Annotated in this window: 46 protein-coding genes and 1 pseudogene; 33 read left to right on the forward strand and 14 right to left on the reverse strand. The window is 63.8% G+C overall.

Annotation, left to right across the window (positions count from 1 at the left end; all coding sequences use genetic code 11):
* Window positions 1-114 precede the first annotated feature (114 nt).
* From GPA25_RS18955 to GPA25_RS18965, 3 genes are read right to left on the reverse strand one after another with little or no spacing between them, the layout of a single operon-like run.
* The gene (locus tag GPA25_RS18955) at window positions 115-1,212 is read right to left on the reverse strand and encodes a metallophosphoesterase (protein ID WP_169261970.1); all 1,098 of its coding nucleotides are present in this window, start codon (window positions 1,210-1,212) and stop codon (window positions 115-117) included.
* Window positions 1,213-1,234: 22 nt separating this feature from the next.
* On the reverse strand, window positions 1,235-1,624 hold the full coding sequence (locus GPA25_RS18960; RefSeq protein ID WP_211163217.1) for a hypothetical protein: 390 nt from the start codon (window positions 1,622-1,624) through the stop codon (window positions 1,235-1,237).
* A 13-nt stretch (window positions 1,625-1,637) separates the two neighbouring features.
* Complete coding sequence (locus tag GPA25_RS18965) at window positions 1,638-2,201, reverse strand: RNA polymerase sigma factor (RefSeq protein WP_246265864.1); 564 nt, start codon at window positions 2,199-2,201, stop codon at window positions 1,638-1,640.
* Between the two features lie 213 nt (window positions 2,202-2,414).
* Between GPA25_RS18965 and GPA25_RS18970 the strand changes: the two genes are divergently transcribed.
* Both GPA25_RS18970 and GPA25_RS18975 read left to right on the forward strand, forming a co-directional pair.
* Window positions 2,415-3,170: a hypothetical protein gene (locus GPA25_RS18970; protein WP_169261971.1), complete on the forward strand. Its 756-nt coding sequence runs from the start codon at window positions 2,415-2,417 to the stop codon at window positions 3,168-3,170.
* A 34-nt stretch (window positions 3,171-3,204) separates the two neighbouring features.
* Window positions 3,205-3,834: an RES family NAD+ phosphorylase gene (locus GPA25_RS18975; RefSeq protein ID WP_343035009.1), complete on the forward strand. Its 630-nt coding sequence runs from the start codon at window positions 3,205-3,207 to the stop codon at window positions 3,832-3,834.
* A 70-nt stretch (window positions 3,835-3,904) separates the two neighbouring features.
* Here GPA25_RS18975 and GPA25_RS18980 read toward each other — a convergent pair whose 3' ends face one another.
* The 9 genes from GPA25_RS18980 to GPA25_RS19020 form a co-directional block, all read right to left on the reverse strand.
* Window positions 3,905-4,321: a single-stranded DNA-binding protein gene (locus tag GPA25_RS18980; RefSeq protein WP_169261973.1), complete on the reverse strand. Its 417-nt coding sequence runs from the start codon at window positions 4,319-4,321 to the stop codon at window positions 3,905-3,907.
* Between the two features lie 68 nt (window positions 4,322-4,389).
* On the reverse strand, window positions 4,390-4,830 hold the full coding sequence (locus GPA25_RS18985) for a hypothetical protein (RefSeq protein WP_169261974.1): 441 nt from the start codon (window positions 4,828-4,830) through the stop codon (window positions 4,390-4,392).
* A 17-nt stretch (window positions 4,831-4,847) separates the two neighbouring features.
* Complete coding sequence (locus GPA25_RS18990) at window positions 4,848-5,921, reverse strand: PFL_4669 family integrating conjugative element protein (RefSeq protein ID WP_169120247.1); 1,074 nt, start codon at window positions 5,919-5,921, stop codon at window positions 4,848-4,850.
* Window positions 5,922-6,004: 83 nt separating this feature from the next.
* On the reverse strand, window positions 6,005-6,466 hold the full coding sequence (locus GPA25_RS18995) for a hypothetical protein (RefSeq protein WP_169120246.1): 462 nt from the start codon (window positions 6,464-6,466) through the stop codon (window positions 6,005-6,007).
* A gap of 97 nt (window positions 6,467-6,563) precedes the next feature.
* Window positions 6,564-7,118, reverse strand: a complete 555-nt coding sequence (locus GPA25_RS19000; protein WP_169261975.1) for an STY4526/YPO1902 family pathogenicity island replication protein — start codon at window positions 7,116-7,118, stop codon at window positions 6,564-6,566.
* Window positions 7,119-7,156: 38 nt separating this feature from the next.
* On the reverse strand, window positions 7,157-8,686 hold the full coding sequence (locus tag GPA25_RS19005) for a ParB family protein (RefSeq protein ID WP_246265866.1): 1,530 nt from the start codon (window positions 8,684-8,686) through the stop codon (window positions 7,157-7,159).
* Window positions 8,661-9,560 (reverse strand): ParA family protein, encoded by a 900-nt coding sequence (locus GPA25_RS19010; protein WP_169120244.1) that lies wholly within the window; start codon window positions 9,558-9,560, stop codon window positions 8,661-8,663. Before GPA25_RS19010 ends, GPA25_RS19005 begins: the two co-directional genes overlap by 26 nt.
* Before the next feature lie 175 nt (window positions 9,561-9,735).
* Window positions 9,736-11,826 (reverse strand): MobH family relaxase, encoded by a 2,091-nt coding sequence (gene mobH / locus GPA25_RS19015; RefSeq protein WP_211163218.1) that lies wholly within the window; start codon window positions 11,824-11,826, stop codon window positions 9,736-9,738.
* A 2-nt stretch (window positions 11,827-11,828) separates the two neighbouring features.
* Window positions 11,829-12,296, reverse strand: coding sequence for a hypothetical protein (locus GPA25_RS19020; protein WP_169261976.1), 468 nt, complete (start codon window positions 12,294-12,296; stop codon window positions 11,829-11,831).
* A gap of 597 nt (window positions 12,297-12,893) precedes the next feature.
* On the opposite strand from GPA25_RS19020, the gene pilL2 reads away from it, so the two are divergent.
* From pilL2 to GPA25_RS19175, 31 genes are all read left to right on the forward strand, one after another.
* Entirely contained in the window at window positions 12,894-13,409 is a 516-nt protein-coding gene (gene pilL2, locus GPA25_RS19025) for a PFGI-1 class ICE element type IV pilus protein PilL2 (protein ID WP_169261977.1), read from the forward strand.
* A complete protein-coding gene (locus GPA25_RS19030; RefSeq protein WP_169261978.1) occupies window positions 13,406-14,086 on the forward strand; it encodes a hypothetical protein in 681 nt (226 codons plus the stop codon). Before pilL2 ends, GPA25_RS19030 begins: the two co-directional genes overlap by 4 nt.
* A 36-nt stretch (window positions 14,087-14,122) precedes the next feature.
* Window positions 14,123-14,599 (forward strand): integrating conjugative element protein, encoded by a 477-nt coding sequence (locus tag GPA25_RS19035; RefSeq protein ID WP_169261979.1) that lies wholly within the window; start codon window positions 14,123-14,125, stop codon window positions 14,597-14,599.
* A 212-nt stretch (window positions 14,600-14,811) separates the two neighbouring features.
* Window positions 14,812-15,183: a lysozyme family protein gene (locus tag GPA25_RS24320; RefSeq protein ID WP_246265874.1), complete on the forward strand. Its 372-nt coding sequence runs from the start codon at window positions 14,812-14,814 to the stop codon at window positions 15,181-15,183.
* 192 nt (window positions 15,184-15,375) lie between these two features.
* Window positions 15,376-17,517, forward strand: a complete 2,142-nt coding sequence (gene traD, locus GPA25_RS19045) for a type IV conjugative transfer system coupling protein TraD (protein WP_169261981.1) — start codon at window positions 15,376-15,378, stop codon at window positions 17,515-17,517.
* A complete protein-coding gene (locus tag GPA25_RS19050; protein ID WP_169261982.1) occupies window positions 17,514-18,287 on the forward strand; it encodes a TIGR03747 family integrating conjugative element membrane protein in 774 nt (257 codons plus the stop codon). Before traD ends, GPA25_RS19050 begins: the two co-directional genes overlap by 4 nt.
* Before the next feature lie 12 nt (window positions 18,288-18,299).
* Window positions 18,300-18,608 carry an integrative conjugative element protein, RAQPRD family gene (locus GPA25_RS19055; protein WP_211163220.1) on the forward strand — a complete coding sequence of 103 codons (309 nt, stop codon included), beginning with the start codon at window positions 18,300-18,302 and terminating at the stop codon, window positions 18,606-18,608.
* An 11-nt stretch (window positions 18,609-18,619) separates the two neighbouring features.
* Entirely contained in the window at window positions 18,620-18,850 is a 231-nt protein-coding gene (locus GPA25_RS19060; protein ID WP_169261983.1) for a DUF3262 family protein, read from the forward strand.
* A gap of 82 nt (window positions 18,851-18,932) precedes the next feature.
* Window positions 18,933-19,367 carry a TIGR03745 family integrating conjugative element membrane protein gene (locus GPA25_RS19065; protein WP_169261984.1) on the forward strand — a complete coding sequence of 145 codons (435 nt, stop codon included), beginning with the start codon at window positions 18,933-18,935 and terminating at the stop codon, window positions 19,365-19,367.
* A gap of 8 nt (window positions 19,368-19,375) precedes the next feature.
* A complete protein-coding gene (locus GPA25_RS19070; RefSeq protein ID WP_169261985.1) occupies window positions 19,376-19,810 on the forward strand; it encodes a TIGR03750 family conjugal transfer protein in 435 nt (144 codons plus the stop codon).
* Between the two features lie 13 nt (window positions 19,811-19,823).
* Window positions 19,824-20,588, forward strand: a complete 765-nt coding sequence (locus GPA25_RS19075) for a PFL_4703 family integrating conjugative element protein (protein ID WP_169261986.1) — start codon at window positions 19,824-19,826, stop codon at window positions 20,586-20,588.
* A 149-nt stretch (window positions 20,589-20,737) separates the two neighbouring features.
* Window positions 20,738-21,640, forward strand: a complete 903-nt coding sequence (locus GPA25_RS19080) for a TIGR03749 family integrating conjugative element protein (RefSeq protein ID WP_246265880.1) — start codon at window positions 20,738-20,740, stop codon at window positions 21,638-21,640.
* Between the two features lie 9 nt (window positions 21,641-21,649).
* Window positions 21,650-23,122, forward strand: a complete 1,473-nt coding sequence (locus GPA25_RS19085; RefSeq protein ID WP_169261988.1) for a TIGR03752 family integrating conjugative element protein — start codon at window positions 21,650-21,652, stop codon at window positions 23,120-23,122.
* A complete protein-coding gene (locus tag GPA25_RS19090; RefSeq protein WP_169261989.1) occupies window positions 23,109-23,597 on the forward strand; it encodes a TIGR03751 family conjugal transfer lipoprotein in 489 nt (162 codons plus the stop codon). Before GPA25_RS19085 ends, GPA25_RS19090 begins: the two co-directional genes overlap by 14 nt.
* A 16-nt stretch (window positions 23,598-23,613) precedes the next feature.
* Window positions 23,614-26,475 (forward strand): conjugative transfer ATPase, encoded by a 2,862-nt coding sequence (locus GPA25_RS19095; RefSeq protein WP_169261990.1) that lies wholly within the window; start codon window positions 23,614-23,616, stop codon window positions 26,473-26,475.
* On the forward strand, window positions 26,475-27,005 hold the full coding sequence (locus GPA25_RS19100; RefSeq protein WP_169261991.1) for a hypothetical protein: 531 nt from the start codon (window positions 26,475-26,477) through the stop codon (window positions 27,003-27,005). The genes GPA25_RS19095 and GPA25_RS19100 overlap by 1 nt, the downstream gene beginning before the upstream one ends.
* Window positions 27,006-27,007: 2 nt before the next feature.
* Complete coding sequence (locus GPA25_RS19105) at window positions 27,008-28,324, forward strand: integrating conjugative element protein (protein WP_169261992.1); 1,317 nt, start codon at window positions 27,008-27,010, stop codon at window positions 28,322-28,324.
* Window positions 28,321-28,671 carry a hypothetical protein gene (locus GPA25_RS19110; RefSeq protein WP_169261993.1) on the forward strand — a complete coding sequence of 117 codons (351 nt, stop codon included), beginning with the start codon at window positions 28,321-28,323 and terminating at the stop codon, window positions 28,669-28,671. Before GPA25_RS19105 ends, GPA25_RS19110 begins: the two co-directional genes overlap by 4 nt.
* Before the next feature lie 13 nt (window positions 28,672-28,684).
* A complete protein-coding gene (locus GPA25_RS19115; RefSeq protein WP_169261994.1) occupies window positions 28,685-30,286 on the forward strand; it encodes a conjugal transfer protein TraG N-terminal domain-containing protein in 1,602 nt (533 codons plus the stop codon).
* 351 nt (window positions 30,287-30,637) lie between these two features.
* The gene (locus tag GPA25_RS19120) at window positions 30,638-31,462 is read left to right on the forward strand and encodes a DsbC family protein (protein ID WP_169261995.1); all 825 of its coding nucleotides are present in this window, start codon (window positions 30,638-30,640) and stop codon (window positions 31,460-31,462) included.
* Entirely contained in the window at window positions 31,459-31,881 is a 423-nt protein-coding gene (locus GPA25_RS19125) for a TIGR03757 family integrating conjugative element protein (protein WP_169261996.1), read from the forward strand. The genes GPA25_RS19120 and GPA25_RS19125 overlap by 4 nt, the downstream gene beginning before the upstream one ends.
* 18 nt (window positions 31,882-31,899) lie before the next feature.
* Complete coding sequence (locus tag GPA25_RS19130; RefSeq protein WP_169261997.1) at window positions 31,900-32,907, forward strand: TIGR03756 family integrating conjugative element protein; 1,008 nt, start codon at window positions 31,900-31,902, stop codon at window positions 32,905-32,907.
* A gap of 4 nt (window positions 32,908-32,911) precedes the next feature.
* The gene (locus GPA25_RS19135) at window positions 32,912-33,445 is read left to right on the forward strand and encodes a PFL_4695 family integrating conjugative element protein (RefSeq protein ID WP_169261998.1); all 534 of its coding nucleotides are present in this window, start codon (window positions 32,912-32,914) and stop codon (window positions 33,443-33,445) included.
* Window positions 33,446-33,456: 11 nt separating this feature from the next.
* The gene (locus tag GPA25_RS19140; protein WP_169261999.1) at window positions 33,457-34,011 is read left to right on the forward strand and encodes a hypothetical protein; all 555 of its coding nucleotides are present in this window, start codon (window positions 33,457-33,459) and stop codon (window positions 34,009-34,011) included.
* A 9-nt stretch (window positions 34,012-34,020) separates the two neighbouring features.
* Window positions 34,021-34,962 carry a DUF3262 family protein gene (locus tag GPA25_RS19145; protein WP_169262000.1) on the forward strand — a complete coding sequence of 314 codons (942 nt, stop codon included), beginning with the start codon at window positions 34,021-34,023 and terminating at the stop codon, window positions 34,960-34,962.
* A gap of 19 nt (window positions 34,963-34,981) precedes the next feature.
* Entirely contained in the window at window positions 34,982-35,617 is a 636-nt protein-coding gene (locus tag GPA25_RS19150) for a hypothetical protein (RefSeq protein WP_169262001.1), read from the forward strand.
* Window positions 35,618-36,078: 461 nt separating this feature from the next.
* A complete protein-coding gene (locus GPA25_RS19155) occupies window positions 36,079-36,348 on the forward strand; it encodes a hypothetical protein (protein WP_169262002.1) in 270 nt (89 codons plus the stop codon).
* Between the two features lie 321 nt (window positions 36,349-36,669).
* Window positions 36,670-37,257 (forward strand): JAB domain-containing protein, encoded by a 588-nt coding sequence (locus tag GPA25_RS19160; RefSeq protein ID WP_246265882.1) that lies wholly within the window; start codon window positions 36,670-36,672, stop codon window positions 37,255-37,257.
* Between the two features lie 423 nt (window positions 37,258-37,680).
* The gene (locus GPA25_RS19165; protein ID WP_169262004.1) at window positions 37,681-38,265 is read left to right on the forward strand and encodes a metal-dependent phosphohydrolase; all 585 of its coding nucleotides are present in this window, start codon (window positions 37,681-37,683) and stop codon (window positions 38,263-38,265) included.
* A complete protein-coding gene (locus GPA25_RS19170) occupies window positions 38,262-38,702 on the forward strand; it encodes a hypothetical protein (RefSeq protein WP_169262005.1) in 441 nt (146 codons plus the stop codon). Before GPA25_RS19165 ends, GPA25_RS19170 begins: the two co-directional genes overlap by 4 nt.
* Window positions 38,699-38,968, forward strand: coding sequence for a helix-turn-helix transcriptional regulator (locus tag GPA25_RS19175; RefSeq protein ID WP_169262006.1), 270 nt, complete (start codon window positions 38,699-38,701; stop codon window positions 38,966-38,968). Before GPA25_RS19170 ends, GPA25_RS19175 begins: the two co-directional genes overlap by 4 nt.
* Window positions 38,969-39,508: 540 nt before the next feature.
* Here GPA25_RS19175 and GPA25_RS19180 read toward each other — a convergent pair.
* Window positions 39,509-41,266: a hypothetical protein gene (locus GPA25_RS19180; protein WP_169262007.1), complete on the reverse strand. Its 1,758-nt coding sequence runs from the start codon at window positions 41,264-41,266 to the stop codon at window positions 39,509-39,511.
* Window positions 41,267-41,415: 149 nt separating this feature from the next.
* Window positions 41,416-42,015, reverse strand: a pseudogene (locus GPA25_RS19185) (IS21 family transposase); the annotation flags it as partial.
* Window positions 42,016-42,647: the final 632 nt, after the last annotated feature.

The raw sequence follows: 42,647 nt of genomic DNA on the forward strand, positions 1-42,647 counted from the left end.
TCCAGCCTCTCGGGCAGCAGCGCCTCCTGTGTGCGGCTCTGACCTTCGACGAAGCGCTTCATGGTCACTGATCACGCTGATAACAATGCAGATATCATACAACATCGACCGTTTTTACACAGCCTCGACCATCAGCCGACCGAACCGGTGCAGGCCGGCGGTAAAGGGCTGCTGCAAGGGCACGAAGAAATTCCACGGCCAGAACTGGCCGCCATGGGTGTGGCCGGAAAGCTGGAGATCGAAGCCGGCTGTTTCGGCAGTCGTTGCCGAGCGTGGCTGGTGAGCGAGGAGGATGCGCAGCAGATCGGGCGGGCTGCCGGCCAGCGCCGCAACCGGATCGCTGGCCTGCGCGGCATCAAACGCGCCTGCCGAAAAATCGGTCACCCCGGCCAGAACGAAGCGGGCACCACGGTGGGCGACGACGACGTGGCGGTTGTGCAGCCCGCGCAGTCCGATACGCTCGAATTCGCGCATCCAGGTCGCGGCACCGGAATAGTATTCGTGGTTGCCGGTCACGATATAGCTGCCATGTCGGCTCTGCAGGCCACCCAGCGGCGCGGTATGGGTGCGCAATTGCTCGACGCTGCCATCGACCACGTCGCCGGTAATGGCGACGAGATCGGCATCGAGCTGATTGACGCGCTCGACAATGGCCTGGACGTATTCGCGCTTGATCGTCGGCCCGACGTGAATGTCGCTGAGCTGGACGATAGTGAATCCGGCCAGTTCCTTCGGCAGATTGCCCAGTGGGATATCCACGCGGACGACGCGGGCCAACTGTCGCGCATTGACGTAGCCGACCAGGGTGAACAGGCTGGCCAGCCCCAGGACGGCGATTGCCGTGGGCTCTGTCAGTGACGGTGTGTCGGCGATCAGCAGGATGACATCGCGGAGCACGGTCAGCACCAGCACTGAGGAAAACAAGCCCATGGCCAGACTGCCCCACCAGGTGAGCCGGTCAGCCAGCGCCTGACGCGCCACGACGAAGCGACCGAGCAGGCCGAGCGGCACGAGGCAGGAGGAAACCACCAATCCGCCAACGGCCAGTGCCAGGCCGGCAGCGCTGAGGTCGAGGGCCGGCAGCAGACGCCAGCCGATGTACGCATGCAGGCCACCGATGAGCGGCAGAATACGCCAGAGGGCGCGACGCAAGCGGCTCGGCAGGACATTCTGGCCAGACGACGGACGGTGTTCGGTTCGGGTCTGGGACATGGGGCGCATTTCGTCTTTGGCCTCAGGCGTTGGAAGAGGATTTGTCGCCGGTGTCGCCACCGTTCCCCGATGCTTCGGCCTTGTCCGAAGAACCGCAGTTGGCCCAGCGGCCAAAGCGCCCCTTGAGCTGTTGGCGCTCTTCCGGCGTCAGGCTTTCCCCGTGCGCCTGGCGCTCCCGCCAATGGCCATGGCAGCCGCCCCGCAGGCCGCCGAAGAGAATCCGGCTGAGGAGCAGCACCCCAACTGCCTGCCAGTAGCCGATGCGTGCGACGCCAGCAAACAGGTCGGGCAGCAGCGCATTCCACAACTGCATGACGATCCAGCTGACGGCGCCAATGCCGGCCACCGCCAGCAGGCCGATCTTGATGCAGCGCGAAGCGCCGTCGGATCCTTCAGTAGCGCATTTCATCATGCTCATTTCCGATTCAAGTTTGTTCGTCGTAAAGGGGCTGGAGGCGGTCGCGCAGGTGCAGGACCGCTTGCCGCTTCCAGCCGAGCAAGGTATTCAGGGGGACGCCGCTTTCGGCCGCCATTTCCTTGAAGCTGCGACCATCGATCTCGTGGGCGATGAAGGTGTCGCGCGGCCCGGGCGGCAGCTCGTCGAGCGCCGCCGCGATGGCATCAAGCCACAGACGACGCAGATGCGCCGCCTCGGGGCCGCCATCGCTCGCCGGCATGGCGTCTTCCAGCCAATGCGTCGCCCTGTCGTCCGCCTCGCCCTCCTCCGGCCCTGCGGGCGGCAAGGGTTCTTCGCGTCGTTTGCGAAAACGGTCCACGATGCGATTGCGCGCCACCCGAAACAGCCAGGCACCGACCTGCTCGATCGGTTCCGGCAAGCGCCAGGCCTCGACCAGTTCGAAAAAGACATCCTGCAGGATGTCCTCCGCCTCGCCCTGATCGGGCACGCGCTGACGAATGAAGCTTCCCAGTCGCCCCCTTTCGCGGGCAATGGTTTCAGTCAGGCTTCGGTTCTGCTCGGCCATCAGCATGGTCTCTTCGCAGGGCAGAGGAAGGGAGAACGATGTGTCCATGCCTGGGTAGACGAACGCCAAGCATGGATATTGTGGGGTGGTGAAAAGATAGTTGGCGCAGTGCTCATGTGCCCGCGGTCAGGAAGTCCCTGTCGCCGGCCGCATTCCCGGCAGCAATGATTGCCGTGACACTTTCTTCTATAATGGAGATCACTTTATAGGAAGCGGGCAATGGAGAAACTTCTTTCTGCTACGAAGCTGCGCAAGCGACAGGCGGCCACGGCATTGCGAGCCATGGGGGTTCGCGCAGCCGGAGGCTACAAGCCCCTGCGCCCGCGGACGAAGATCACCCGCCCAGCTCCGCTCGCTAACGAGGTCGATGAATTTCTCGGTCAGCTCGAAAGCCGGGTCGAGGAGGTCGTGGCGCACGCCGCTGCCGAGCTCGAGTCACGCATGGCCGAGATCCTGACGGCATGGACCGATCGTCTGCCCGGGGGCGATCTCCGCGGTGGAGCCCGTGATCCGGACGTGGGGCAGGCAATCGACGCCCGCATGCGCGACCTCGCTGATGCGGGGCCGACCCTCGAGCAGCATCGCGATGCGAACGCCCGGCTCCGCGCCGAATTCATGGTCCGCTCCCCTGGCTGGACGGCGGCGGAGGTCGCCGAGTTCGCCCAGTCGCGGGCACGCAACCGCAATGCCTTGGCATCCCGCTGGGCTGGCGAGAAACGGATTTTCGGCGTGCTGAGCGATCGGGTCACGCTGTTTCCGTCCTTCCAGTTCAACTCCGATACGCGCCAGCCCTACCCCGAGGTGCGGGACGTCATCAGCGCCCTCGAATCGGACTATGAGGGCTGGTCACTGGCGATCTGGTTCATCACGTCCAACGACTGGCTCGAGGGTCGGGCGCCGCTGGACTGCTGGTCCGCCGACCGCGCCGCGGTCGTGGTGGCGGCGCAGAGCGAGCAGGCGATGTTCTGTGCCTGAGCGGCGGACGGCATGCGTGCCGGAGCCGCCGGCCGTGGCTGAGGTCCCGCGGCTCACACTGCAACGGGAAACCTGGACAACAGACGCCCTCATTCACCGCATCCATCGCACGGACGTTCCGCCCCAGCGCTTCAATCCGGGGGACGGACGCGGGCGCTTCCACCCCCTCGTCACCTTGTCGCCCCCGACGCGTGCGATCCCGACGCTCTACGGCGGCAGCTCGCTCATCGGGGCGCTGTGCGAAACGCTGTTTCGGCTCGAACCGGCCAATCATCGCGGGCCGTTTCCGGTACCGAAGAAGCGCGCCCTCCAGTTCGCCTATGCGACGCTTCGGCCGACCCGCAGCTTGAATCTGCTCGCGCTCAAGGGTGACAACCTGCGGGCCTTGGGACTGATGCGCTCGCAGCTTCTCGAGCCGGGACCGGCACACTATGCCCGCACCGCCCCCTGGGCCTCAACGCTCCATGCGGCCTGCCCTGACGCGGACGGCCTGATCTGGCGATCGCGCCAGCACGACGAAAGCCAATGTCTGGTGCTCTTCGGCGACCGCGTCCGCGAGGCAGAGCTGGTCGTCGCCGACAGGACGAGCTTCGAGCCGCCGCCCGGGTGGCAGACACTGCTCGCCGCGGCCGCGCAGGCGGGCTTCATCATCACCGAGAGCTGAAATGCGTTTTCGCGGGGTCGGTTGTGACTGGCCGACCTAAGCGCGAACAGGATGAGACAGTGGTAATGGTTTACGTGGCGTCGGCAGCCGCCTCGCTCGTGGAGCCCGCGAGCTCGCGCTTGGGCTTGAAGTCGGCGCGCTCGACCCGGCCCAGGCACAGCGTGACGTCGTCAGCGGTCACCTGGAAGCCGGGCACCTTGTCGGGGGCGCCCTCCGGCGAGTACATGAACTGCTTGAGGACGCCTTCGACCTGGACGCGCGCGCCTCGCCGCAGCACGCGCGCGGCGTCTTCGCCGCGCTGGCCCCACAACGACACGCTCATCCAGAATCCGCCGACCTGCTGATACTCGTCGTTGGCCTGGTCGTAAGCGTAGTCGTCGAAGAACATGCGCATCTCGGCGACGACCTCGTCCACGCCATTGACGGGGACGTGCTTGAGAATGGGCGTGTCGCCGAGATTGCCTTTCCCGCGAAATACGTTCGGCATGTTGTACTCCTTGGCGTCGAGGTGGAACACGACGATGGCCGACGCCGGTGCCACGGTCGTGCGGAATACTACAGATCTCGCTGCCAGGCATGCTTTAGGGCGAGGCGTGCCTCGATTTCGCGTTGATTGAGCTCGATGGCGCGCTGGTGGGTGCGCTCATACCACTCGCGCAGCGCCCCGGGGAGTTGGGCGAAACGGGTGTGGATTGCGTTCCACGGGATGTGGCCGGCGCGGGGGCCTGCCGCACGCCAGCGCAGTTGCACCTGCCCGGTCGCAGTGCGCCGGTGGAGCGCGAGGTAGAAGGTGCGCCCCCGCACGCGCCGAGTCAGCCTCGACAGGTCATCTTGCGCGCGGTGAATCCGGTCAACCCTCGCGGCCGCTAGCCGCACCTCGGTCGGGGCTTCGCCCCTACCCGTAAAGGCCTTTGCGTCACGCTCCTGTTGACGCGCCGGTGTGTCGTCGCACGTGCTGGTGGTTGCCGCACGATCCGGAGTATTGGATTGCGCCATATCCTCACTACTCGCAATCAGTCGACCAGGCCCTCATCAGTTGGCTCATCGACAGTTGCGCCACTTTCCTGATTGATTGCCGCAAGCTCCTTAGCCACGCGCTCGAGCATCACCTTCTCCGTGTCCGAGATTGAGACACGGCGCTGGGAGTGTCGTGAGACTTGCAGGCCGGCATAGATGCCGGGCGGCACAGTGCCAAAAATGCCGCTGACGGCTGCGACACGTCTTTGGGCATTGGTGTCGGCTCCCGGCAAGAAGTCAGTGCGGCTGAGCGGCAGCAATTCGGGTTTGGTGAGCCACGTCTCGAACCGGATGAACTCCTCGAAAGCGGCACGCATCGGACGGGTGAACTGCCGGATCGCATCGTGCTCCTGCTTGTCGGAGAAGATGGCTTTGCGTCCGAGTGTCTTGACGACCCGGACGTAGTAGTCGAATTCGACGATCAACTCGGCAATCGCATATCCGTAGGGGCTGCGGAACCCAAGTTCCAGAACTTTCGGTTCGCGCGACTTGAGAATCGCAAAGCCGAGACCTTTGTCTGCTTTCTTCTTGATTGCAGCGTCGAAGATCTGGGTTTGGTGATCCAGTCCCCGTCGCAATTCAGGGATGCGGTTATCGGCGCGCAGGAGCGCCCAATCGGCATAAGGGTTATTGTTGCGGGTCAGCGTCCAGAGCGCCTTGAGGCTGGATGCAACCCGCTTGCCTCCGGGAATTGCGTTGTACTTTCCCGCCGGGTCCCGTCGGCGCCCCATGAACATTCGAAATCCTTCCTTCGTGTGCAGCGTCATCGTGTCGATGCCGTCGTCGACCAAGCCGCCGAGGTCGCGGAGCTGGCTCGCAACGCTTGCCGCGACGACATGGTCCGCGCCATTGGTGACCCGATAATCCGCCTCCATCTGCTTCAGCTTGTCGCAGCGCTGAAGGTAGAGCTCATAACGTGGCCAACGCGGATCGGTCGGATCCGGATCCTCCGAATCGATAAGGTCGAGGAGTTTCCCCCGCTCCTTCGCGATGCTGTACCGATCGTCAAACGGCGAAGTGTCATCGGTCTCGAAGGGAATCGATGTACCACCGGGAAAGATCGGATCCATGAGGCCTGGTTGGCTTGATGGGAGCTCTGCGGAGCGGACGAGCGGGGGAATAATCGAATTGGGCGAGGCCATGAGACGTTCCCTCACGTAACGTGGGTTGAAGTGGCCGCTCCTGCGTCCGGGACGTCGTGGAGGCGGGAGAGCGCTGGAATCGGCGTGAAGCCGGGGATGAACTCGGCATCCGGGAGCGGGCCGCGCAACAGCTGGCGCAGTGCCGACACATTCACCTGGTATGCGGCCGTTGCACGTGGAATCTTCTTGCTGGTGATCAGGCAACTCTGTTCGAGACGTTGCAGGGCGCGCTGGACCACTTGATGACCGAGCTGGGTGCATGAGGACAACGTGCGGCTTGAGATGCGCACCGATGTTCGATCGGCCGATCGCCAGAGCAGCGCCAGCAGAACCGCGGTGGCGGGATAGTCGCCGTTCAAACGCACGAGGACGTCGAGCGTGATCTGTTGCTCGGTTGTCGCAGGCGCAGGCCCTTGATCTGGACCTGATGAATCCACCGGAAAAGGTTTTTTCGCTGGCTCGATTGAATCCACCGGAAATGCATTTACTACTGAGTCGTTTGAATCCAGGTGATGCGTTTGCGTGGAGAACCGATCAGCATCCGCAGGGGGCGTCTCCGATGCGGGCGACTCAAGCTGTCTCACAGTCGTCGAATTCGTGGACGACATACCAGAGCGTCGCAATTGAAAGATCGGGAAAGACGTAATGCAACTCCACGTACTGCCGCTGCGGCGGGTAGTTGCTGGAAATTCGGGACCACGCCTGCTGCACGGCCTCTCGGACCTCCGGTTTCGGGAGGGGAGGACGACCTCGCGCCTGGGGCTCTGGACACAGCAAGGCGCGCTGCTCGCGGATCTGCTCCATCGTCATCTTGAACAGATGCACCAGCAGTTGAGGATGAGCGCCATGCTGAACGTGATACTCCATCAGTTGCCGAGATTCCGTGATCGCTTCGTGCCGGCGATAGGCGGCCTCGAGGGTTGCCGGCGCGAAGTGAACGGACACATCGAGCTGGGGCATGCCGGCGATCGCGTTGAGATCTCTCACCGAGGCCGTGCGTAGCGTATCCAGGAGGTCCGGACTCAGGCCCGCATCGAGCAGTGTCTCGACCTCACCCATGTCAAGTAGATGAATGAGGTGGGACAGCAAGGCAACCCGTAGTTGTTCACTCTTTATCGGGATCATCCCGCTACCCCAATTCCTGTGGAACCGCCGGGAGCGGCTTACAGTCGCTCGGGCGAGTCGTTTTTCCGGAACTCATGGTGGTAGGTATCCATCAACGTTCGCATCAGGGGCCAATATGCAGGCTGCAGTAGCAACGAAACAATGTGTCGTGCATCGGTGTCGGCGGCATCACTGCCGCCCGACAGGCTAACCAGCAGCCGGTGCGCTGCTTGCCGTGCCCGCCTTTCCGGCTCGCTAATCGACTGCTCGATATCTGCAAGCGGCTCCATGCAGAAGCCGTGCGCCTGAGCGCTATCCCAGCGTACGCATGAGGAAATCTGGAGCGGCGCGGCGAAATCGTTCAGCGCCGCGGCAAAGGAAGGTTTCTCGGCCTGGCCGCTGTCGGTGCGGCCCCTTCCCGTTCGCTTCCGCATCGGTGCCGCTTGTTGCTGCGGCGGCGGCGCGAGATGGTCGCTGGTCCGTAGCGCTCTCTCCGACTCGACGTGATCGGGCATCGCGAGATCACCCGAGATCAGCCCCTCGGGCGGCGGGTCGCTGGCAAGCCGGGCACGAATTTCGGCGGACGAGAGTTGCCTCTCCGATCCCATCACGGCGAGCAGGGCGTGCTCCACCGCCGAAACGGGACAGTTCGCCTGTCGGGCGAACTGGGCATTCATCTGCGACAGAATCCTTTCCACTTCCGCGGTGGTAAGCCGCGGCGGGTCATCTTGCTCCCGGACGGAATTGATCGCAGTCGCCGCATCGGCCGCCAACTGCTGGAACCCGGTCATGCGAACGTAGGGATCGAGATTGAGGGCCTCGGCAAGCTTCTCCAGGTGGCCAAAACGGCTGCGAATTGCGCCTGCGCTCTCATGGGTCAGGTGCGGGCCGAAAGGCGCCAACTGGTCGACGGCAAACAGGTAGTTGGTGGCGGTCACTGCGTGCAGCTTCAAACCGCACTTGTTGGCGTGCTCTGAAAGGGCACGGAGACTCAGGGGGCCTCCGAGATCCGACTCCAGCTCGGACTTGAGGAGCGCCACGCCACGGGCCTTTTCCCAAAACGTGGTGTCGCCCCGAAGCTCGTTTTCGATCAGATGGGCGGCAATGATGTCACTCTCACTGACCCACGCATGCACGACAACGCGGATCCATTCGTACTTGTGATCCTTCGTCTCGTGCCATAGCTCCTGGACGATCTGCAGACGGGTGTTGCCGCCCATGTAGCACATGTACCGATCAGCCCCTGGCCTGCGAGTGACGGACAGCGCTTCGCCGAGTCCGCCGCGCGCTTCGATCGAAGCCCGGATCTCGGCGAAGCGCGGGTTGGTCTTCACTCGAGGATTGCGGTCGTAGCAATCGATCTCGATACACCGCAGCATCATCCAGCCATCAACGTCCTGACTGGCCTTGATACTGACGGCTGAATCGTCGGGACTTCTCACTGCGAGGCTGTGAGCCGCGAGAAGCGCGCGCCGTTCGACAGCATTTGATCCGCCTGACGGGGCTGACCGAAGCTTTCCCTGCTTTTCCATTTGCTGCGCCAGATCTTTGATGGAGATCGTTTCAGGCAGTCGTGTCTTGGAATGCATCGGCCACCTCCGCGCTTGAACCGGTCGATGTCCCGCCGGCATGGTTGCCCTCCAGACTGGGAATCAGTTCCCACAGGAGCGTGTGCATCGTGTCGCACGCCTTGCCAGGATCAATCCAGTGAACCGGGAGTTGAGCGGTTGCCGCGTTCTTGTAGGCCACCGCATGCGGAACGACGGTGTTCAAGACACTGACCCGGCATTGCAGCTTTCGATACTCTTCGCGAATGGCTCGGGCGATCTCGCGCGAGTCGCGGGTGTTTTCCTGCCGGTAGATCATCGCCTGCATCGGCGGAATGGAAAACCCGAAGGAGCGCGCGGTTTCGACGCGATTCAGCAACTTCTGCGTGCCGTCGAGGAATTCCCGCGCGGAAAGGATATCGGGCGATACAGGTGACAAAAGGATATCGGCAGCCAGTACCGCGGCATCCTGGAGGTGACCGACCGCGCCCTGCGTGTCGATGAGCACGACGTCGTAGTTCTCCGACAGCAGTGGACTGCGTAGCGCCAGCTTGATGCGAAGTGCGCTATCCATGCGAGGCGCCAGCCAGTCCTGCAGCGTCCCCTCGGGCGCATCGGAGACGACGAGGTCTAGGCAGCCGTTCGGATTGAGCCGCTGCCCGCGTGGAAGCATGGGGGCGAGCGCAAGATCGATCGTCGAGATGCAATCGTCAGTGAGCGCCCCCTGCTTGATCATTTGCGTCAGCCCATGAGGCGCCAGGCGCCCGATCGGGAAATAGCGGCTGAGACTGGGCTGCACGTCTGCATCGATCAGCAGTACTCGCATGCCCAAGTCCGCCAGCAGCGCCCCGAGATTGGCATTCACGGTTGTCTTGCCGACACCGCCCTTCGTCGATACAACGCTGTAGACGATCATCGAACCCTCCGTTCTAAACAGCCGAAACGGTGGCGATTCTCAAAGGGACGGAGAGCGATGGGAAAAGCAGAAGTGCCGTGGGGCGAGGCCCCGGCACCAGCTCACTGAGCGATGAGCTGTGTCCCACATGGAATGTGCCTGTCAAGAAACAGAATTGGCCAACACTTGATGTTTGTCAACCATCCGACATGTAACGGTCCACCGCCTGGGCCTCTTGTGCCGGACGGGCGCCCTTCTCGGAAAACGTAACAATATTTGGATTCGGAAGCGGGACAGGATTGACCCAACGCTCGGGATGCTTGATCACCACCGCAGCGAGCTTGCCGACGGGTTTCCCGCCGCGCCCCAGCACCGTGTAGTGATGAACATTGGAATTGCCGGCCCCCACGACGTGCCATCGTGCCTTGATCACTTGCCGCTGGATGCCGGCACCCAGTTTGTCGTTAGCACATGACGCTTGAACGGCCCCGTTGCCATCGTCGCCGTAAAGCGTCGCGAAGTCGCGAAATATCCTCGGGGAGACCAACGCCATTCCCTCTGGAACAAAATGGACAGGGGCTCCAGCTTCGTTGTAAGGAATGGATCCGTCCGCGATACCCTGTTGCAGCCACGCCATGAACTGGAGGGCTGCATCACTGGGTTCGGGCGCATCACTGGTCTTGCTCCTTGCGCCTGGAAACGCGGGCACATGCGCATACGGTGTCACCGGCCGGAGTGCTGGACGCGAAGCGCTTGCGCGTGCGGCAGCGTCGGAAACCGCAGCGGCAGAGTCGTCTTCGGATAGGTAGTCGTCCTCGGGCGGAGGAGATGCAGCATGTGCCGGCTTGGGCGGGGGCACGTCGAGTTCCTTGCGCGGTCTCGATGATCGCTGCCCGGATTGCTTGTCACGATTGCGGCTCGGATCCGTTAAGTCCGCGGCTTTCGGCGCGTCACTGTTGCACTTCTCGCGCGCATCGCGCGGTCCCTTCACGACGATCACACCATCGAATACGGGCGGATAGTCTTCTGGCCGGTCGAACAAGTTCGCGAGCGGGAACTTGAGCATCGCAAACTCATGCGCATAACCGTTGCCGCGGATCTCTACGTACCAGACCGCTTGGCCGGTGTCCGGATTACGCTCCAACAGGCCATAGTCCTGCCAAGTGTCGAACAGTCGATCGTTCTTGCTCGGGCCCGGAACGCCGTCTGCGTGGTCGGGGTCGGTTCGCGCAATCTCCTCGCGTACGGCATCAGCCAGGCGTTTCGCCACGAACCAGGCTGCGCCCTCCGCAACCCAACCTGCTGCACCGTCTCGATTTAGTGGCAATCCCCCTTGGCGCAGCATGCGGCGCATCGCTTCCATCAGCCGCTCGACCAGCGGGACGGCTGTTGCAGATCCGAATTGGTTGCGCGGGCCCTGCTGCAGATTGCTCGCAGCTGAACGCTGATCCGCGCCGCGCACGATCTCGATCAGCACACTGGTTGCGTCATCCCCGGACCACGCGGCGTCCAACTCGCGCAAGACCGCAGGTTCGCGTGCCAGAAATGCGAGCGCTGTTGCAGGGACGATCCTTGGCGCCAGCACCTGCGGCAAACGCCGGTGAGCGCCGTAGTTGCGCTCCGCTGCCGGGGCAAATCGGACTTCATATTCCACGGCGCCAGCCGTGAGCATGTCGCCCGACAGTGGAAGCCACGGGCGCGCAGGGCCGTCCGGACGGTCCGCCAGCCTCACTCGAAGGTCAGTTATCGGTTTACCGATGTCGTGAAGGAGCGCCGCGAAGATGACGGCGTACGTCCAGTGATCACGCTGCGTATCGATCTGTTCCGCGGGTCCCCCACGCGGTAGCAGATAGCCGTTGCGGAGGCAGACCGCCGCATACACGACCTCGATGGTATGTGCGGCGAGACCGCCGAGGTGGGCGTGATGATGGGCTTCGCTTGCCGGGAGAAGTTGGACGAACTGCAGATACTGCTGGATCGCAGGTGCGATGTCCCGCTCCCACGCCGCATTGCTCAGTTTGGAGTCGCGCTGGATCTGTTGCAGGGCGCCGGCCAGGTTGCACACCTGAATCAGCGCGGCGACATCAAGAACCTTGAGCCATCCCTGGCGGTTCGCGGCAAGCTGGCGTGCGTCACCAACCGTGATCGCGGATCGTGACGCTGGAGTCAGACACGGAGAGCCGGCCGCAGCGCGATATGCCGTCATCTTGCCCATGGTCGGCCACAACAACCAGACGCCCAGTCCTGCCGCCGCGAGAAAACAGCCAACGGCCAATGCCGCCAACATGATCAACCCCTACGACTTCCGACCTGTGCTGTGCAGAACTGCGTCAATAGCCAGTTCTGCAGCAGCTCTCGTCGCGGATAGGGGTCTTCGGACTCCCACACCTCAACCGTTACGCCCTCGCAGAACGCGCTGAAGGTCTCGGAGAGCGGCTCCCACTTCTTACCATCGCGGCGCTTGGCCCGGTAGCGACAAAACGGCAGATCCGACAAATCGGCCGTCAATTCCCCTGGCTCAGCGGGTTTCAGGGTTTCAACGTAGCGGGCGAGAAGGTTTCGCACGGAAATGATCGGATCGTCCTCTGCGTAGAGGTACGTTTCCAGCCCGTCGTACTGGGCAAGCCAACTGAACAGGACGGTGCGCCAACCGGGTTCACCCAGGCCCTCCAGAAAATGCCCGATGGTGACCACCGCCTGGATCCGCGCCTCTTCCTGATGCGGCGGGATGGGCGGCGGCATAGTGTTCATCAGCATTTCACCTCCAGCAAAATGCTCAGTTCTCTTTTTCTTCGCGCATCAATCGGCTGGGGTGAGCCGCCATCGCTGCATCCATACTTTAGTCGTACGTAGGCTTCGGCACCACTTCGCCGCTGCTTCCTCGACCGTCCGCTCCCCAAGCGTGCAGCACACCCGCCCTTTCCGTCCTTCGAAAATCCGCGCCAAATTCCCGGACTTTTCGCTGGGCATAAGGTTGACGGTGTGCTACGGCCCTTTCGCGAGCCTGCCCGGGCAGGCTCCCGCCCCCTATCCGGTAACCCTTGGCCGCAAGGCCTCCCCTACCGGTAAATCCTTCGCCCAGCCCGAGTTGCAGGGGCTGGGCGCCCTTTCGGGTTGGGCCCGTACCCCCTACGCGAAGGCCCGCCGCCGGGCCGCCCCCTTTTGCTCGCCGCCTTTTTCTCTATCACTGTATTAACCACTTTGCAAGCATAAAGCCGCGCAATCTTTCCCGATTTCACACCTGCACCACACAAACGCCCTCGCCACACTCTGCTCCGTGACTGGCCGCTGACAACAGGCCGCACCCCCACCGCCTACACGGTGGGAGTGCCTTTCCACCCGACGGAGCACTCAATGCATCGCATTGTCGCAATCGCTCTCCTTCTGACGGTTGGCTCGTCGTGGGCGGCGGCGTCTTCCGACGAAGTCCGCCTCGCCCGATACACGACGACTTCGATCACGCTCGAGGCCTCCGAGCTGAATCCGCTGGCGGCCATCGCCATCGTGCGCTTTCCGCGCGACCACGTGCGCACCGTGGGCGATGCCGTCGACTACTTGCTCCTCCGCACCGGCTATCGTCTCGAATCCGTCGATTCGGCTGCACGCAAGATCTTTTCGCTGCCCTTGCCTGAAGCCCATCGCGAACTGGGCCCTTATCGCGCACTGACCATCCTCGAGCTTCTCGTCGGCGAGGCCTACAAGGTCGACGCTTCCCCGGTGCATCGCACCCTGGCTATTCGGCTTCACCCCTTCGATCGGCCTGCGCCCCTTTCTGATCCTCGAAGCGAACCGGCCTCAGCCGAATCCGGCGCAGCGACTTTCGACGGAGGGGCGAACCTTCCCGTCGTCACATCGGAGCCGCCGCAATGAGCATGTCCCAAGCCACACTTGCGCAAGACGGCGCCGCCCAAGCCGCCCAGCTCCCGCCTCGTCTTCACCCGGATCATCGCCGAGTCGTATTCGGCCTGATTATCCTTTTTGTCATTGCCGGTATCGCGCTTTCAGCGCTCCACCTTCTCCGTGTGCCGGCCACGACCGAGGCGCTCCCGCAAGCCCAGTTGCTGGACGAAAGTGCCAGTCCGCCAACGCCCCTTTCCTTGTCCGATCCCCCCCTGGCGCAGGGGGCCGACGCCGCCGCTCGCCTGGACAGCGTTGAAGAACGCATCATCGAATTGGCTCAACGGGTTGATGGTCTGATCACGACCACAACGGAACTCACCACCTCCCTAACTGCACTTTCCGACGCCAACGCTCAAATGCGTTCGCGGCTCGACGCACTGAATCAACCGCAGCGTCCCGCGATTCAACGTCCTCCGCGCGTCAAGCAGACGGCGCCACCGAAGCCCAGTCTGCCGGTAATCGTGTCGGTTGATAGCTGGGCCAATCATTCTTCCGTTGCGATTGGCGACGCCGACGGCCACTTCACGTTCTACCGCGAGGGCGACACAGTCGGGGTCGCCCGTATCCAGCGAATTGACGCGCGCGCCCGACAAGTCCAATTCCGCCTCCCTGACGGAAGTACCGCCACGGCTGGGGTTCACGACTGAAGCGGGGTTCATATGAGCAGGCGACTTCTTCCACTCATGCTGCTTCTCGTTCTCGCAGACGTCGGCGCCGTGGATACTGTGACGACCGAAGTGGCCGCCACCCGCCGCAGCACCACCGACAAGACGTCCGCGGCCACATCCGAAACGAGCGTATCCAGCACCGATGTACTGGAGGCGGGTTACTGGGGCATCACCGTGGAAGAGCTGCGCCGCGCCCGAATCCTCATGCGCGGCCCTCGTGGTGCCTTCAGCGATCCCCGCATCAGTCCTGTTGAAGTGCTGGGTGTCCACGCCCGCTCTGAGGCAGAGCGCACGCGGTACGGCGAACTCTTCGCAAGGCTGCTACACGACGACGCCGAGCGCGTCCTCGCATGGCAACGGGCTGGCACCGAAGCCATGCGGCGCCTCTATCCGCACGACAAGGTGGTGGACTTCTCCGGTCTCCGACCGGCTAGCGCAAAGGGCAAGGTCCTGCCGAACTGGTTCTTCACGCCGGGAGGCAACCGCGAATGACTACGCACACGCCTATTCCGCGGCGGGCATTCCTTGCCAAGGCGCCATGCGCCCTTGTCCTGCTCGCAGCCCCCGCTTTGTCATACGCGCGAAGTGATGCCAGGAGCCAACGACGCACCTACCCCCCCATCCCGCCGGCGTACCGACAGGTTGCTCAATCGCTTGGTCTGCCGGCAACGATCCTCTACGGCGTGGCCATACAGGAATCGGTCATGGTGTGGAAAACCTTGGCCCTTCCCTGGCCGTGGACGCTCAATGTACGCGCGGTCCCTCGCCGCTACACGAGCTATGCGGAAGCGGTCGCCGACCTTCGGTACGTGCTCGCGCAGGGGGTGCGCAACGTCGATTGCGGCGCGATGCAGGTCAACTGGCGCTACCACTCTGAAAAGTTGCGCACCCCTCCCCTGGCCCTCGATCCCTGGCACAACCTGACCGTTGCGGCTTCGATTCTTCTGGAGCAGCGGGCCGCCACATCGAACTGGTTTGACGCCGTGGGGAGCTATCACAACCCAACCGATCAAGGCCGCGCCGATAACTATGCGCGTTCCGTATTTGCGCACATCGCGAGGATCGAACATGTGTAACACCGTCCTTCTCGCGTTCAGCAGATTCACCGTTCCCGCTCCGATCACCGTTCCCCCGGTGATCCTCCGCCGCACCTCTCGCGGCTCCTCCCCCGCTGCAATGGCGGGTTCTGCACGACCATCGTTCAAATCCCACCGGGCCTCCTCCCTGCCCACGACGGTGGTTGTGCGTCCTTTTTCAAAGACCGGAAAATGAGCCGCGGCGTCATCGAGGCCTGGTTGCGGCCACCGATCGAGATCTGGAGCGCGGCGACTTCCGCTTCGTGCGGACTCGTTGCCTTGGTCGCGCCGTGGGTGCTGATGATGCCGCCCAACCTTGGGATTGTCGCCGCCCTCCTTGCCTTCGGTTTCGCTGGACTACGCGGAGAGCAGGCCTGGCGCGTATGGCGCTACCAGTATGGGCTCACGCGCTACAAGACCACCGCGGTCGCGCCGCACAAGCTGCCCCGCATACCGGGCAAGTTGTACCTGGGCGAAGGCTTTGCATGGGGGCAGCAGCATACCCAACGCCGAATGGACGCGGCCCGACCGGAAGCACAGCCGTATCTCGTTCCAGGCGTCTTGATTACCGCAACGCGCATGACCCTGCGGGGCCTGCGGCGCACGCCTCTCAAGCCCCTCGCCGCAGCACTCACCGCACCGCGCTGGTGGAATCCGCTGGCCGAACCTCCTGATCTTGGCGGCACCCCCATTCTTCACGGCGTCGAGCCGAAGGAAGTCCACGTTACGTTAGGTCAGAAGCATCGCCCGGGACATCTCCTGTGGCTGGGCACGACGCGCGTCGGCAAGACGCGCGGCATGGAGCTCCTGGTCACGCAGGACATTCGCGACCGGAAAGTGGTAATCGTCATTGATCCCAAGGGCGATGCGGAACTCATGTTGCGCGTCTATGCAGAAGCGGCCCGTGCCGGCCGGATGGATCATCTCTACCTCTTCCACCTGGGCTACCCGGACATTTCCGCGCGCTACAACGGCATCGGCAACTTCGCCCGTATCACGGAAGTCGCCAACCGCACCACCAATCCTCTGCCTTCGAGCGGGAACTCCGCGGCCTTCAAGGAGTTCGCGTGGCGATTCACCAACCTCGTCGCTCAGGCCCAGGTCGCACTGGGGCAGGTGCCGACCTACGACCTGCTGCTGCGCGACATCACGGACATCGAACCGCTCTTCCTCCGATACGCCACCCACATTCTCAGAATGCAGGGTCCGGAGGACTGGGAACTGCAACTCGAAAAGGTCCAGACCCAAATCGAGAAGCGTCAGATCACTGTTCCACGTGCTCTGCAGGATCGCAGCCAACATCTGGTGGCGCTCGTACATGTGCTGAAGGACCTGCAGTTGCCCGATGCCGTGTTGCAGGGTCTGGCGACTGCGGTGCGCTACGAACGCAGCTTCTTCGAGAAGATCGTCGCCTCGCTCGGGCCGTTCCTTGAGAAGCTCACCACCGGTCCCGTCGGCAAGCTGATTTCGCCTGACTATTTTGATCCGGCCGACACCCGCCCCATCTTCGACTGGATGCAGATCATCCGCCAGGGCGGCATCGTGTACGTGGGACTCGACGCCCTCTCCGATGCCACAGTCGCCGCAGCGGTGGGCAATTCCATGCTGGCCGATCTCGTCAGCGTAGGCGGCAAGCTCTACAAGACGGGCCTCGACCCCCATCATCCCGAGGGCAAGATCGTGCTGCCCGAAGTGGCCTGCCACTTTGACGAGGTCAACGAAATCGCGGGGCCGGAGTTCGTCCCGATGGTCAACAAGCTGGGCGGATCCGGTTTCAGCATCACGGCCTACACCCAGACCATTCCGGACATCGAAGCCAAACTCGGCGACGCGGCAAAAGCCCGCCAGGTCCTGGGCAACTTCAACAACATCATCATGCTGCGGGTCAAGGACCCGGGCACGGCAGAGTTCTTCTGCAGCCAGCTACCCGAGGTCGACGTCCAACATCTGATGGTTGTGACGGGTGTGAGCGACACCGACGGGTCCACGGCGACGGACTTCACCTCGCGTAACGAGGATCGCCTATCCACCCAGCGGGTTCCGATGGTGTCGCCGTCCGACATCATGGCACTCCCGCAGGGGCAGGCCTTCGCGCTGCTCGAGGGCAACCGCCTATTCAAGCTCCGTTTCCCGCTTCCCGACCCCACAAACGATCGCTTTGTCCCGCCGTCCCTGCAGGACGTCGCGAACCAGATGCGAGCGAAATACCGTACGTCAGAACACTGGTCCGCCCAGACCGACTGGCTGAAGGACATGCCCGTCGGGCTCGTCGCGCCGCTCGGTTTCACCGTGGGCGACTCGGCAGGAAATGACGATGGGGAGGCTGCAGCATGAGTGCCACTGCGTCATCGACCTCGTCACCTCGCTCGTCCACAGCACCGGCCTCCTCCGCGCCGCGTGACGTGCGTTCGCGAGGACCGCTCAGCAGTTGCGCGGACTTGATCGTGGGGCTGCTCTTCGCAACCTTTACCTCCTGGGTGTTCGGCACCGCGCTGACAATCGCCGGCGACTATACGTTCTGGAAAGGCGAAGGGATCAGCCGTGCGCGGGGAGCCGTCGCGGAAGACTTCGACTACATCCACGGTTTTCCGCGATCCCTCATGGTCGAGGACACCGTGGTTTTCGCCCGCGATCTTGCCGAGCTCGTTACGCGGCCCTACGTGTGGCTTCATGCCCCGCTTTTCATTGCCCACGCGAATGCGATCGATCCCGGTGCGGAGAGCAAACCTCAAGCACGGACTGCCCGGCGCATCGTCAGAGAAGCCGGCCGCTGGGTCGAGATTTCGCTCTATGTCGCGCAGGACACCGTGATCAGAATGGCCGTCGCCTTCTACGCGCTGCCGGCATTCGCGATGGCCATCCTCCTTGGCCTCATCGATGGCCTGGTGCGTCGCGATCTGCGCAAGTGGTCCGGCGGGCGCGAATCTTCCTTCGTCTATCACCACAGCAAGCGCTTCGCCTGGTGGTTCCTGACCGCCGGATTCACGGCCTACCTGGCGTGGCCGTTCGGGGGGTTCAACCCGGCTTATCTCGTGCTGATCTTTGCGATTCTCGTCGCCGCCTCCGTCTCCACCACCGCGTCCACCTTCAAGAAGTACCTGTGAAGGAGTCTCGTCATGCCCCGATTTTTACGCCCACTGTTCCTCTCTTCGCTGTCCGTTGCTGCCGCGTTCGCCGTCATGCCGGTGCATGCAGACGAGGATTCCGAGCGCGAAAACCTCGCGCGCCTGGAACATGAAATCGCGCTCCTTGGCGAGGAGGTGCGCGCCGCGAAGGCGCACGCCCCGACGCTCGCCAGGGTGCGCTTCCAGTACGACGATCTCGCCCGCGATCTGGATCTGATCCGTCTCGGGATCAGAGAGCATCTCAACGCGCCTCGACAGCCGCGACCAATCGAACCGCTCAAGGGCGACTACCGCCGCTGACGGGACCGGTCATGACTTCGGAACAAATGCAGGCGTTCTCGAACTCGGCGGGGGTTTCTCCGGGCGACATCGCCATCGTCGTTGCGATGCTCGTCGTCGCCGTCGGCGTGCTCTGGGCCGCGGACATGGTTCGCCGGCTGGGCATCGAGGGGCTTCACGACTCTCGCCGTCTACCCATGCTGTTCTTCTACAAGCTGCGGGTACTGATCATCGTCTTGCTGCTGATCTATTTGCTGACCTAGATCGCGGCCAGTCCGGCAGGCAAGGCCGCAGGTCTGCTGGTTTTTCCAAGGCGCGGCGCCTCTTCAACCTCCGGAGGGAATCATGAAACGTCTCACCTACCATTCGGGCGCGCTGAGCCGAACGATCCATCGCGCGGCCAGCGCTTTGGCACTTCAGTGGCGCTCGCCCACGACGATCCCTCGCGCCACGCCGCTCATGGTTGCGATCCTCGCTGCCGTATTCGTCGTCGAACCGGCTCTGGCCGAACTGCCGACGGCGGTGCAGGCGGGCAGCGCCGCCTCGGGCGATTACATCGAAATCGGCAAGCAGTATTTCAAGAACGGGCTGATCGTCCTCGGCCTGATCATCGCGACACTTGGCTTCATCGCGGTCGCTGCGGGAGGCATTGCGAAGTTCAATGAGTACCGTATTGGACGGGCGGAACTCGGTGACCTTGGCGTCCTCGCCGTCGTGGGGGCGGTGGTGCTGGTTCTCATGGTGTATCTCCTCAACGAAGCAGCGACCATCATCGACTAGGGGCTGTCATGGAATCCGCGAGCCCCATGGCCCCTCAAGACGTGCCCTCAGGGCCGAACACCGCGCCTCTGCCGGATCGAGTGAACGCGGAACCCCCGATCATCAAGGGGCTTTCGTCCACCGAATCGAAGTGGGCCATCGGGCTGGCCGTCCTTGTCTGGTTTCCGGTCGGCAGCCTGGTTGGGCTTGCCGTCCATCAGCTGCCGGTGGCCGTGCTCATCATCGCCACCGGTCCCATCGCAACCGTCTGGCTTGCGGCGGGCCAGATGGCAAAGCTCAAACGCAATCGGCCGGATCACTACTACCTGCATCTGCTCCTGCATTGGGCAGCCTCCGTGCATCTCATCCGATCCGGGTTTGTCACCCATTCGGGCGCCTGGGACATCGGCCGCACGCTCCTTCCGGCGCGCGCGCCGCGGTCGTCCCGCCCACGCACTCGTTGAGTCCGGAGAGCCCATGTCGCCCTTCACGAACAACCTCGCCAACGCGCAGGCAACCATACGTCGGCAATCCTGGTTCATCGCAGGACTGCTCGTCCTGTTGCTGATTGCCATGGTGAGCTGGCGCACGACGCAGACGCATCTCACCGCGCATATCCCACCCGACCTTTCCCGGGGCGGCGCGATTCAGCTGGGGCGCACCTCGGAGGTGCCGGCACCGAACGTCTACGCTTTTGGCTTCTACATTTGGCATCAGGTCAATCGATGGGCGAAGGACGGCTCAAAGGACTATGCGGCCCAGATCTACGCCCTGCAGAATTACCTGACGCCGTCGTGCCGTGAGCAGCTGCTGCAGGACATGCGGGTCAAGGCAGGCGACGCCGAGCTGATCCAGCGCACCCGCGCGCTAATGGAGATTCCGGGCTACGGATACACCGCGAACCGCGTCTCCGAGCATGGAAACGGCGGCTGGACCGTTCTCGTTGACGCGCAACTGGTGGAAACCTCGCGCGGAATGCCGGTCAAGGACGCGTTCATCCGCTACCCCCTGCATGTCGTGCGCTACGACATCGACCGGGAGAAAAATCCGTGGGGGCTCGCCTTGAACTGTTTCGCGGGGCGCCATCCGGAGAGGATCGATCCGAAAGCGCTGGAAGCGGCCGCCAGTCCAACCTCGCCCCCTGCTCCGCCCCTGCCCAGGACCATCGCCCCGGAGCAACCCGCCCAGCCCGGAGCCGGGAGCCTCCCACCGCTGGTGGCACCTGCCCAAGCAAAGGAATGAGCGCCATGCCGTCAGTACAACGCGCTTCTCTGGTTTTCGGCGTATGCGCGACTGCGATGCTGCCAGTATTCGCACAACAGGCGCCAACGGCGCCCGCCCTCTCTATGCCACAGGTAATCCCGCCGGTAGCCCCCATCGTGGGACCGCAGATGACCCTTGGCGGCGTGCCGCTTGACCTCGGCGCCTTGCCCCAAGCTGCGTCGCGCCCAGCAACGCCCCCGGCAGACCCCGGTAGACGCACGACGGCTCCCGCCGAAACGGACGGTGACCAACCGCCTACCTTAGCCAAACCCGCAAACCGCGTTGCCGCCCCGACGTCAGCTGGCCGCCATACCGAGCATGTCCTGTTCGACCGTCTTCCCGTCCAGATCCTTCTTGTGCCGGGACGGGAGCGTCTGGTGCGGTTCCCATTTGTGCCGCTGATCGGCGTGCCACCGTCCCTCCAGGGCCTCCTCGAGGTGCAGATCATCGAGGACACCGCTTACCTGACCGCCCACAGTCCAGTCCCTCGAACTCGACTGGTCGCCCATGCGATCGAAGGAGGCACGAAGCTACCCCTCGACGTCGAAGCGATCGACGGCAAGGACGTGAGGCCGATTCTTCAGGTTCATCTGCCGAACGAGGCCTCCGCCGACGATGACGATGCAGCGGCAAGCGCGGCGCGCGGCAACCCCGAACCCGCAGTGGGCATGATTCAGCTTACCCGCTATGCGGCCCACGTCCTCTACGCCCCGAGCCGTCTGATTCCCGCGCTCCCAGGCGTGCGTCAGGAGCCGGTTGACCGCAAGCCCGTGGAGGGCCTGTACCGTGGCGGCGAGGTTGAGACCGCGCCCTTGGGCGCGTGGTCCAGTGGCGCCCTCCATGTGACGGCAGTCCGCTTCACGAACCGCTCCACGCATCCAATCGAACTGGACATGGAACGTCTGCGCGGCCGCTGGATTGCCGCCACCCCACAGCATTGGCGGCTGTTGCCAAAAGGGTCCGAGGCGGACACCACGGCGGTGTACCTCATCTCCGACCGGCCGTACGCCACCGTGGCCCTGTGGCGATAGGACGCCGCCATGCAGATCGCCCAGAACAAGCTCGTTCCCGTATTGACCGCGGTTGCCCTGAGCGTGACGGGTTTCATCCTCTACAAGCAAGGTCGGGATCCGGGCGTACCGGCCGGGCCGCCAATGGCCACTGTGCCCGAGGCGCCACTGCCGCCCACGCAAAAAGGGGCGGATGCCGACACGCCGCAGGAAACGTTGAACACGGTCGTGGCGGCGTACAGCAAGCTGAACGAGCAAACACAGGCGCTCGTCGACGAGAACCGGCGACTCAGGGACGACAACGCGCGCAAACAACGCAGCGAGGACCGTATTCGTGAGCAGCTCCACCGGGAACTGCGCTCCGAACTCCTCACCGAGATGGAAGGCATGAAAGCGCGCGAGCCGTCCGGAAGCAAACCGCCCTCGTCAGGGCTGCTCAATTCGCCGCTGCTTGGCAATCTTCCTGCCGGTTTCGGCTTCGAGCATGCCGGTTCTGGATCCGGCGCTAACTCCGCGAATGCTTCAACCACCGCCATCGCGTCGGCATCTGCGACCCGCGTCCTGCCGCTGGGCTATCAGATCGGCAAGGGGACTGACGGCAAGGAAGGCGTCGTGCGCGAGCTGCCTCTTGCTGGGCCTACTGCCGCGCGTGCGCAAGCCGCCCCTGCGAAGCCGAAGAAGGCCGGTCCGGTCGTCACGCCCTTCTACACCGTCCCGGAAAACGCCACGCTGACCGGCGTCATCAACATGACGGCCATCGTCGGTCGGGTTCCCGTCGACGGCAAGGTCACCGACCCGATGCAGTTCAAGCTGCTGTTGGGTTCCGAGAACCTGGCTGCGAATGGGCACTACCTCCCACGCAACCTGAGTGGCGTGATGGTCTCCGGTATCGCGATCGGCGACATGACACTCTCGTGCGCCGAGGGGCTCATCCAGTCGCTGACGTTCGTCTTCAACGACGGCAACATTCACACGGTGAGCCGGCGCAACAACGGCACGACGCCTCTCTTCGGTGCGACTGGGGGCACGAGCGGCAACATGCCATCGCTGGCCGCCGCACCCAAGCTGGGCTGGATATCGGACCGCTACGGCAATCCCTGCATTCCGGGCGAGTTCGTCACCAACGCTCCGGCGCACCTCACGGACGCAGTGGGGCTCAGAACCCTTTCGATTGCTGCCGCGGCTGCCGCGGCAGCCCAAACAACCCAGACGGATAACGTCTTCGGCACCACCACCAGCCGGGTAAGCGGCGATCGCGGCACCTACATTCTCGGTCGGTCCCTCAGCGGCGGCGTCGATGAAGTCACGAGCTGGATCATGCGCCGCCTCAACAACTCTTTCGACGCCGTAGTGGTGCCCGCCGGCGGCGAAGTCGTTGTGCACATCGACACCGAGATCCCCATCGACAAGTCGTCCGACGCCCGCAAGCTCGACTACGGCAGGATCGACGACGCCTCGACCACGCACGCCGACATGCGAGGTAAATACTATGGACTGGACTGATGCTGCGCGCGCGGTACGAATAATTCCCGCACCGTTTGCCGTCGTCGCGCTCCTCACCGCCTGCAGTATCGCCGGCCCGCGAAGTTCGCCCCTTCCGCAGTCGGGACCGACGATGGAGCAGATCTACCGCGAGCGGGCCGGCGAGGCAGATCGCGATCGGGCGCGCGAAGCGCTTCCCTTGCGACCGTCGTCTGACGTGTCACCGGGGCCGGTGCGCGAAATGGCGATGCGTCAGATTGAGCGCCGCTTCGCCCGCCTCGCGAATCCCGATCTGTTCATGGTCGTGTTTCCCCACCTCGCCCAAGGCAAGTACCCCGTCCCCGGTTACGTGACTGCATTCCCGATGTACGAGCGGGTCGAGTACCTCCTCCCCGGTGAAGCGGACGCGCCGCGGCCGGCGTCACCACCGCTCCAGCCTGCCGCTGCACCGACACTTGGCAAGGCGGCAAGCCCCCAAGCGACCGCACAACCCTGACTACGGATGGACGACCATGTTCGGATTGATTCGCAGGCTCACATTCGCCCCACTTGAGGAGCAGTTAGCCAGCAAGCGGGACCTCCCGGCGGGCTCGTCCGGTACCGACCCCGGGCTGCGCCGACGGCCCTTCCGCGTTCACGACCGGCGGCGGCAGGCCGCGCGCCCGCCGAGTTTCACCGACCAGTTGCCGTGGATGGACTTCGAGCCGGCAACGCAAACCTTTGTCCTCGAGGACGGAGTCTCACGCGCGCTCCTATTCGAGCTCGACCCGCTGCCGAGCGAGGCCCGCACCGACCATTACCTGCAGGCGCGCTGTGCGGAAATCCAGTCCGCGCTGCAGGCTCTGCCCGAGTACGACGAGGTGCCGTGGGTGGTGCAGTTCTTCTGCAACGACGACACCGATCTCTCATGGGAAATCGAGCGCATGCGCGACTACATTCTCACAGTGCATGCGAAAGCACCCGACCGCGGTCGGCAGATCCTCGAGAGCGATTTCACGCGGCACTTCCTCGCCGAGATGGCTGAACACCTGGCGACGGTTTCCAGACCAGAGGGACTATTTACAGATGAAGGGGTATCGGGAAATCGCTGGAGGGGCCAACTGCGCCGCGTCCGTTGCGCAATCTATCGGCGCTTTCCGCCCGGATTCGACTCCTCCCGGGAGATGCTGGATCCCGTCGAGACGCTGCAGCAAACCGCCCGCGGGCTGATCTCCGGGCTGGCACAGGCAGGGGTCAAAGGGCGGCCAATGAACGCGTGTGACTTCTACGCCTGGCTCCTGCCATTCTTCAATCCAAAACCCGACTTCGCCGATACGGTCGGAGATCTGCTGCGCTTGTGCGCCTATCCGGGCGATGACAAAGCGGCCGACGGCATCGACTTGGGCGAATTGCTGTTGCTGTCGCCCCCGCGCTCCGATTCAAAGGCCGGTCTGTGGTTCTTCAATGACCGTCCAGTGCGCGCGTTGGCGCTGCAGTCATTGCGCCAGACGCCCGAGATCGGCCACTTCACGGCCGAGCGCCATCATGCCGACAAGCAGTTTGCCCGCTTCGACCGCCTTCCTGATGGAACGATGCTCTCGGCGACGGTGGTGATCACCCCGCAGGACACGATGCGTCGCCGCGTCGAGGCGATCAAGAGCGCCTCCCGCGCCAACACCATTGACGCGATCCACACCTTCGAGGAAGCGACCCAAGTCCTCGACAACCTGCGCACCGACAAGCTTTACCCGTTCTATCTGACACTTTTCGTGCGGGGCGAGGACACGAATCAATTGGGACGCTCAGTCGCCGAGATCACTGCCGCCATGCACGCGTCCGGACTCAAGTTCATTCAACCGATCGACGAACTTCAGGGCTGCGACGTCTTTCTGCGCGGGCTGCCGATGTGCTTTGACCCCCACTTCGACGCGACGCACCTGCGACGTACCCGGCTCACCTTCGCCTCCCAGATTGCTGCGCTTCTACCGCTTTATGGCCGGGCACGCGGATCCGGGAATCCAGGATTCTGGCTGTGGAACCGCGGTGGCGAACCGCTTCTTCTCGACCCCCTCAATCCGGCCGACCGAAACAAGAACGCTCATCTCCTGATGCTGGGCCCCACCGGCGCGGGGAAGTCGGCGAAGCTCAACTATCTCGCCATGCTCATGATGGCCATCTATCGGCCCCGATTGGTCATCGTCGAGGTCGGGAAGTCCTTCGGTTTGCTGGGCGAACATATGCGTGCCCGCGGGCTGAGCGTGCACCAGGTGGATCTAACGCCTGATTCCGACGTCAGCTTGCCGCCGTTTGCGATGGCCGCTCGCCTTGTCAGTCACGGGGAGCAGGCTATGGCCCAAGCGATGCAGTCGCCGGATCTCGATCCCGAATTCGGCGCGCACCCCGAAGCAATCGAAAACGTGCGGGACGACGAGGACGAAGACGGGGCCGACCCGAACAAGCGCGACATCCTCGGCGAGATGATCATCGCCGCGACCCTCATGATCAGCGGCGGCGAAGAAGTCGAAATACGCAAGATGAGTCGGGCGGACCGCTATCTGATTGCCCGCGCGATCCTTGCCGCGGCCCAACGAGCACGCGACCAGCAGCAACGCCATGCTCGGGCCGAGGACGTCGCCCGCGCCCTCATGGACATGCGCAATGACGACAGTCTGGGGGGCGCCCGCCGTGATCGTGCTGAGGAAATGGGGCAGGCGATGATGGTCTTCTGCGACGGATTGCGCGGGAAGCTCTTCAATCGCTACGGCACGACCTGGCCCGATGCCGACGTCACGATCGTCGAGATGGGAACCCTGGCGCAGGAGGGGTACGAGGATGCGTTGGCCGTCGCCTACACCTCGCTTGTCAATCACGTGCAGGCATTGGCCGAGGCGACCCAAAACGATCACCGCCCGATCATCTTCCTCACCGACGAAGGACACATCGTCACCACCAACCCGCTGCTCAACCTCTACGTCGTCAAGATCACCAAAATGTGGCGCAAGCTCGGCGCCTGGTTCTGGCTCGCGACCCAGAACATGAAGGATTTCCCCGATACCGCCTCGCGCATGCTCAACATGTGCGAGCACTGGATCCTGCTGACGATGGATCGCGACGAGATCGAGCAGGTCGCGCGCTTCCGGACGCTGACGCCGGAACAGCGCGCGCTGATGGAATCGGCGCGCAAGGAACCGCCGAAGTACACCGAGGGCGTATTCCTCGGCACGAAGCTGCAGGCGCTCTTCCGCAATGTCCCACCGCCGCTGGCGATCGCCCTCGCGATGACCGAGAAGCACGAGAAAGCGTGGCGCCAGGACCTGATGTCGCAGACCGGCGGCGCGGAGCTCGACGCGGCCTATGCGATTGCCCGGGAACTCGCCCGGCGGAGGGCCGCCTGATGGATTCGCGGAGCCTCGATGCCGGCGCGCTAACGCTCGCGGCGCAACTCGACCGCCTCGTCGCACAGAGCCTGGGCGCACGGCGCCACCGGCTCGTCTTCGTCGAGAGGCTCCCTGACGCGGCCTTCGCGCTGTGGGCACGAGCCAAGGCGGCCCGCGAGCCCGACGAAGTCGCCTATCTCGACCTCCTGGCCGACGGACCGAGCTTCGTGACCGGGCGCATCGTCGGCCTCGACGTATCGGGCGACGACCTCGATGAGGCGCTCAACGTTGTTCTGACCGGGCGATCCGTGGTCCTCGTGAGCGGCCTCGACCGGTCCCGCGCGCGTCTCGGTGAGCGGCTTTTCCGCTGGCTCGACTGGAGCGCGACCCACCTGCCGCTGACCGTCGCCAATACCCGCGAGGCGAACGCATACCTCGCGCACCTGCGTCACCACAACGTCGCCGTCGTTCAGATCCTCGACCGCCGCCTCTCCGCGGACGCCGCCGCCCTCGCCGGCCGCGCCATCCAATCGCGCCAGGACCCATGACCATGCGCAAAGCTTGTCTGACCCTGCTCTTCGTCGTCGCCTGCGTGGCGCCCGCGTCCCACGCCGGCGACATTCCCAGCTCGAGGTCGAACCTGTACTACCGCTTGGGCGGGGGCGATCCGGTCTCGCGCGCGCCGAACCCGGGCGGCGTGCCGTACAAGCTAGGGCTGTCCGGCGTCGCCAAGCTCAATTACTCCTGCGGCGCCTACGATTTCGAACTGTCGTTCCAGAAACTCATGAACCAGTTCGCGCAGCTCGGCACCCAGATGACCCAGGCCGTTCAGGCCGGCATCGCCGCGCTGCCGATGTACCTCTTCCAGCGCGCCTCCCCCGGCTTGTATGAGCTGTTCCAGACCTACGCGAAGAAGGCCGAGGTCGCGATCCAGCTCGCGACCAAGAGCTGCGAAGAGATGGAGGCGCAGATCAAGCAGGGCGAGGATCCCTACGAGGATTTCATTCGCATGGCGCGCGGCGAAGCGTGGAAGCAGGAGGCGACTAGGAACCAAGATGTGGTACTTGCGAAGGAGAACGTCGCGGTCAAGAACGGGAACGATGGCGTCACATGGCTTGGAGGCGTAAAGGCCGGTGGCCTGGCACAAAAACCGATCAGGATCGTCTTCGACACCATCTATGGCGGCTTCAACGTCACCATGGGCCAACCACCAACCGCCGCAGGCGCAGCGTATGCATCGGCGAAGCTGACCGAGACCTTCCCGACCGCCGACAAGGCCGCCACCTATGCGACCGACGTACTTGGCGATCTGGAGATTTATACCTGCAAGGACAACAGTTGCCTGCCTCCCCAGTCGAAGATGGGCCTTGGCCTCGTACAGCAGTTCGAACTCGAGATCCCGACGACGAAGACCCAGGTCGAGACCCTGTTCGAAACTACCGTGCCGAAAGGCAGCGACCTCAAGGCGGCGTCGGCCCCCGGGGTGCTGGTCACGCGCGAACTTGTGGACGCGATCCGCGAACTGCCGCCGGTCGAGCGGCGCATCGCGCAGGACCGGCTCGTACAGGACGTCGCGCTGGCACGCACGGTCGACAAGGCCCTGATCGTCCGCAATCTCCTGCTCACGGGGCGGATGATCCCCGAGGTCTACAAGACCGCCAACACGCAGATCGAGTCCAAACTCGCCGAGCTGAACCGGCATATCGACGACGTGTTGTACGAGTCGAACGTTCGTAAACGCGTCATCTCCGAAACCGCCGCCACCCTCATCGACAGCTACCAGGCCACGCGCGCCGCATCCGCCGCGAACTCGGTTCAACCGCCCGTCGATCGCAAGCCCGTCATCGACGGCAGGGTGAAGAAATGACCGTCCGTGAACTGCGTCCGCCGCAGCGCGCGCGCCGTCTCGCGCGCCCGGTCGCGGTCGGCGTTGCCTTGGTCGCCTTCGTGGTCCTGGCGCTCTTCGCTTTCGGCACATACGACGAGTGGGCCACGGTGCATCGCGGTGTCCGGCACCTGAAGCCATATCTCGTCGCGCTCCAGTGCCTCGCCATCGCCGCCCTGTGGTTCGCATGGCCGTGGCTCGTCAGGCGGTTGACGCGTTGGCCGGACGACGCCCGCGCGGCCCTGCTCGCTGCACGCCATCGGATCTGCGCAGGGCTCATCGTCATCGAACTCGTCGTCGTCCTGGGCGTCCCGTTCAGCCTCTTCTAGAAGGTGCACGGCCATGAGCGTGGATAGCTACCTCGAACTCTTCACCACGATGTACGGATGGGCGTTCGCCGGCGTGATCCGCGACGTGCTCGTGGACACCGGCCTCATCTTCCTGCCCTTCCTCTTCATCCTGATCGGCACCTGGTTGCATGCACATCAGATGAACGGCGCCGAGGGCGCGGACGCGGCCTGGATGGTGCGCACGATGGAGGTCGAGTTCTGGACCGCCGTATTCGTGCTGGCGTTCTGCTTTACCCCGGTCGGCACCAGCCTGCAGAACGTGAACCTCCACCACACGCCGCCGGCGACGACCCTCAACGCCGCGCCGGTGACGGCCACCGGCGCGAGTTCCGACAGCACGTTCGACGATGCCTTCAACGGCGTGCCGCAGCAGCTCGCCCTGCCGCCATGGTGGTTCACCGTCATGAGTCTGTCGGCGGGATTCAACGATGCGGTGAAGGGTGGCATCTCGGGCGGCCTGAGTGGTTTCCGGCAAGTCGAGGAGCTCGCGCGAACCGCCGCCGTCGAAGACCCGACGATGCGCGCCGAAGTGCAGCGCTTCTACAACGAATGCTACCTGCCGGCGCGCTCCCGGTATCTCACGGATGAGGCGTCGCCGGAAGCGGCCGCCGCACTCGCCAGCTACGGGGAGGCCGACCCGGACTGGATCGGCAGCCATGCGTTCCAGGCCGACCCGAACCTCTACGCCGCACTGTACGCGCGAGCGGGGGTGCCGGGGTTCGCGCTCGACGTTGGCGACGCGGATGCCGACATGGACGCAAACACGGTGATGCCCCAGCACGGGCGGCCGACCTGCCTCGAATGGTGGACCGACGCATCCAGCGGTTTGCGTACGCGCCTCGCCAACAACATCGGCATCGTCGGCACTCCGCCCGAGACCCTGCCGCAGCGAATCGCGGTGCTCTTCAGCGCCGTCGCGGCCGACAAGCGCGAGGACGGCCTTGCGCGTCTCGCGATGGGACGCTCGAATCCCAGCCTGGCGCCGGAGACACTGCTCCCCGAAGACAATCGCGCCTGGTTCCAGGCCCTCAGCGGCGCCGCCGCCGATGTCGCGGGGATGGCCGGGATGGTGAACAAGGCAATCGACACCCAGGCCGCACGGTTTCCGATCATCCAGTTCGCGCTCTTCGCCCAGCCCCTGATTCTCATGGGGATCTATATGTTCCTGCCGCTGATCCTCGTCTTCGGGCGCTACAGCCTCAACGTGATGTTCCTCGGCGCGCTGGCGATCTTCACGGTCAAGTCGTGGGCCTTGATGTGGTACATCGCGCTGTGGCTCGACGAGCACTTGTGGGTGGCGATGTATCCCGGCGCGGAATCGATGCTTTTCAACATCCTGCACCTGGAGTTCGACACCGCCCTCAAGCGGTCGACGCTCAACACCCTGCTCATCGGGCTGTATCTCGGCCTGCCCCTGATATGGAGCGGGATGATGGGGTGGGCGAGTTTACACGTGATGCATGGCATCGATGCCATGAAGCAAAGCGCGATCGGCGCCGGGATGACTGCAGGCCAAACCGGCACCCGGATGGTCGGCGGCACCGTCGGTCGATTCGGGCGCACTTTAGGCGCCGCGAAAAGCGCAAGGCGCTGAGGGGGCAGGACGATGACGTCTTCCGCCGTGATGTCCTTCTCAGTAGTGGACGATCGGAGCCCCCGAATAGGCGCCCACTGGCTCGCCATTCCTGCCGGCGGTGACCGGTTCGCGACCATACATCGTGTAAGCGGCGCGCGCCCTCTCCTCACCGTCAAAGAGCCCTCGGTGAGAACTCGCTGCATCTTCGTCAAATATCAAATCTTGGGAATCCCGACGTCCGGATCCGCCAGACATCACAGTCCCGATGATCTCCAGCACAGCGCCCAGCAAGGCGAGCACCCACCCGGAATCCGTGCCGCTCGCGCGCGCATCTCTGTCCATAGTCCCTCCTTTACGAGGAATGATCCTATGCCAACAGCCCATCGTGAAACATACGCCGCGGTGCGTGGAACGTCGACCCCACGGATGTTCCATGTTGTAAGCGTCGCCCTCCTCTCTCTCGGCCTGTCGGCATCGGCCGGTTTCGCCGCCGGGCCCGAGGGCGCGGCGCAGGACATCAAGGCGGCGATCGCCCGCCACACAAACGGCGAGGTGACGCCAGATTCCGTGGCTGCGACGCCCGTTCCGGGCATCTTTGAAGTGACGAATGGCATGGACGTCTTCTACGCCGATGCAACGGGTCGCTATGCCTTCATCGATGGCCGCCTGATCGACACGCTCGAGAAGCGGGATTTGACGCAAGCGAAGCTCGCCGCGCTCGCTGCGATTTCGTTCGACGATTTGCCGCTCGATCTGGCGCTCAAGACCGTACGCGGCGACGGCTCGCGCAAGCTCGCCGTGTTCGAGGACCCGGCCTGCCCGGTGTGCCGCTCGATGCAGCCTGCACTCGCTCGCCTCGACAACGTGACGATCTATGCCTTCACCTATCCAGTGATCTCGCCCGATTCGATCCCTGCCGCGGTCGCGACCTGGTGCAGCGCACAGGATGTGCGCGAGTCGCGCTGGCAAGCCTACATGGACGGCGCGCCCGTGCCGAAACAAATCGAGCCGCACTGCGAAGAGGCGATGCAGGTCGTCAGGCGCATCGTCGATTTCGGCCGCGCGCGCGGGATCCGCAACACGCCGACAATGGTGCTCGGAGATGGGCGCCGCGTGCTTGGCGCGATGCCCGCCAAGGAACTCGAAGAGGCCCTGGCGCGCGCCGGCGCGCGCACGGCTACCGGCAAGCCATGAAGCGCGCAGACATCACCGCCACTCGCGTATTCCTCCTCCTGGCCGTGCTCGCCGCGGGGCGCGGCCACGCCCACGAGCACGTCGAGGTCTTTCAGCTTTCCACTCAGCAGGTTCGCGGCACCGACGGCGCAACCGTTCATTACATGGATAGCATCGAACGCGTGACGAAGGCGCTGTCGGTCGGGCTGCCGCCCTCGACTCAGCAAGCGGCTGCGCTTGCCAAAGAACGCTTCTCGGCACTGTCCGGCGCAGACCGGCAAAGCATCGAAGCCGGTGCGCGAGCGCTGGATCTCGCCGCGCGTTATCGATTGACGAAGGTGCCGGCGATCGTCTTCGATCAACGCGCAGTGGTCTATGGCGTGCCCGACGTGGATGCGGCACGAACGACGTATCGCGCCTGGCGGGCGCGCGGTCACTGAATGGCAAGGCGCGTCGAGATGATTTCCCATCGCTACCCTCCACCCCGTACCATCCGAGCCTTCATGTGCATTGCGGCGCTTGCTCACGCGCCGCTCTCCGCCGCAATCGAATTTACGACCACTGCGGCGCTATTTGCGCAGGCGATCGCCAGTTACCCCTCGTGCGCGTTCTTGCACATCTCCGGCATCTGTTTCTGGCTCTTCTGCACGCCGTTCGGATGCGACATCAAGACTTCGACCCGGTTCAGCCACTTCGCCCCCGATCTCGTGGTGAGTACCTACCACGATGTCGCGACCCATCCTTGGCCCGAGATCGGCATACCGCTTGCCGCGGCGACGAGGAGCACGATCGGTGCGCTGCTCGGGAAGCCCCTGTCGGATAGCGCCGGGACGCGATCGCGCGGAGACCGCACCGACAAGGCCCGGCGCTTTCGCGATGCCGACGCCATCGGCCACCCGGCGACGAGCATCGGCCCCTGCCCGACCGCAGTCAGCCCCTTCGGGCCCTACTTCATGTCCACGCTGGACGCGCTGGTGTGGCGCTCCTATCTCCCGGCGGAGTTGCTATTCCCGGCATCCTGGATCCCCGGTATGCGCGAGGTTGGCATGTGGCCGGCCAACACCTGGGGCAACGTATATCCACGGACTGGTGAGGTGGTGCAGCAGCACGAGGTGAAGGGCGCGGCGGTCCTGTCGCAGCGCATCGCCGATTTCATCACTCGACCCGGACAGCCCCACGTTTACACACACGTGTCGTCCGCCACGCTGGCAGTCCGTGGCAGCCGGCTCGTGTGGGATCCGCCGCCTGCAATGGAGATGAACCCGATGGGTGGCTTGTGGCAGATGAATGTCGCAGTGCCCACCGGTTGCCACGTGTTTGGCCTGAACGACACCGCAAGCCCGGTCTCATACGGCGACGCGATGACGACGAACTCGGGGAGCTACGCCTATACGCTGTGGCGGCCCTATGCCTGCTGTCGAGTCAGGGGCGTCTTCATCGGCCACATCCAATTCGGACTCTGGTGATGACATGAAACGCACCCTGATCCTTTCTCTTGCCCTGCTGATCGCCGCCCCCGTCGGGTCCGCAGAGCCCCCCGTCATGCCGGCAATTGTCATCCATGACGGAGGCGGCGTGTCGCTGGTCCCCGATTTGGCGAATGACGAGGGGGACGCCCGCGAGACGCCCCCCTCACAGCAGCCGACCTCGCCGCGGCAAATACCCTCCATGCCGGCTTTCCCGGTCGCCTCGACGAAGGCTGGCCCCGGTCGACTGTTGCAGAACCCGATGCCGGCCCGGCTGCCGGGCGGACCAGGCGCCCCGTTCTTCGTCGTCGGCGACGACGCGCCGTCCCGCAAGTGGCTGCAGCTCAACGCCGGGCGGCTTCAGGCACTCGGCGCGCGCGGTATCGTCGCTGCCGTGGCAACCGAGGCCGACTTCGCGCGCCTGCGCGCGCTGGCCGCCGTGCACATGGTACCGATGCCCGCCGACGCGCTCCTGGAGGCCGCCGGCATCCGCGTCTGGCCGGTGCTGATTGGTGCCGATGGTTCCATTTCCCAGTGAGGAGACTCGGCATGCTGCCACCGAAACTGTTCCCGTACGCATCTGCGTTTGTCGCGATCCTCTACGTCGGCTTGGTTCACGCCGACGAGAAGTCCGCGACGCTTGCCGCCGCGCTCTTCGCGAACGTGCCGGCCGCAGCATTGCCCCCGCCAGATCGCGTCGCGATCGCCAACCTGACGCCGCTGGCGCTCAAAGGCGGCCAGTTCATCAGCACCCTCCACGGCTGCGACCGCGAGCCAATGGATCCCGAGGCGCGCGTGGAGGATCTGAACGGCGACCGGACGCCCGAAGTGTTCGTTGTGGCCGGCAACACCTGTACTTCAGGCATGACCGGCATCAGCGTCTGGCTTTACGCCAGACAGCGCGATGGCACATGGATTCAGCTGATGGATGTGATCGCGCCGGCGTACCGCGTCCTGCCGTCCACGAGCCACGGCTGGCGCGATCTCGGACTCGCCAGCCGGACCTCGTCGTGCACTGGGGTGTGGCGGCTGGGTGACGACGGCCGCTATCGCTACACGCGATCTGAAGCCGCCGATGGCGGCCCGTGTCCAGACCGTCAGTAGGAAACCGCCATGACGAGATCCCGTCTTCGCCCCGGTACCCGCTTCCTGTATCTGCTGCTCCTCGTTGCCGGATTGGCATGGGCCAGCATCACCTACGTCGATTTCCTGCGGGCACTCGGCGAGCGCGAAAGCAGCATAAGGCCGGACGTGATCATCGGTTCGGGCTACGCCGGGCTGTTCCAGTTCGGCGAATCCGCGCTGAAGGACGTGGGCCTCTACACCGGCGATGCCACCCCAAAGAAGAACGACTGGAAAGGCAGCTTCAGCGGCAAGTACGGCGTGACGTCGCTCGTTGAGTTCCTCGCGAACCCGGATGCGCAGGTCCAGGCGGTCACCGCCTACCACGCCCAGGCCTGGCGCACCCTCGCCAGCACCTACGGCGCGGAGAGGTACCTCGGCACGACGATCAACGGAATCGAGATCACCCAGTCCGGACTCGTCGCTGCAGCCCATCTGCTCGGCGCCGGAACGGTCGGAGAGTGGCTCAAGGCGGGCGGCACGACGAACCCCGCCGACGGCAACGGCACGACGCTCACCTCGTACCTATCCAACTTCGCCGGCTACACGCTGAGTGCCACCGCCCCGACCTACGCCGCACTGCGCGCCGCCGATCCGACCGGCGGCACCACGAGCACGGGCTACGTCTACACCAATCCGCCTCTGAGGTCGTCCGGCAGCGGATCGGGCGCCGTCGCGCTGCTCACCCCCCGTAACAGCCACGGCTTTACCTCCGCGGCGCAGGGCTTCCATGCCGCCACCGGCTACCAGATGGGCAAGGTGCGGGATCTCCTGGTTGGCCTCGCGACAACTGTCGTGCTGACGTGGATGGCCTACGTCGTGATCAGCAAGTGGCACGCATTCAGCGGCGGCGCCGAAACAATTCGTGAAATGACGTACGACATTCTTCGGGCTATGGTAGTGACATCAATCGTCCTGCTTCTGATGGTCTAGGACAGCTGGAGGATCACCGATGAAACTCGTAATTTGCCTCGTTGCCGCATTCGCGGCGTGGGTGTCGCCCGTTTGGGCGGACGTGCTCGATGGCGTGATCTTCGGCGCGAAGTGCATGGGGGCGGACGATCCGCAGGCGTGCGAGGACCGCTCGAAGCGCGAGGCCAACGAGACGCGCGAGCGGATGCGGCAGCAGTCCGGTGCGACGGGAGTACAAGCTAAAGGGAGCACCGCCACTGCCGGCGGAGATACCCTCGGCAAGAAGATCTATCGCAACTGGCGAGAGAACGCTGTCTGCCAAGCGTTCGCGAAACGCTCGTCCCGCGACGTCGATACGACCTACGCGCGCGCCATGAGCCGCTACAGCTTCATGACTCCGAATCAAGCAAAGAGCCTTTCGGGAACCGGCGAGTGGGGACTTCAAATTGCCGGCTATCTGCATGAAACCACGCCCGGCGCACTGTATCGCCTGGAACAGGTGGTGCATTCACTCGACGTGGCCAATGGGCAGCGCCAGTACAAGCTGATCCTGGAACTCGCGCGCGACGGCTCCGGTACGCGCGTAACCGGCCAGTATTGCGTGACCACCGACGATCCCGCCGGCTGGCAGGACTTGCCGCCCAAGGTGCTCTCGAGTCTCAACTCCACCTTCTGAACCTGAGGAGCGTCCCGCCATGCCTGACGAAGAACGTCCTTGCCCCCACTGTCGTGGCGCCTGTGAGACCCGAGTACTGACGGACCGCGCCTGCCACAGTTGCGGCGGAAGCGGCCGAGACAGAGGTTCGTCCCACGAGTACTGCCGAGCCTGCAACGGGCGGGGGACCGAATCGAGCTGGGAGTTCCAGCCGTGCGCCGCCTGCAACGGCCACGGCTATGTCCGTGCGTAGGGGCCTCCCCGTCCGCCGGCGACGCTCAATGATGAGGCGCGGGTGCAGGTGCCCGGCCGGCAAGCGTATTCGCGACTTGTCCACAGCGCCATCCCCAGTTTCTGTGGACAAGCGGTTTCGTGCTGCGCCGGCCGTGCGGCCAAGCCATGAAGGCGCTACAGCGCAGGCGTTTGAAATTGCTCGAGATGGCGAGCACAGCCATGGGTAACCAACTGAAGGGAGGCTGATCGTGCGTAATGACTGGCCGTCGAGTTGGGGCGCGGAACGGACTGCATTGTTCAACTTCTTCTCGATCCATGCGGTCGCCGCGGGTGACACCGTCGAGATCTATAAGGGGATCGCGAAAATTGCGGTCATTCCCATCGACATTGACTTCACCGTGCTGCGAAAAGCCCTTCCACTATTGATCGACAGCTACGAATTGGGGGCGAAGGCCGGGCGCGAGAGCTTGGCGACAGAGTTCCGGGCTCTTCTTGGCGTGATTGGTCGCCGTGATTGACGCCACCCCGCGTGACCGCGCGCGAGGCTGGATCGCAGGCACTGTGTTAATTTTGGATACCGAAACGTCCCATCCCGAAGGAATTATGGATGCCAATTAGGACTGGATTATCGGGACTGGACTATCGGCATTGCAGGTGCGTCAGAACCCGACTACGATATGAAAGTAGTTCAGCCGAAAGGCTGCCAGCGTCCGGTCAGCCCCTGCAACCGGAACAGCCTTCGGGCTCGGGGTCACGTTCGTCAGTTCATGTCAGTCCCTTGGGGAGCTACTCCCCATGCGGGACACGGCGCTCCCCATTTTTCCGAGGAGATGCCGGTGATGGCCTTCTATTCTTCCCCTACTTCCCTTGCTGATGCCGCACTGCTCGAGCGCTTCTTCGGCCCGGAGGCCGAGGACGTCTGGGAGAGCTGCAGCGGATCGTGGACCCAGGTCGTTGGGCTTGCCCGCGAGCCCCACACTCCCGCCTGGGAGGCTTTGGCATGTTCGCTCGAGATCCTGCAACGGAGTTTCGCTGAGGATCTGACCACGCGCGATGTGCTCGACTCCCCGGCTATCGTCAAACAGTTCCTCCGCACGTTTTTCGCGGGACGCCCCTACGAGGTCTTCGTGGTTCTGTATCTCAATGCCCGCAATCATCTCATTCGCGCCGAGGAGGCGTTTCGCGGCACCTTGACGCAAACGAGTGTCTATCCGCGCGAGATCGTGCGGCGAGCGATCGAGCTCCATGCCGCAGCGGTGATTTTTTCGCACCAGCATCCGTCTGGAGCGTGCGAGCCCTCCACCGCCGACGAGGCCCTCACGCGGATCCTCAAGTCCGCACTGGCCTTGGTTGACGTAAACGTGCTGGACCATTTCGTCGTTGCGGGCAACTCGACCGTTTCCTTTGCCGAGTCGGGCCGGCTGTAACACGCAGCGCTCGCCGATCGGCATACGTATTAATTGGCCGGAACCCTGCCTTTCCGACCTCCCCTCCAACCTGCTGCGGCCCAGACGCCTTGTGCGTGTGGCCGCTTTTCTCAAGATCTAAGGATCCTGAGAAAAGCGGCTACGCCGCCCACCCCTGGGAACGTGCCGGCCCCTTGCCGGCGCTTGTCAGGCTGCCGTCAAAGCGATAAATTCAATGTGCCGGCCAAACGGCACACTGCCGCATCCAAAGACGCGCGGATCCCTCGCTCGCTCCCCACTCGCTTTCGCATCACTTCCTTGCTTGTCACGTTGCGCTACGCGCTGCGCCGACCTCTGTCCTGAATCCCCACGCGTCGCCGATCCATGAGTTCCTCATGACCATCGGCAGGCCGAGCCCGGAAACACGAACGCAAGGAGAAGCAGATGAAGCAGGATTTCCCCGGATCACAGGGAAGGCGGCGAGTCAAAGCACGCGCTGCGCACTCGTTCAGGCCAGACCCGTACTCTGAGTGCACCGGAGCAGCCTCCCACCTCGTACGAATCGAGGACATCGCGCACGCCCTGGCAAGCACCTGCTGCTTCGCCGGCCAAACGAAGATCTTCTATTCGATCGCGCAGCACGACTACCTCGTCAGCATGATCGTGCCGCCGCAAGATGCGCTCGCGGCACTGTTGCTCAACGCTGGGGAGGCACTCAAGCAACTGCACCGGGAATGCCTCGAGACTGAGGGTCATGTGGCCACTGACGTTCTGACGACGCTCGGCGTACCGACCCACCTCCCGCCGACTGTCAAGCATGCCGATCTCGTTCTGCGGGCGACCGAACTCCGCGATCTCGGCCGGCCATACGATAACGCGTTGACTGATATTGATGAGGTCAGGCCGCTGGTGCTAAGGATCCAGCCGCTGCCACCCATCGTGGCGAAGCACCTCTTCCTCGATCGCTACAATGAGCTCCGCCCGAAGGAGGATCCGAGGCGATTCCCTACCGCGGAGGGAGCATCATGAAACAGGATGCCTTCTTGCCCGTTCCGGATGCTGTCTGGGAGAGCCTCCATTCTCACCGGGCCGGTAGTCTCGCCCGTGGAGCCAAGGGCTTCGGTTGGGCTGCCTCGCACGCTACCAAACGGCGCCTTGGACGGGAGATGGCAGCGGCCGTTCACAACGCAGGGGCCGTTCACCACCCAGAATTTCGCTGCCCCGCGATCGCTGTGGGATTCCGAGAACTACCCGGCATACTTAGGCTCGACGACAACGATTCGATGGAGCACTCCGCCGACGACGGGGCCCCGGATGCGCTCGGTGTCGTCGCGGTCGTGATCGCGGCGGGCGAAACATCCTTCGACGCCGCATCACTGGACGCGATCGTGCTACCCGTTAGGCGAACGGTTATGGAGGACGTCTTAGAACAGGAGCAAATAGGGAAAGTTGGGAGCGAAGGATGACGAAGACTGCCCATACGTCAATCAAGCGAATCTTCATCGACCTGCCGACCGTCGCCGAAGTCGTCGCGCTGTCCGAATCCACGATCCAGGAGCTCGTCCGCCTCGGGCAATTCCCAGCGCCTCGGCAGACCTCTGGCCGCCGCGTCGGCTGGCTCGTCCGAGAAGTCGAGCAATGGGCCGAGAGCCGCCCTGCGTCGTCCCTGCCGCCGCCTCCGAATACGGGGGCGAAGAAGCCGCGCAAGGGGGCCGAACAGCGGGCCGCCTGAAATGCCGGTCCTACCTCCGGCGTCGCAGAAACGACAGCCAACGGGGTCAAACATGTGTCGAGGGCGGTCGCCGATAGCACCGGAAGGGCGAGGGAAAGCCTTATGGGAGTTCTCGATATGAACGGCGATGGTCAGGTGTTGATCTGGAAGACGTAGTCCACGTGGGAAAACAGACAAGAAGGGCTTTAAAGCGGAGTCCAACACAAACCGGAAAAACAGGGGAGTGATGCCACGCCGGTTTTCGGATAGTGGCGTGTGGATGCCAGACTGATCGGGGGGGGCAACTGGCGAACGCCGAAGGGTGGTCCATTCCGTGTTGGGATGGGGACACGCGGAATCCGTCAAGGCAACTGAGCAACAGGGCTGACCGAACAAGGCCTCGATATTGCTGGATCAGCCGTGGTGATGAGCCCGCGAATTACGACGCCAAATGCGCGACGGTCACGACTGCAACCCGAACGGCGATCCGAAACGACACGCGGGCGTTCGACTCAACCGCGCGCGTGATGGCCCCAACCGGCCGACAAACTCGACTTCCGGTCAAATTCCGACGGCCTGGAGGAGCGCATCGGTCACCCCCGCCAGCCCACGCCCAGTCACCCCGAATCGCACGCCGGCGTGCGGCATCTGCTGGTACACGCAGTATCCCGGTGCACCTGAGAAGGAGTCATGCAACAGCGGCTGTTTCCCCAAAAAGTAGCCAAAGAAGGTTTCACAACGGCGCGAGGCATAGCCGAGGTTCGCACTGAAGCCGATCGTGGCGGCCTGATTGATCCGGCGGCCGGCTTCGGCGGGCTCCACCCGCACGCCGCGGCAGCCCTTGACGATCAGGGTCACTGGGCCATGAAACACCAAATACCGAAGCTGTAGCGTCAGCCACGCGTGGAGGCTGAACAGGCGCCAGTGGCTGGTGATCCTCACCGGGTTATCGCGTGCGTGTAGGACACCAACCAGATAGCGCGGCTGCAATACGAGCGCTGAACCCTCTGGCAAGACTAAGGCTTCAATGTCGCTCAGGGCGTCTCGGGCGGCGGTCAGCTCCACGGACGCGGAAACGTCCGAGTTCATGCGGGTGACTGCATAAAGGCCCGAGGCGAGACTTGCAATCCAGTAGCGTCCGCTCAGGAACCACTTGGTGCTACTTGCGCTGACGCCGTGGCTGCTGAGGAGATATTCCGGGTGAACAAGCAATTCGGTGTCGGGGGCGACCTGGACGATAAGTGAGGCCGAGGAAGTCTGCTTTCCCGCAGTCATCTCGGGAGCCTTCGTGCGATCCAGCACTCCCGTCGATTCCGGTAGCAACGCGGCGCCTCGCCGGCCGGAGGCGAGTGGCGCGATAACGAAATAGAAGAAGGCCTTGATCGCAACAGGCACGGCGATGACTCCCAAAATGATGATTAGAGCCTTCGGGATGCCTGTCTCCATATCATCTCGCATCGTCGTGAACTCGGCGCCCAGCCAGTTGCGCCGCAATTCGTCCTCCACAGCCCCCTTCGCCTTATGCAGGGATTCGACGACGTGCTCCGGCGAGATATGCGAGACATCCAATGACGCGAGGATTTCCTTGGGCGCCGTGATCGCCTCGACGCGCCGCTTCTGCGCGTTATAGGCCTCGGCGGCGTCCGCGTTCTCGTTGCGCAGGCGCACTTTCTCGGCTCGCAGGGCCTCCAGTCTCTTGAAATCAGGCGTGAAAGGGACATAACGGAATTTATACCCGTCCTCCCTGATCAGCCGGCGCTGTGCGTCCTCGTTCTGCCAAAGCCGCTGATACGCAGCCACGTGAACCAGCCGCCGTCGCTCCAGTTCCTTTGCAGCCCCCAGAAGCGTCCGGGCATGGTCACTGAGTCTCGTCCGACTCGCGACAATCGATTCAAGATGATGCCTCTCCTGACGCAGCAGATTTGCGTGCAACTCGCGTCGGGCTTCGGATTTGAGCGCATCCCCATCGATCTGCAGGGAACCGAACCCGGGCTTGATCAGCGCTGCGGGCTGAGGGCCGCCGAGCCTCTGAAGCTGCCGGTCGATCTCGGCGATGCGCTCGCGAAGCTTGTCGGATGTTGCCTGCTCCAATTCGCGGACGCGCGCGAGCGCCTTGCCTTTCTCGTCGTCGACGGCGCTCAGGATGAAAGTCTGCGCATCCTCCAGCGACCGAACAGCCGATTGATTTCGATCGAAATTATCGATCGCGTAGGTGACATGGCGAATGGCCCGGGGGACGACTGCGATGCTCACGAGCACGAGGAGCAGCAACAGCAGGTGGCGTCCGATCCATGCGGCTGTTGTTCTTACCAGGCTCACGTTATCGTCTTCCGCAGTGTGATGCGGGACCGCCCATTAGCCATAGCTGCAACGGGAAGGCCGCGTTCGATGTTACACAACCGCCGTCATGCTGCCCCTGCCGAAGTTGCTTGTCGAGGGCATACTACTCATGCGGCTTGATCAAGGCAGGAACGTGCGAGGGCGCCCAGTCGGTCAGCCTGCGACTGCGTGGCCGTTGCGCGGGCGAAGTTGTAGCTCGACGGTCCCAGGACGGCGACAAAGGTCTGCGCGCGCGACCTCGCCGGTCTCGGCATCGACGATCGGCACCGTGTCCCCGGCGTAGTCGACGAAGACTTTCTTGCCGGCGCGGCAGACCTGGTGCATCGAACGCTTCAGGCGCCTGACGAAGTAGCCATACAGGTCGCACCCGTGCGAATATCGGTACGTGGGACCATCGGCCGCCGGCACGTACTCTTCCCACAGCAGCGCGACCGTGACTTCTTGCGCTTGAGGCCCTGATGCACCGCAGCCAGACCCAGCGCCGCGTATCCGGGGATCACACCCCGCGGCCCGGGGGCGCACCCAAACACTGGCGCAGCTGCGCCTCGTCGGCACCGGCCAGTTCGGTCCAGCTGCGGCTGCGTCCTCGGCCGCCTTCACATAATTGGCGACCACCCCTTTCGAAATCGACAGCGCCCGCACAATACGCTCATGCGACAGCGCACAGTCGCACTTAAGCCGCTAGACCTTCTCGACCTTGTGTGCATGGCAATCCGTTCAGCCGGCATCCCCTCGCTCCGCGCATAACTGCGTGAGGATTGTCGCGACGAAGGTTGCTGCCACGCTCGGCCCGCACCGACCTTCCGAGTTGATCGTGATCGGCCATTCCGACAATTGCCATATCGGTCACGATCAGATCGGAATCGCCGGTCACGATTCCGGAATCAGCGGTCACACCCTTCTCGGAATCGGCGGTCACGGTAGGTCAAAATCCGCACTTTCCCACAACCGGTCGACTGCCCCTCCACTCGACCTAGGGATATTGTCGGAAACCCGTCACGCTGCTGGCGCACGGGCGTCTGGCCGGCCGGACCATGCGGTCAGCGAGTTGTCGCTATTGGGCGGCTTCCGACCCAGACCTGCCCGTCGAGCACTTTCGAAGCGGCCATTCGCCTCAACACCCGACGCAGTGGAAGCTGCCGTTCGTTGCGCCAAGGCGATGTGGGCGCCTGAGCGGCAGGTTTGAAGTCGGACCAGTCAGTAAGGGTAGGATGGCGCCGGTCGGCCACCGGCCGAGGCTGTGTAAAAACGGTCGATGTTGTATGATATCTGCATTGTTATCAGCGTGATCAGTGACCATGAAGCGCTTCGTCGAAGGTCAGAGCCGCACACAGGAGGCGCTGCTGCCCGAGAGGCTGGA

The organism is Aromatoleum diolicum (genome assembly GCF_012910955.1).
Taxonomy (GTDB): domain Bacteria; phylum Pseudomonadota; class Gammaproteobacteria; order Burkholderiales; family Rhodocyclaceae; genus Aromatoleum; species Aromatoleum diolicum.

Bases quoted from the DNA above. Each gene is read 5' to 3' on its own strand.
- GPA25_RS18955 (WP_169261970.1), bottom strand. From the start codon at position 1,212: ATGTCCCAGACCCGAACCGAACACCGTCCGTCGTCTGGCCAGAATGTC.
- GPA25_RS18960 (WP_211163217.1), bottom strand. From the start codon at position 1,624: ATGATGAAATGCGCTACTGAAGGATCCGACGGCGCTTCGCGCTGCATC.
- GPA25_RS18965 (WP_246265864.1), bottom strand. From the start codon at position 2,201: ATGCTGATGGCCGAGCAGAACCGAAGCCTGACTGAAACCATTGCCCGC.
- GPA25_RS18970 (WP_169261971.1), top strand. From the start codon at position 2,415: ATGGAGAAACTTCTTTCTGCTACGAAGCTGCGCAAGCGACAGGCGGCC.
- GPA25_RS18980 (WP_169261973.1), bottom strand. From the start codon at position 4,321: ATGCCGAACGTATTTCGCGGGAAAGGCAATCTCGGCGACACGCCCATT.
- GPA25_RS18985 (WP_169261974.1), bottom strand. From the start codon at position 4,830: ATGGCGCAATCCAATACTCCGGATCGTGCGGCAACCACCAGCACGTGC.
- GPA25_RS18990 (WP_169120247.1), bottom strand. From the start codon at position 5,921: ATGGATCCGATCTTTCCCGGTGGTACATCGATTCCCTTCGAGACCGAT.
- GPA25_RS19000 (WP_169261975.1), bottom strand. From the start codon at position 7,118: ATGATCCCGATAAAGAGTGAACAACTACGGGTTGCCTTGCTGTCCCAC.
- GPA25_RS19005 (WP_246265866.1), bottom strand. From the start codon at position 8,686: ATGCATTCCAAGACACGACTGCCTGAAACGATCTCCATCAAAGATCTG.
- GPA25_RS19010 (WP_169120244.1), bottom strand. From the start codon at position 9,560: ATGATCGTCTACAGCGTTGTATCGACGAAGGGCGGTGTCGGCAAGACA.
- mobH (WP_211163218.1), bottom strand. From the start codon at position 11,826: ATGTTGGCGGCATTGGCCGTTGGCTGTTTTCTCGCGGCGGCAGGACTG.
- GPA25_RS19020 (WP_169261976.1), bottom strand. From the start codon at position 12,296: ATGCTGATGAACACTATGCCGCCGCCCATCCCGCCGCATCAGGAAGAG.
- pilL2 (WP_169261977.1), top strand. From the start codon at position 12,894: ATGCATCGCATTGTCGCAATCGCTCTCCTTCTGACGGTTGGCTCGTCG.
- GPA25_RS19030 (WP_169261978.1), top strand. From the start codon at position 13,406: ATGAGCATGTCCCAAGCCACACTTGCGCAAGACGGCGCCGCCCAAGCC.
- GPA25_RS19035 (WP_169261979.1), top strand. From the start codon at position 14,123: ATGCTGCTTCTCGTTCTCGCAGACGTCGGCGCCGTGGATACTGTGACG.
- GPA25_RS24320 (WP_246265874.1), top strand. From the start codon at position 14,812: ATGGTGTGGAAAACCTTGGCCCTTCCCTGGCCGTGGACGCTCAATGTA.
- traD (WP_169261981.1), top strand. From the start codon at position 15,376: ATGAGCCGCGGCGTCATCGAGGCCTGGTTGCGGCCACCGATCGAGATC.
- GPA25_RS19050 (WP_169261982.1), top strand. From the start codon at position 17,514: ATGAGTGCCACTGCGTCATCGACCTCGTCACCTCGCTCGTCCACAGCA.
- GPA25_RS19055 (WP_211163220.1), top strand. From the start codon at position 18,300: ATGCCCCGATTTTTACGCCCACTGTTCCTCTCTTCGCTGTCCGTTGCT.
- GPA25_RS19060 (WP_169261983.1), top strand. From the start codon at position 18,620: ATGACTTCGGAACAAATGCAGGCGTTCTCGAACTCGGCGGGGGTTTCT.
- GPA25_RS19065 (WP_169261984.1), top strand. From the start codon at position 18,933: ATGAAACGTCTCACCTACCATTCGGGCGCGCTGAGCCGAACGATCCAT.
- GPA25_RS19070 (WP_169261985.1), top strand. From the start codon at position 19,376: ATGGAATCCGCGAGCCCCATGGCCCCTCAAGACGTGCCCTCAGGGCCG.
- GPA25_RS19075 (WP_169261986.1), top strand. From the start codon at position 19,824: ATGTCGCCCTTCACGAACAACCTCGCCAACGCGCAGGCAACCATACGT.
- GPA25_RS19080 (WP_246265880.1), top strand. From the start codon at position 20,738: ATGACCCTTGGCGGCGTGCCGCTTGACCTCGGCGCCTTGCCCCAAGCT.
- GPA25_RS19085 (WP_169261988.1), top strand. From the start codon at position 21,650: ATGCAGATCGCCCAGAACAAGCTCGTTCCCGTATTGACCGCGGTTGCC.
- GPA25_RS19090 (WP_169261989.1), top strand. From the start codon at position 23,109: ATGGACTGGACTGATGCTGCGCGCGCGGTACGAATAATTCCCGCACCG.
- GPA25_RS19095 (WP_169261990.1), top strand. From the start codon at position 23,614: ATGTTCGGATTGATTCGCAGGCTCACATTCGCCCCACTTGAGGAGCAG.
- GPA25_RS19100 (WP_169261991.1), top strand. From the start codon at position 26,475: ATGGATTCGCGGAGCCTCGATGCCGGCGCGCTAACGCTCGCGGCGCAA.
- GPA25_RS19105 (WP_169261992.1), top strand. From the start codon at position 27,008: ATGCGCAAAGCTTGTCTGACCCTGCTCTTCGTCGTCGCCTGCGTGGCG.
- GPA25_RS19110 (WP_169261993.1), top strand. From the start codon at position 28,321: ATGACCGTCCGTGAACTGCGTCCGCCGCAGCGCGCGCGCCGTCTCGCG.
- GPA25_RS19115 (WP_169261994.1), top strand. From the start codon at position 28,685: ATGAGCGTGGATAGCTACCTCGAACTCTTCACCACGATGTACGGATGG.
- GPA25_RS19120 (WP_169261995.1), top strand. From the start codon at position 30,638: ATGCCAACAGCCCATCGTGAAACATACGCCGCGGTGCGTGGAACGTCG.
- GPA25_RS19125 (WP_169261996.1), top strand. From the start codon at position 31,459: ATGAAGCGCGCAGACATCACCGCCACTCGCGTATTCCTCCTCCTGGCC.
- GPA25_RS19130 (WP_169261997.1), top strand. From the start codon at position 31,900: ATGATTTCCCATCGCTACCCTCCACCCCGTACCATCCGAGCCTTCATG.
- GPA25_RS19135 (WP_169261998.1), top strand. From the start codon at position 32,912: ATGAAACGCACCCTGATCCTTTCTCTTGCCCTGCTGATCGCCGCCCCC.
- GPA25_RS19140 (WP_169261999.1), top strand. From the start codon at position 33,457: ATGCTGCCACCGAAACTGTTCCCGTACGCATCTGCGTTTGTCGCGATC.
- GPA25_RS19145 (WP_169262000.1), top strand. From the start codon at position 34,021: ATGACGAGATCCCGTCTTCGCCCCGGTACCCGCTTCCTGTATCTGCTG.
- GPA25_RS19150 (WP_169262001.1), top strand. From the start codon at position 34,982: ATGAAACTCGTAATTTGCCTCGTTGCCGCATTCGCGGCGTGGGTGTCG.
- GPA25_RS19160 (WP_246265882.1), top strand. From the start codon at position 36,670: ATGGCCTTCTATTCTTCCCCTACTTCCCTTGCTGATGCCGCACTGCTC.
- GPA25_RS19165 (WP_169262004.1), top strand. From the start codon at position 37,681: ATGAAGCAGGATTTCCCCGGATCACAGGGAAGGCGGCGAGTCAAAGCA.
- GPA25_RS19170 (WP_169262005.1), top strand. From the start codon at position 38,262: ATGAAACAGGATGCCTTCTTGCCCGTTCCGGATGCTGTCTGGGAGAGC.
- GPA25_RS19175 (WP_169262006.1), top strand. From the start codon at position 38,699: ATGACGAAGACTGCCCATACGTCAATCAAGCGAATCTTCATCGACCTG.